Consider the following 51,970-nt stretch of genomic DNA (forward strand, 5'->3'; position numbering starts at 1 on the left):
CGACGACGAGGCGGCCTCCGGCGTTGAGGGTGGCGCCGGTGACGGTGTCGCCGGTGGTGACTTCCACGGGTACGGACTCGCCGGTGAGCATCGAGGCGTCCACGGCGGACGAGCCCTCGACCACGGTCCCGTCCGTCGCGATCTTCTCCCCGGGACGCACGACGAAGCGGTCCCCGACCTGCAATGCGGAGGTCGGGATCGTCGTCTCGGCGCCGTCGCGCAGGACGGTGACCTCCTTCGCCCCCAGCTCCAGCAGAGCCTTCAGCGCCGCCCCGGCCTTCCGCTTCGAGCGTGCCTCGAAGTAGCGCCCGGCGAGGATGAACGCCGTCACCCCGGCCGCGGCCTCCAGATAGATGTTCCCGGCGCCGTCGCTGCGGGCGATGGTGAACTCGAACGGGTGCGTCATCCCGACCATGCCCGCCGTCCCGAAGAACAGCGCCCACACCGACCACAGGAAGGCCGCCGACGTGCCGACGGAGATCAGCGTGTCCATCGTCGCCGCGCCGTGCTTCGCGTTCGTCCACGCGGCCCGGTGGAACGGCCAGGCGGCGTAGGTGACGACCGGTGCGGCCAGCGTCAGGGAGAGCCACTGCCAGTAGTCGAACTGGAGCGCCGGGACCATCGCCATCGCGATCACCGGTACGGCGAGGAGGACGGCGGTGATCAGCCGCTGGCGCAGGGCGGTGAGCCCGTCGTCGTCGGCCGCGCCCTGATCCGCGGCGGCGTCCTCCGGTGGCGGGGCGGCGGATTCGGCGGCGGGCGGTGCGGGCGGCCGCGCGGTGTAGCCGGTGGCCTCGACCGTCGCGATCAGATCGTCGACGGACACGTCGGCGCCCGCGTAGGTGACCTTCGCCTTCTCGGTGGCGTAGTTCACGGTGGCTTCGACGCCGTCCATCCGGTTGAGCTTCTTCTCGATACGGGCCGCGCACGAGGCGCAGGTCATCCCGCCGATCGCGAGCTCGACCGCGGTGGTTCCGGCGTCGGAGCCGGGGCCGGCGTCGGTGGTTGCGGTGGTGGCGGAGTGCGCGGACACGGGGGTCCTCCCTGAAGCCGTCCCAGATACCCCTAGGGGGTATCTCTGTCTTCTCCCATGTATACCCCCCTCCCCTATGAAGTGCAAGGCGTGGCGGGAGGGGTCCGTCACCCGCATGCGGGGCCGGGTCGCGCTCCGCCGTACCTGTGCGTTCAGATAGAGGGCTGCGCCGCCGGTCGGCCACCCGTAGGCTGGTCATTGGACTAGACCTATAGCCGTGTAGGTCGGCAGCCGTGCAGATCGCCGGCTGTGTATCGGACCTGTCGCTGTGTATCGGAGGAATGGGGACCCATGAGCAACCGTGCAGTCCTGGAGGTGATCGCTCTCGACGCGGAGGACGCGGTCGCCGCTCAGGCCGGTGGTGCAGACCGCCTGGAACTGGTCACCGACATGGCCGCCGACGGTCTCACCCCGTCCCGGGAGACCTTCGCGGCGATCAGGTCCGCCGTGGACATCCCGCTGCGCGTGATGCTCAGGACGGCGGACGGATTCGCCGCCGGTGACATCGACGTCCTGGTCGGCCGGGCCCGTGAGCTGCGGGAGGCAGGGGCCGACGAGTTCGTGTTCGGCTTCCTGGATACGGAGGGCCACGCCGATCTCGTCGCCGTCGAGCGGCTCGTCGCCGAGCTGGACGGCTGCCGTTGGACGTTCCACCGGGCGATCGACCGGGCCACGGACCGGGACGCCCTGCGCAAGCAGCTCGCGGACCTGCCGGGCCTCGACACGTTCCTCACGGCGGGCTCCCCGGCCGGGGTGGACGCCGGAATCCCGACCCTCCTGGCCGAGGCGGCCCGGAGCGGCGAGCCGGGATACCAGGCGCGGATCCTGGTCGGCGGCGGCCTCCACCTGCACCACCTGCCCCAGCTGCTGGCGGCACGGATCGACGCGTTCCACATCGGCGGCGCGGCCCGCCCCGCGGGCTGGTCGGCCCCGGTCGACGCGGCGGCGGTACGGGAGTGGCGGAAGGTGCTGGACGGCTGAGGCGCGACGGGGGGCGAGGGCGGGACTCAGGGACCGGAGAACCCCGCCCCCCCCACGGGCTCACGCCGCCAGCGCCTCCGGCAACGGAGCCGCGTGCAGCACGGTCAGCCCCGACACCGCACGGGTCAGCGCCACGTACAGCCGCCGCAACCCGGTCCGCTCGTCCGGCTCGCCGTCCACCACGGCCCCCGGCTCGTCCAGCACCACGTAGTCGTACTCCAGGCCCTTCGCCAGCGACGCGGGCACCAGCGTCAGCCGGGACGCGGCGGTGGTCTCCTCACCGGGCGACAGATACGCGTGCCCCGCCGCCTCCAGCGCCGCACCCAGCACCGGGATGCGGGCGTCGGCGGCGATCAGCCCGATCGACCCCTCGTGGCGCAGCGACTCCTCGCAGGCGGCGACGACGGCCGCGTCCAGCTCGTCCGCCGACGCCACCTCCCGTACGGCCAACGACCCCGGAGACTCCCGCACCGACTCCACCGCGGCCAGCCCCGGCGAGATCGCGGGCAGCAGCCGGGAGGCGTACGCGATGACCTCGCGCGGCACGCGGAAACCGGCCGTCAGCTCCTCCACCACCGCGTCCGCCTTGCCCAGGTGGAACAGCGCCTCGCTCCAGCTCTCCGTGGACCACGGCGTCGTCCCCTGCGCGAGGTCGCCGAGGACGGTGGCCGAACCGGTCGAGCAGCGCCGCCCCACCGCCCGGTACTGCATGGGGGACAGGTCCTGCGCCTCGTCGAGCACGACATGGCCGAGCGAGTGCGTACGGGCGACCAGGTCGCCGGCCTCGTCGATCAGCACGGCGTCGGCGGCCGACCACTTCGCGGACTTCACACTGCGGGCGGGCTTCGCCCACAGCAGCCGCTTCTGCTCCTCCTCGCTCAGCAGCCCCTCCGCGTGCGCGGCCAGGAACTCCGCGTCGGACAGCAGCCGCAGCACGACCTTCGCCGGGTCCACGGCGGGCCAGACGGCCTTGACGGCCGCCTTCACGGCGGGGTTGCGGGCCACCGCGTTCTGCACCCGGTCGTCGGGGGCCTCCCCGGCCTCCTCCATCCGTACGAGGACGGCGTGGGCGATCCGCTGCGGCAGCGCCTCGTGCGCGGCCCCGTACCGCATGTCGCGGGAGAGCAGCTCGTCGACCATCTCCTGGATCTCGTACGCGGGCACGCGCCAGCGCCGGGAGCCGCGCACCACGACGACCGGCTCGACGGGAGCGGTCACATGCGAGCGGATGGCCCGCCGCAGCACCTCGGCCATGCGGGCGTCGCCCTTGACGACGGCGGTGGCCGCCTCGTCCTCGCCCCGGACCTCGACGCCGGTGCGCACCAGGTCGTCGACGGTGGCCTGCTTCACCTCCAGCTCGCCGAGGGCGGGCAGCACCTGCTCGATGTAGTGGAGGAAGGAACGGTTCGGCCCGATGACGAGGGTGCCGGTGCGGGCGAGCCGCTCGCGGTGCGCGTACAGCAGGTACGCCACCCGGTGCAGGCCCACGGCGGTCTTCCCGGTGCCCGGCCCGCCCTGCACGCAGACGGTGCCGCCGAGCCTGCTGCGGACGATCTCGTCCTGCTCGGGCTGGATGGTGGCGACGATGTCGCGCATCGGGCCGACGCGGGGCCGCTCGATCTCCGCCTGGAGGAGCCGGCTGGTGTGCTCGGCCTCCGCCGGGTCGGTGAGGTGCTCGTCCTCGTACGCGGTCAGCTCGCCGCCGGTGTAGCCGAAGCGGCGGCGCAGCCCCACGTCCTGGGGGTTCGTGCGGGACGCCTGGTAGTACGGCTGGGAGACCGGCGCACGCCAGTCGATGACCATGGGGTCCCCGGCGGCGTCGTGGACGTGCCGGCGGCCGATGTAGAACCGCTCGCCGTCCGCGCCCTCGGCCAGCTCGCCGCCGACGGCGTGCAGATAGTCGAGGCGGCCGAAGAACAGCGGGGTGTGCGAGAGATCGGCGAGCGCCTTGATGCGGTCGTCGATCTGGGACTGGAGCACCGCGGCGTTGACCCAGTTCGCGGTGACGTCGCGGATGTCGAGGGCCTGGACGTCCTCGCGCATCCCGCGCAGTGCGGCGCGGGATGCGGCGAGATGGGCGCGCTCGTGCGCCAGGGGGTCGGTGGTGCCCGTGGGATCGGGGGTGGAATCGCTCTCTGCTACGTGCGCGGGCACGGTGTTGCCTCCGGCTCTTCAACGCAGGACGGCGGACCGCGCGCCGACGCCGGCCGGGGCCGGGCGGGGCGGTCCGCTCGGAAGGTTGGTTCGCGTGGGTGCCGTCCGGTTTCCGTCCGGCCGGCGGCGCTCCCCCGGCTGCCGGCAGCGAAGGGCCGGTACCACGGTGCGGGAGGCGGGCAGACCGGCGATTGTAGCCACAGGGCGGCGGACGGGCGAAACGAATTACGGGGCTCCGCCGCGCAGCGGACCGTACGCGGGCTCCACCCGGGGGAGTGCGTCCAAGGGATACCCGTAGGGGATGCCGGGCCCCGGCATGGCACCGCAGACCTACCCGCCCGCTCACCGGCTTCCGTCTGCGGGCCGACGCGCCCGAACGGGTGACGGGAGCACCATGGATACATGAGCACAGCGACCCTGAACCCACGCACGACCGGCCCCGCGCACGGCGCGACCGCGGTGACCGGCGACCACCGACCCCACCGCGTCGGCGACGCGCTGCGCGCCGTGAAGGTCTTCGTGACGACGGCGTTCGGCGTCGTCGTCCTGGGGGAGTACGCGGAAGAGGCGGGCGTACGGCGGGCCCGCTGAGGCCCCGCCGTATCCCTCCTGTTCCTCAGCTCTCCGCGAGCAGCTCGTCCGCGTCGACGATCCGGTACGCGTACCCCTGCTCGGCCAGGAAGCGCTGGCGGTGCGCCGCGAAGTCCTGGTCGATGGTGTCGCGGGCGACGACCGAGTAGAACCGGGCCTCGTGCCCGTCGGCCTTCGGCCGCAGGACGCGGCCGAGACGCTGGGCCTCCTCCTGGCGGGACCCGAAGGTGCCGGAGACCTGGATGGCGACGGTCGCTTCCGGCAGGTCGATGGAGAAGTTGGCGACCTTGGAGACGACGAGGACGCTGATCTCCCCGTTCCGGAACGCGTCGAAGAGCTTCTCGCGCTGGGCGTTGCTGGTCTCGCCCTTGATGACGGGCGCGTCCAGGTGTTCCCCCAGCTCATCGAGCTGGTCGATGTACTGCCCGATGACGAGGGTCTGCTCGCCCCGGTGCTTGCGCACCAGTGCCTCGGTCACCTTCCGCTTGGTGGCGGTGGTGGCGCAGAACCGGTACTTCTCCTCCGTCTCGGCGGTCGCGTAGGCGAGCCGCTCGGAGTCGGTGAGGTTGACGCGGACCTCGACGCAGTCGGCGGGCGCGATGTAGCCCTGCGCCTCGATCTCCTTCCAGGGCGCGTCGAACCGCTTGGGCCCGATGAGCGAGAACACGTCGGACTCCCGCCCGTCCTCCCGCACGAGGGTCGCGGTCAGCCCGAGCCGCCGCCGGGCCTGGAGATCGGCGGTGAACTTGAAGACGGGGGCGGGCAGCAGATGCACCTCGTCGTAGACGACCAGCCCCCAGTCGCGGGAGTCGAAGAGCTCCAGATGCGGGTAGACGCCCTTCCGCCGGGTGGTCAGCACCTGGTAGGTGGCGATGGTGACCGGCCGGATCTCCTTCTTCGTACCGCTGTACTCGCCGATCTCGTCCTCGGTGAGCGAGGTCCGCTTCACCAGCTCGTGCTTCCACTGCCGGGCGGAGACGGTGTTGGTGACGAGGATGAGCGTGGTGGCCTTCGCCTCGGCCATGGCACCGGCGCCGACGAGAGTCTTGCCCGCCCCGCACGGCAGCACGACCACCCCCGACCCACCGTGCCAGAACCCCTCGACGGCCTGCTTCTGGTACGGCCGCAGCGCCCAGCCGTCCTCGGCCAGCTCGATCGGGTGGGCTTCGCCGTCGACGTAACCGGCGAGGTCCTCGGCGGGCCATCCGAGCTTGAGCAGCGTCTGCTTGACCTGCCCGCGCTCGGAGGGGTGCACGGCCACGGTGTCCGGGTCGATCCGGGCGCCGACCAGCGGCTGGACCTTCTTCGACCGGAGGATCTCCTCCAGCACGGGCCGGTCGGTGGTGGTGAGGACGAGCCCGTGCACGGGGTGCTTGGACAGGGTGAGCCGCCCGTACCGCGCCATCGTCTCGGCGATGTCGACCAGGAGCGCGTGCGGCACGGGATACCGGGAGTACTCGACGAGCGCGTCGACGACCTGCTCGGCGTCGTGCCCGGCGGCGCGGGCGTTCCACAGCCCGAGCGGGGTGACCCGGTAGGTGTGGATGTGCTCGGGCGCACGCTCCAGCTCCGCGAACGGCGCGATGGCACGACGGCAGGCCTCGGCCAGGTCGTGGTCGACTTCGAGGAGCAGCGTCTTGTCGCTCTGGACGATGAGGGGTCCGGTCACGCGCTTCGGCCCTTTCTGCGGGGTACGGCCACGGCTGCGGCCAAACGTCCAGTGTGCCGCATCCGGCGGCGGGACGGGATGGGCCGATGTGCCGGGGCTCGGCTCTCCAGGATCCGCCGCACCGGGGAGTGTGCTGCCCCCGGTGTTCGCCCACCGGGCGATCGGGCGGCCCCGGTGGATGGGTGGCTGATACAAAGAGGTGCGTGCCGGCAGGGCGCCGGGGCCTCAGGCCCCGCGCCGCTGCGGCCCGAACCGCACCGGAACACCCGGGGAGTACAGCACGCTCAGCGGCCCCCCGACGGGCGCGGGCAGCCCGCCCGCCGCGATCAGATCCTCGTCGCACTCCAGCAGCTCCGCCCGGTGGAGCGGCCACCGGGGGTGGACGTTGGGGAGGTAGGCGGTCCGCCCGAGGAGCGAGGTGTGCAGGGCCCAACGGGCGGTCAGGAAGTGCTCCAGCGGGGTGGGCTCGGCGATCGCGTCACCGGGCCGGAGCACGATCCTGCTCCGTGCCCCGCGCGGACCGGGCCACCGGCGCCCGCTCGTGTACGTGACGGTGTCGCCGGACCGCTCGATGGCCATGCGGGACCACACGTAAGGCAACCGGACCGCGGCCCGCGCCACGATGACCGGGATGAGCCGGGAGGCGTCCAGGGAGCGGAAGACGACGGCGCGCCGCCCGCGTCCGTCGACGGAGTAGAGCCGGACATTGGTCTCGGGAAAGGTCCCCAGGTACGGAATCCCCGGCAGCCCGAGCACCCCCACCCGGTACATCCGGAACGCCACCAGCCCCACGTACGTCGTCGCCCCGTCGAAGGTGTCGGGCACCGTCCCCGGCGGCAGCAGCGGCGCCACGTCCGCCGGGTCGGCCGCCCAGTGCAGGAACGCCAGATCCCGCCAGGACTGCGTGAGCAGCGGAGGCATGGGCGCACCGGGCGGGTGCGGCGACACCGGTTCGGGGAGCCGGTCAGTGAAGGACATGCCCGCAGCATCGCAGACGGACCCGCCTGCCGACGGGGTGCGGCCGCCGCTACCCCTCCCCCTCCTCCGCCAGTTCCGCCACCCCCGTGATCCGGTGCAGCGGGTAGGTGCGGACCTCGTCGGCCGTGTGGTCGTAGGCCGTGACGAAGCCGCCCTCCACGCGGACCGGGGCGATCACGCGTTGGCTGGCGGCGCCGTCCGCGTTGACGTAGCCGATCCAGACCGTGGAGCCCGTCATCGCGGCCGCCTGGACCGTGGCCAGGGTCTCGGCGGGGGTGGTGCGGGGGAGGGTGCCGGAGGGGGCGGACCCCGTGGTGCCCTCCACCGGTTCCTTGCGGGCCACCGTGGCGGCCGTGTCGCCGGCCCGGATGGCCCGGACCGCCGCGCCCAGCAGGGTGTCGTCCGGGGTCGGCGGGCCCTCGGGGACGGGGGCGGGGGGCGTGCGGGGCGGGGTGCGGCGGGCGCCGGCGCGGGTGATCAGGACGTCGCCCTCGGCGGATTCGGCGGCCGGTGCGCAGCCCATGTCGCGCAGGGCTTCCAGGAGGGAGCCCGGGTCGGACTGGGCGGCCAGGACCGTGGGGGCCAGGCGGCGCAGGCGCAGGCCCGCGGAGCGGCGGTCGGCCAGGATCTCGTTGAGGACCGCCTCGTCGTCGCAGCGTACGTACGCCGACGCCGCCCCGATCCGCAGGTGCCCGTGGCGGCGGGCCACGTCGTCGATGAGATAGCTCAGCGGCTGCGGCACCGGCGTACGGCTGTGCGCGGCCAGGAACGCGTGCAGGTCGGCCGCCGCCTGCCCGGCGTCCAGGGCGCGGCGGACCGAGCCGGGTGTGAAGCGGTACACCGTCGCCCCGCCCTTCGACTCCACGTCGGCCAGGACGGAGAGCATGTCCGCCAGCGGGCGTTCCAGCGGGCCCGGGGCCACCGCCGTCAGGTCCGCCTGGAGCAGGACGTGGTCCAGGGGTTCGGGGAGGAGGGGTGCCAGGCGGGCGGCCGCCGCCTCCTCGCCCTCCTCCAGCAGCGCGCGGGCCTGTGCCGCCAGCGCTCCCCGGCCCGTGATGCCCAGCAACTCCGCCTCGTTGAGGGTCCAGAGCGCCAGGCGGGAGCGGAGATCCGTGCCCTCCGTCGTCGGTGCCGAACCGCGCAACGGGCGTTCCCAGCGCAGCCGTCGCAGCAGCGCCTCGGCCTCCGGCGCGGTGCCCGGAGGGAGTTCGGCGAACAGGGCCAGCACCCGGCGGCGTACCTCGGGGGCGGCCGAGCGGTCCAGCTCCGGGCCGAGCGCGGACAGGGCCCGCCCCTTGGCGTCCTGGCCGCCCACCAGGCCGGGGGTCCGGGTGGCGGCGAGCCAGGCGGTGGCCAGATGCGTCCAGCGGTTCTCGGCGGACAGGTCGAGCCACTCGTCGGACGCGGGCGTCGGAGCGTACCGCTCGTCGGTCTCCCCGTCGGAAGCCAGCAGCCCCGCCCCGTAGGCCAGTTCGATCCAGAACGCGGCGATCGGCTCGGTCACGTCCAGCGCCGTCGCGGCGCGCTTCAGCTCCCGTACGCTCAGGCCGCCCGCGCGCAGGATCGTCGGGCCGCCGCCGTCCCAGAGCTTCAGCAGCTCCTCGACCGTGGACAGCGCCATGAGCGCCTGGCCCGCCGCCGCCCTGTCCACAGCCTGTGGATCCCGTTCGGCCGCCGCCGCGACGGCCGGGGGGACCGGTTCCGGCACCCGGTGCGCGCGCCCGGCCCGCAGGTGGAGCGCCGCCTCGCGCGGAAGGACCACCGTCCGCGTGGACACCGGCAGCAACAGGCCCCGGTCGCGCAGCCACTTCACGGGAGGCGTGGGGTTGGGCGTGACCTCCCCGTACGGCGGCCCCCACACCAGCCGGTCCAGCACCGACAGCGCCTCCACCGGGGCCGTGTCCAGCAGGTCCGCCATCCGCGTCCGGTCCGTGAACAGCGCGGACAGCGCGGCCACCGCCGAGACCGGATCGTGCGTCGCGGGCAGGCCGGTCGCCGCCAGGATCTCCTGGAGGCGGCCCGGCGACATGCCCGCCGTCGCCTCCGCGACCGTGGGCCCCAGGCCCGTGGGGGAGGGGTGCTGCGGCGACGGGGCGAGCAGTTCGCGGGCGGTGCGCACCAGCCGCAGCCGGTCGTCCTCGCCCCAGACCAGAGCCTGTTCACGCAGCGTCGCCACTGCGCCCGGCAGCGCGGCGGTGATCGCCGCGCCCACATCGTCGCGCTGCTCGCCGTCGTCGAGACCGTCGCCGGTGAGCAGCGAGAGCAGCGTGTCGTACGGGGCCGGGTCCGGGGCCACCGCCAGCGCCTCGGCGGTCTGGAGCGCGAACCGGTCCAGGTGTTCCAGCGCCCGGACGACGGACGCCCGCGTGCCGGCCCGCGTGGCGAGCTGGGTGATGTCGTTCGGCACCGGGTTGAGGAGGTCGGGGCGGGCACGCAGCAGCCCGGCCAGCGATTCGTCGCCCCGGGCGCGCAGGGCTTCGGCGAGCGTGCGCGGTGGTGTGGTCGTCCCCATCCGTCCCACGGTAGCCGCTGGAACGCTACCGTCGGGGCAGGGCCGGGTAGAGGGGACGCACCGCGTGGGGATCGAGAGCGACCAGCTCGTGTACGACTACCTGAGCCGGGTCGGTGACCTGGCTCAGCAGCAACAGCTCCCGTCGGGCGCGCGGATGCGGCTCGTCTCGACGCTGCGGGGCGAGATCGACCGCCGCCGCAGCACGGAGGGCGCGGACTCCCCGGCGGCCGTGCGCCGCATCATCGGCAGGCTCGGCAGCCCCGACGAACTGGTCGCCGCGGCGGCGAGGTCCGGCGACGGCACGGTCCCGCTGCCATCCGCCCGGACCGGGCCGGGCAGCGGCGAACCGTCGCGGCGCGGGCTGCCCCGGCCCCGGAGCGGGCTGCTGCGCAAGGAGCCGCGGGAAGCCGGTCGAGCCGGCCCCCGCGAGGACGAGGGGCGGCAGGCCGCGGGCCCCCGGAAGCAGAAGCCGAAAGCCGGATTCGGGTGGGGCGCGTCGCGCCGTGATCGCGACGCCGGGGACGTACCGGAGGGGCGAACAGGCGCCGCCGACGGGGCTGCTGCCGCCGTGCCCCGTCCCGGGCCCGCCCCCGACGACGCACCCGCCTTCGACGACGACGCCCCTGCTCTCGACGACGCCCCGGGCCCCGACGACGTCCCGGGCCCCGGCGACGTCCCGGGCCCCGACGACGCCCCTGCCCGCGCCTGGCCCGATCCGTCCGCCCCGCACATGCTCGGCCAGGGCCAGGGGGGAGGAGCGGACGACGCGACCGACTGGTGGCGCCTGGAGCCCGGGCCCTTCGACGAGGGGACCGCCGTCCCCGGGTTCTTCGGCGGCATCGAGGCCCCGGAACTGCTCGGCAGGCGGCCGAGTCCCGTCGAGAGGGACGAGAAGGACCCGGAGGAGGAGAAGAGCGGCCCGCAGGGCGCGGGCGGTGCCGACGGGAAGGCCGACGACGCCGGGGAGGACGAGAGCACCGCCGCCCGCCGCCGCGCCCTGCGCCTGGTGAAGCTCCGCCGCCGCAAGCCCGCCCCCGTCGTCGCCGAGCCCGCGGTCGCCGCTCCCGGCCCTCGCGGTGGCTTCGCCCACCCGCTGCTGCTCCTGGCCGCCGTCCTGCTCATCGCCGGTGTGGTCACCGGTTCCTGGCTGCCGCTGGCGGGCGGCTGGCTCATCGCGTACAGCTCGCGCACCCTCTCCCGTACGGAGGCGAAGTGGGCGGCGCTCGGCCTCCCGGGCGTGGTGGCGGCCGGAGCCCTCGTGTGGGTGTGGGGGCGGATGGAGGGGCGCTGGGGCGAACCGATCCGCGAGGGCGCGATGCGGGACGTCCTGCTGGAGACCTGGCCGGTGGTCGTCCGGGTCGCCGCCGTCGCCTCCGCGCTCTACCTGGTGTGGCGGGCGCGGAGGCGGGCGTGACCGGTGTCGGAGCGGGCCCGGGGGCCCCTCCTCATGCCGTGCGGCGGACGCCGGCGAGGAGGGCGGCGACCATCCGCCGGGCGTCCGCCCGGTCGTAGTCCGGGCCGGTGATGCACAGGTTCCCGATGGCCCGCATCAGCGTGTACGCGCGGACGTCGGGGTCGGTCTCGTCGGCCGCGGTGCAGGCGTCGAGCAGCGTCGCGCAGGCCGGGACCAGCGTGTCGAGCATCAGGGCGTGCAGGTTCTCCAGCCCCGGGTCGCCGGAGCCCAGGGCGGCGCCGAGGCCGTGCTTGGTGACCAGGAACTCCACGAACGCGTCCGCCCAGCGGGTCAGGGCGGTGAACGGGGACGCCGATTCCGCCAGCAGCCGGGGCGCGAGCGCGCCGCACGTGTCGATCTGGTGCCGGTAGACCGCGGTGACCAGGTCCGCCCGGGTCGGGAAGTGGCGGTAGATCGTTCCGACGCCGACACCGGCGCGTTCGGCGATGTCGCGGATCGGCGCCTGGACGCCCTGGTCCACGAAGACCGCGGCCGCGGCCGCCACCACGGCCTCGCGGGTGCGCTGTGCGCGGGCCTGGCGTACTCCGAGCGATGCCGGCACGGGGCGGTCCTCCTGCACGAGTCCTCCTTCACGAGTCCGACTGCACGTTCACGAGTCCGGCTTCACGGACCCTTCCTTGTTCGCGGAACATTGTTCCGCTATTTTGGCGGAACAGCGTTCCGCGAAAGTGGCGGCGCGCCCTCCGCGAGAAAGTGTGGCTTCCCATGTCTGCTCAGCACCCGGACCGGCCGATCGTCGCGGTCAAGCCGATCACCGTTCCCGCCCCCGGCCGGGGCACGGACCTCCAGGTGAAGGTCACCGCCCCGCTGACCGGCCGGGACCTCCCCGTCATCGTGTTCTCGCACGGCAACGCGTGGTCCATGGACGGGTACGGACCCCTCGTCGACCGGTGGGCCGCCGCCGGGTTCGTCGTCGTACAGCCCACCCACCTGGACTCCCGCCGCAACGGCATCGGGTGGGACGACCCGCGCTTCGCCACGATCTGGCGCGTCCGGATATCCGACCTCCACGCCGTTCTGGACGGCCTGGGCGGCATCCTCGCCCTGGTGTCCGGCCTGGCGGACCGCGCCGACCTGGACCGGGTCGCGGTCGTCGGCCACTCCTGGGGCGCCCAGACCGCCGGCACGCTGCTCGGCGCCCGGGTGCTCGACGCCGACGGGGTGCCGGGGGAGGACTTCACGCACCCCGCGGTCTCGGCCGGCGCCCTGATCGCCGCGACCGGCACGGGCGAATCCCTCACCCCCTTCGCGGTCGAGCACCTTCCGTTCATGCGGCCCGACTACACCACGATGATCACGCCGGCCCTGGTCGTGGCGGGCGGCCGGGACCGGTCCCAGCTCTCCACCCGGGGGCCGGAGTGGTTCACCGACGCCTACCGGATCGGCCCGTCCCCGAAGAGCCTGCTGGTCATCGACGAGGGCGAGCACACCCTGGGCGGCCTCGCCGGGGAGAAGGTCGCGGAGACCACCGACGAGGACCCCGCCCGCGTCGCCCTCGTCGCCGACGCCGTCTCCGCCTACCTCCTCGACGCCCTCGGGATCGACGGCTCGGCGTGGGCGGCCTTCGAGAAGGCCGCCGCGGACGGTGCCGGCTGGGACGTCACCGGCAAGTGAGCCCGCCGGGGGCGTCCCACGCCCTCACTTGGTCAGGCTCTTGTGGAGTTCGCCGAGGATCTTGTCGGCCGCGGTGTAGCCGATGCCCTGGATCCACAGCTGGTCGTCGACCGCGAAGACCCTGCCGTTCTTCACCGCGTCCATGTTCTTCCACAGGCCGCTGCCGGTGGTCTGCGTCTCCTTGGCCTTCTTCGGGTCGCCGTACGTCGAGTGGAAGATCACACCCGTGTCCGCCAGGTCGATCTTCTCGGGGCTGACGTCGTAGGAGAAACCGTCCTTGGCCTTGTCGGTGATCGCGGGGCGGCCCAGCCCCACGTCGGCCAGGATGGTGGCGATGTAGTTCTTCCTGCCGTAGATGCGGATGTCCGCGCCCTCGACGAAGCGGACCACGTTGACCTCGGTCGCGGCGATCTTCTCCTTGCCGCCGAGCGCCTTCGTCACGTCCGCCACATGGTCCGTGTAGCCGTCCACGACCATCTTCGCCTCGGCCTCCTTGCCGAGAGCCTCCGCGTGGACCTGGAAGTTCTCCTTCCAGGGGTAGCCGGTGTTCTCCGTCATCACGGTCGGCGCGATCCTGGACAGCTCGGCGTACTTGTCGCCGTGCCGGATCTTGCTGGTGAGGATGAGGTCGGGCTTCAGGCCGGCGATGGCCTCCAGGTTCGGGGTCATCATCTGCCCGACGTCCTTGATGCCCGCGACCTGGTCCTTCGGCAGGTAGTTCAGGAAGCCCGACGCCACGTCCGCGTGGGTCGCGCCGACCGGCTTCACGCCGAGGGTGAGGGCCGAATCCAGTTCGGCGGTGTCCAGGACGACCACCCGCTGGGGCTCCTTCTTCACCTTCACGTCGCCCATCGCCGTCTTCACCGTCCGGGTGGCGTCGGAGGCGGGAGCGGAGTCGGAACCGGAGCCGGAGTCGCCGGACGAGCCGCAGGCGGCCAGGGACAGCGCGGCGACGGTCGTGAGGGACACGGCGGCCAGGGCGCGGGGGCGGAAGCTGCGCGGGGTCATGGTCGGAGGGCCTTTCCGGGAGTCGGAGCGGAGGCAGAGGCGGGATCGGAAGCAGCGGAGGAAGCGGAAGCGGAAGGGGAAGCCGGAGCGGGGGACGCGGGGGTCCAGGGGGCGCCCGGGACGACGAGCGGCGAGCCCGTCACCGGGTCCGGGACGATCACCGCCTCCAGCCCGAAGACCTCGGCGACGAGCTCGGCCGTCACGATGTCCCCGGGCGCGCCCTCCGCCACGATCCGGCCCTCCTTCATGGCGACCAGACGGTCCGCGTACCGGGCGGCCTGGTTGAGGTCGTGCAGCACGGTGACGACCGTGCGGCCCCGGGTGCCGTCCTCGGCAGGGGACGCCAACTGGCGTACCAGGTCCAGGACTTCCACCTGGTGCGCGATGTCCAGATACGTCGTCGGCTCGTCGAGCAGCAGCAGGTCCGTGTCCTGGGCCAGCGCCATCGCGATCCACACCCGCTGGCGCTGACCGCCCGACAGCTCGTCCACCGACCGGTCGGCCAGCGCCGTCACGTCCGTACGGGACATGGCGTCGGCGACCGCCCGCTCGTCCTCGTCCGACCACTGCTGCCACCAGCTCTGGTGCGGCTGGCGGCCCCGCGCGACGAGGTCGGAGACGGTGATCGCCTCGGGCGCCACCGGGGTCTGCGGGAGCAGTCCGATGGACCTGGCGATCTGCTTCGTCGGTATCCGCGCCAGCTCCGTGCCGTCCAGCAGGACCGCCCCGCCGCGCGGCCTCAGCAGCCGGCCGAGCGCCCGCAGGGTGGTGGACTTGCCGCAGGCGTTCGGGCCGACGATGACGGTGACCTGCCCGTCGGGCACGGCGAGGTCCAGATCGTGGACGACGGTGCGGTCCTCGTAGGCGAGTGTCAGGGAGCGCGCGGTCAGGCGGGACCCCGGCTGCGCTGCGTCGGTCGTCGGGCTCATGCGGTGCCTCCACTGCGGCCACGGTGACCGCGGATGATCAGCCAGATCAGATACGGGGCGCCGACCGCCGCCGTGAGGACGCCCACGGGCAGTTCGGTGGGCGAGAACAGCTTGCGGGCCAGCAGATCGCCGAGGACGACGATCACCGCGCCCAGCAGCGCCGAGGACAGCAGGGGGATCTGCGCGGTCCGGGTCATCCGGCGGGCGATCTGCGGGGCGAGCAGCGCCACGAAGTCCACCGGGCCCGCCGTGCCCGTCGCCACGGACGCCAGGACCACGCCGAGGGCGACGAGTCCGAGCCGTACGCGCCCCAGGCGTACGCCCAGGCCGGTCGCGGTGTCGTCGTCCATCGTGACGGTGCGCTGGGCGCGGGCCGCCCAGGCGATGGCGGGCAGCAGGACCAGCAGGGTCCAGCCGATCGGGGCGGTCTCCGACCAGCCCCGCCCGTTCAGCGAACCGGTCATCCAGATCTGCGCCTGCTGGGCGACGAGGTAGTCGCCCTTGGTCAGGAACAGCGTGGTCACCGACCGCAGGGCGACGGCGAAGCCGATGCCGATGAGGACGAAGCGGGTGGCGTGCAGGCCGCCGCGCCAGGCGAAGACGTAGACGAGCGCCGCTGCCGCGATGCCGCCGAGGACGGAGAGGTAGGGCAGGACGGTGTACGAGGTGATGCCGAAGGTCATCGCACCGACCGTGAGCGCGCTCGCGCCCTGGCTGATGCCGATGATGTCGGGGCTGGCCAGCGGGTTGCGTGCGACCGTCTGGATCAGCGCCCCGGCGACCCCGAACGCGACGCCGACCAGCAGCCCGACGACCATGCGCGGCAGCCGCAGCGTGCCCACGACCAACTCGGCCGATGACGGCTGCCCCAGGATCACCTTCACGACCTCGCCGGGCGCGACGAAGCTCTCCCCGACGCAGAGGTACGCGACGCAGACGGCGGCCAGCAGCACGACGAGACCGGCCGCGACGACGGACGCCCGCCGGTGCAGCAGGAACCGGCCACGGGGCCCGGCCTTCACGACGGAGTACCCGGCGGGCCGGACCCGTACGCCCTGCACGGCCACCGGCGACCCGCTCGTCCCGCTCGTCCCTTCGGTCCGGCTGGTCATGCCGGCACCGCCTTCCGGCGTACGAGGGCGACCAGGAACGGCACCCCGATCAGCGCCGTCATCACGCCCGCCGGGACCTCGCTCGGCGGGAACACGATCCGGCCGACGACGTCCGAGACGAGCAGCATCACGGGTCCGATCAGCGCCGCCATCGGCAGCACCCAGCGGTGGTCGTTGCCGACGACCGCGCGGGCGATGTGCGGGACGGCGAGTCCGATGAACGCGATCGGCCCGGCGGCGGCGACGCCGACCCCGGTCAGCACGGTCGCCCCGATGCCGCCGACGATTCGGACCGCCGCGACGTTCTGCCCGAGCCCTTTCGCCACGTCCTCGCCGAGGGCGAGCGCGTCCAGGCCGCGGGCGACGGCGAGCACGAGCACCGTCCCGACCACGAGGAACGGCCACACCTGCTGGACGACGTCCGCCTCCCGGCCGGCGACCGAGCCGACCTGCCAGAAGCGGAACTCGTCCAGCGCGGACGCCTTCGTGGTGAGGATCCCCATCGTCACCGACACCAGCAGCGCGTTGATCGCGGCCCCGCCGAGCGCGAGCTTCACGGGCGTCGCGCCACCGCGGCCCCTGGACGCGATGGCGTACACGGCGACCGAGGCCAGGGCCGCGCCCCCGAAGGCGAACCACACGTACCCGGTGAGCGTGTGGACCCCCGCGAACGCGATGGCCATCACCACGGCCACCGACGCGCCCTGGCTGATGCCGAGGATGCCGGGGTCGGCGATGGGGTTACGGGTGATGCCCTGGAGCACCGTGCCCGCGAGGGCCAGCGCCGCGCCGACCATCAGCCCGATGAGCGTGCGCGGTATGCGCATGGTGCGGATCACCTCGGCGGCGTCCGAGTGCCCGCCGTGGAGCAGGGCGTCGACCACCTCGCCCGGCGGGATGGAGCGCGCGCCCACGGCGAGGCTCAGCAGGACGGCCAGCAGCAGGGCGACGACGGCGGCGGCCGTCGCGGTCGCGCGTCGGGAGAGGCGGGGCGCACGGGGTGCGCGGGGCACACCGGGTGGCGCGGCGGCCCGCACGGGCGCTGACGCTGACATGGGAACCAATCGGGACGGACGCGGAAGGCGAGCGAGTGGGACGGGCCGGACCGGACCGGGCCGGCCCGAGCCGGGTGGGATCGGGTCGGTCCGGTAAGGCTTGGCTAAGTGCGCGCTTCAGTCTAGGCGGCGCGATTTCGCCGCCGACGGGGGCCGGTCGGCAGAATGGCGGACATGGCTTCCACGGTTCAGTACCCCGCCCACCAGCCCCTGACGGTCGGCTTCGACCTCGACATGACGCTCATCGACTCCCGCCCCGGCATCGCCGCCGCCTACCGGGTCCTGGTCGCCAAGACGGGGGTGCCCATCGACATCGACCTGGTGGTGAGCCGCCTCGGGCCGCCGCTGGAGGCGGAGCTGGCCAACTGGTTCCCGGCGGCCGAGGTGCCCGCCGCCGCCGACCTCTACCGGGCGGCCTACCCCGACCACGCGATAGCCCCGAGCACGGCGCTCGCCGGGGCACGGGAGTCGGTGGCGGCGGTGCGGGCGCTCGGCGGCCGGGCGATCGTCGTCACGGCGAAGAACGAGCCGCACGCGAAGCTGCACCTGTCGTACCTCGGGATCGAGCCGGACACGGTGATCGGCTCGCTGTGGGCGGAGGCCAAGGGCGAGGCCCTGCGCGATCAGGGCGCGCGGGTGTACGTCGGCGACCACACCGGCGATGTGCGCGGAGCGCGGGTGGCCCGCGCGCTGTCGGTCGCGGTGACGACGGGCCCGTGCGACGCGGCGGAGCTGCGGACGGCGGGCGCAGACGTGGTGCTGGAGGACCTGACGGGCTTCCCGGCCTGGCTGGCGGCCTTCGCCGAGGAACAGGCGGCGTGAGCTAGAGCTCGGCGGACCGCTTCGGCGAGTTCACCCACGCCGATCGGACCACGCCCGCCCCGGCGATCAGGAACCCGACGCCCATCAGCATGCAGACGCCGTACGCGATCGGCGGGAACGGGTCCGTACCGAGGAACAGGGGGGCGACGGTGACCAGGGTGGCCAGTGCGCCGACGAAAAAGACGATCGCGCCGACCTGAACGAGCCGGTCGCCTGCGCCTGAAGGAGTAGTACTCACGCGACCAGGGTAGTTCCCAGCCCGGAGGAACTCTCCGGCGACGTCTTGTCACCGGCCGTAGGGCCATTAGCCTGGGACCGGGCGGGTCACGGTGACCCGCTGTATTGCTATCCGATGCTTTTCGGAGCCGTTTTCCGGCTCTCCCGCACACCGACGAGTACGAGGACGAGGACAGACGTGCCCACCGGCAAGGTCAAGTGGTTCAACAGTGAGAAGGGCTTCGGCTTTCTCTCCCGCGACGACGGCGGCGACGTCTTCGTCCACTCGTCGGTACTCCCTGCCGGAGTCGACGCACTCAAGCCCGGCCAGCGCGTGGAATTCGGCGTGGTCGCGGGCCAGCGCGGCGACCAGGCCCTCTCCGTGGTGGTCCTCGACCCCACCCCGTCCGTCGCGGCCGCACAGCGCCGCAAGCCGGACGAGCTGGCGTCGATCGTGCAGGATCTGACGACGGTCCTGGAGAACATCACGCCGCAGCTGGAGCGGGGCCGCTATCCCGACAAGGCCGCCGGAGCGAAGATCGCGGGCCTGCTGAGGGCGGTCGCCGACCAGCTCGACGTGTAGGCACGCGACGCGCGGATCCGGGACAGGCCCGGCGATCGGTCAGGCCTGGCTCTCGGCGAGGAGCCGGGTCGACCGGCCCAGGGCCGCGCGCACCGCGCCGCCCCTGGTCAGCGGTGCGCGGTCGACCCCGGCGAAGAGCGTGACGAGCGCGATGTCGGCGGCCACGGCCTGGCCCGTCGACCGCACCACCAGCTTCCGGCCGCCGCCGAGCCCCGACTGCTTCGCCGTGAGCGAGACCCCGGCGTCCTCGTCGTCGGCCCGGCGGGTCAGCACGAACCGCTTCCGGCTCACCGCCCGCAGCCGGTAGTGGTCGCCGCCGTACCGGAAGTGCAGGGCGCGGGCCCGGAGCGTCAGGCCGAAGCGGTTGCGCCGCAGGTGCACCGGGGCGTCGCCGACCCGGAGCGTCGCACCGTTGAGCGTCGGCAGATCGGTGGCCTCGGTGTGGATGCCGCGGGTCTCGAACACCGCCGTGGGTATCGAGGGGCCGCGCACCTCCGAGACCACGCTGCCCGGGGTGTGCTTGAGGGGCAGCGGGGCGGTGAGGACGACCTCGCCGAACTCCGGCACCGTGCCCCGGAGGCCGGAGCGCCGCTCGTGGGTGCGGCCTTCCTTCCAGAACTCCAGGGTGAACGGGCCGATCGCGGTGTGCACAGGGGGTTCCTTCGGTCGCTTGCCGCTTGCCGCTGCCGCTCGCCGTCGTCGGCCGTTCCCTCAGGGAAACGCCAGCGCGTCCGGCCCCAGCGGCGGGACCAGTCCCTCCGCCGCCGCGCGGGTGAGGAGGCCGCGGACCGCCGCGTAGCCGTCCTCACCGAGGTCGGCGGTGAACTCGTTCACGTACAGCCCGATGTGCTGGTCCGCGACGGCCGGGTCCATCTCCTGGGCGTGTTCCAGGACGTACGGGCGGGAGACCTCCGGGTGGTCCCAGGCGAGGCGGACCGAGCTGCGGGCGGCGTCGGCCAGGCGGCGCAGGGTGTCCTCGCCGAGGGAGCGTTTGGCGATGATCGCGCCGAGGGGGATCGGGAGGCCGGTGGTGTCCTCCCAGTGCCGGCCCAGGTCGGCCAGGTTGTGGAGCCCGAAGTTCCGGTACGTGAAGCGGGCCTCGTGGATGACCAGGCCGGCGTCCACCTTGCCGTCCCGTACGGCGGGCATGATCTCGTCGAACGGCATCACGACGACCTCGCCGACGCCGTCCGGGACCATCTCCGCCGCCCAGAGCCGGAACAGCAGGTACGCCGTCGAGCGCTCGCTCGGCACGGCGACGGTCCGGCCGGTCAGGTCGAGGCCCAGCTCCTTGCCGAGGACCAGCGGACCGCAGCCCCGGCCCAGCGCTCCGCCGCACGGCAGCAGCGCGTACTCGTCCAGGACCCAGGGCAGCACCGCGTACGACACCTTCAGGACGTCCAGCTCGCCGCGTTCGGCCATGCCGTTGGTGATGTCGATGTCGGCGAAGGTCACGTCCAGCGCGGGCGCGCCGGGGACCCGGCCGTGCGCCCAGGCGTCGAAGACGAAGGTGTCGTTGGGGCAGGGCGAGTACGCGATCCGGATCGCGTCCCCGGCCGGGGAGCCACTGGCCGCGGTGCCAGTGCCGGTGCCGGTGCCGGTGCCGGTTTCGGTTTCGTTCGTCATGCCGGTTCAACCTTCCGGGTTCTCGTGGCTGTTCCAGCCCTCCAGTACGGGTGCCGCCGCCCCGAACGCGTCCGTGAGCGCGGCCAGCGCGTCGCCGATGCGCCAGGCGTCCCGGTCCCGGGGGCCGACGGCGTTCGAGACGGCCCGCACCTCCAGTACGGGCACGCCGGCCCGGGCGGCGGCCTCCGCGACCCCGAAGCCCTCCATCGCCTCGGCCAGCGCCCCCGGGTGCGCGGCGAGCAGGGCGCCGGCGCGTTCGGCGGTGCCGGTCACGGTGGAGACGGTGAGCACGGGGCCGGTGGCCGCGCCGGTGGCGGCCGCCACCTTCCGTACCAGCACGGGCGGCGGGGCGAAGCGGTCCCGGCCGAAGCCGAGCGCCGTGACCGGCAGGAAGCCGTCGGCGGTCTCCGCGCCCAGGTCGGCGGCGACGATGCCGTCCGCCACGACCAGTGAGCCGAGCGGGGTCACGGGGGTGAACGCCCCGCCGATCCCGGCCGAGACGACCAGCCCGTACGGAGCGGCCGCCGAGGCCCCCGACGCCAGGGCGAAGGCGGTGGCCGCCGCAGCGGCGGCCGGGCCCGCACCGCCCGCCAGGACGTCGAACGCACCGCGGCGGTGCAGTTCGGCCCCCGGCAGGGGCACGCGCTCCGCAGAGCCCCCGGAAGCGTCCCCGAACGCACGCGTGACCGCGTCCCGTTCCACCGGGACCGCGGTCACGACGAGCACACGCACGGATGTCAGCCTCAAAGTCGAGGACGGGGAGCAGAGGGGAAGAGGTGATCCCGGGGCGCCGGGGTCAGTCCTTGTTCTTGTTCTCGAACCGGAACTGCCAGATGCCCGTGAGCTTCTTGCCCTTGGTCTCCACGATGGAGACGTTCGTCTCCTCGGCGGTCTGGCCCGTCTGGCTGGCGAGGAACGCGTTGCCGGGGATCGTCCGGTACGTGTTCTTGTACGGCTCCTGCTCGGCCTGCTGGCCGTTGATGAAGAGCGTCCAGCCGTTCTCGGCGATCTCGGGGTCGACGCCGAAGCGGACCTTGTCGTCCATGGAGATCTTGACGACCTTGCCCGACTTCTTGTTCAGGCAGCCCTGGATCAGCGATTCCTTGATCGCATCGCCGTCGTTGTAGCAGGTGGCCTCGGTGTTCACCGAGTCGCTGCCGACCGTCACGGTCGCGAGCGGCGTCGGCTTGTCGCAGGCGGACAGGACAAGGAGTCCCGCGGACACGGCACCAAGAGCGACGCCGATTCGACGGCCCTTACCGGAGAAGAACGCAACGGTCATGGGGCGAAGGCTATCGGTCGCCTCCGCTCACGCCACGCGGGGGTGCGGCGTGCCGCGCCGTGCGGCCCCCAGGAGGCCCCGTACGGAGGTGGCCGCCCCGAGCGCCAGGATGCCCGCGGCGACCGACATGCCGAGCACCGCGTTGAGCGGCAGGGCGATGCCGATTCCGCCGCCGACCACCCAGGCCATCTGGAGCAACGTCTCCGACCGGGCGAACGCCGAGGTGCGGACTTCCTCGGGCACGTCCCGCTGGATCATCGCGTCGAGCGACAGCTTGGACAGGGCCTGGGTGAAGCCCGCGACCGCGCCGAGGGCCGCCACCAGAACGGTGGAGAAGAACACGGCGGCCAGGACCGCCACGCTCAGCGCGAGCCCCAGCACCGTGGCGATGATCACCTCGGGGCCGCGCGCCCGGAGCCAGGAGCCCACCGCCGTACCGCAGGCGTTGCCGACCCCGGCCGCCACGCCGACGATGCCGAGCGAGACCGCCGCGCTCTGCCCCGCCAGCGGGTGCTCGCGCAGCAGGAACGCCAGGAAGAAGATGAGGAAGCCGGAGAGGGCCCGGTGCGCGGCGTTGGCCTGGAGGCCGTGCAGGACGGACCCGCCGACGGACCGCAGACCCGGCGGCCGCTCCTTGGCCGGTCTCTCCCCGTCGCCGGCCCTGCCGCGGCCTCTGAGCAGCCCGGCCCGGGTGCTGCCCGTCCGACCGGACGCCCTGCCGGGGGCGGGCCGCGCGGGGATCTCGTCGTGGTGCGGGTCGACCAGCCGCGCCCGGCGCTCGCCCTTCGCGGAGTCGACCTTGTGCGGCAGGGTGAAGGCGAGGAAGGTCCCCGCCACGAAGATCGCGCAGGCCCCGTAGAGCGGCCAGGCGGAACCGATGGTCTGGAGCCCGGCCCCGATCGGGGCCGCGATCCCGGTGGCCAGCAGCCCGGCCAGGGTGACCCGGGAGTTGGCCTTCACCAGGGAGAAATTCGGTGGCAGGAGGCGTGGCACGACCGCGCTGCGCACCACGCCGTACGCCTTCGACGAGACCAGGACGCCCAGTGCGGCCGGATACAGCTCCAGACCGCCGGTGGCGACCGCGCCCGACATGGTGAGCGCCAGCAGCGCACGGGCCAGCATCGCGCCCGCCATCGCGGCCCGGCGGCCGTGCGGCAGACGGTCCAGCAGCGGGCCGATCACCGGGGCGAGGAGGGTGAAGGGGGCCATGGTGATGGCGAGGTAGAGGGCGACGCGCCCGCGCGCCTCGTCGGTCGGCACGGAGAAGAAGACGGTGGAGGCGAGAGCGACGGTGATCATGACGTCGCCCGCGCCGTTCACGGCGTGCAGCTCGATCAGCTTGCCGAGGCCGGATTCCCCGGCGCCGTGGGCGTGTGTCGCCTTGCGGATGGAGCGCGCCGTGCCGGTGAACGGGGCGCGCAGGGCACGGCCCGTCGCCCGTCCCGCCCTGCGGAACGGGCCGGGACCGTCGTGCGACCTGGCGGCAGTCACCCCGTCATAGTGCCCCAACCCCGGCCGGTATGAACGGTGATCGGCCGGGGACTCGCGCGGGGCGCCGAGGTTGACGCCTGTCGGGCGAGCAGGGCCGGCCGTGCCGTACGGGGGCGGGGGCCGGTCGCCGGGCGCCGGCCGCGGGGAACGGATCCGGCACGTTTGGGACGGGCAGGTGGGCGCAGAGCGGCGGAGAGGGTAGCGTGCGTAACGCGCCACCGGCGGTTGTTCTTGGCCGCGCGCCTCTCGGCGATCCCGCAGAATGGGTGGCAGAAGGCGCGCCCGAGGCAGGCACAACGGGTGTGGACGTCGACGCGGCCCCCAGGTCCGCTCCGCCCGCACCTGTCTGGCCGAAACGGCAATCGTGCAGCAGCTGGCGCGCTCGTGAGACTGGCGTATGGAGAGAAGCGAAGACCTGTGAGTGCTGCGACGACCACGCGAAGCCGTGCGACCCGTACGACCCGTACCCCCGTTCCCGACCGCCTGTGCGCCGAGGCGGTCGACCTCGCTCGCTCGGCCGCCGAGGAGGCCGCCGCGCCCGGAGTGGTCGGTGAGCACGTCGGCGTGGTCTCCGAGGGGGACCGGGTCGTCACGCACTACTTCGAGGCCAAGGAGCCCGGCTACCGGGGCTGGCGCTGGGCGGTGACGGTGGCGCGGGCCTCCCGCGCGAAGAACGTCACCCTGGACGAAACGGTGCTGCTGCCCGGGGCGGACGCGCTCCTGGCCCCCGAGTGGGTGCCGTGGAGCGAGCGGCTGCGCCCCGGCGACATGGGCCCCGGGGACCTGCTGCCCACCGAGGCGGAGGACCTGCGCCTGGAGCCGGGCTGGACCGGCGAGGACGAGCCGCCGCCGAACTCGATCGTCTCCGAGGAGCTGGCGGAGCTCGTCGACGCGGAGGACGCCGAGCTGACGGACCGGCCGGTGGCCGCGACCAGCCGGGGTTCCATCGCCGCGGTGGCGGAGGAGCTGGGCACGCGCCGGGCGCGGGTGCTGTCGCGGTACGGGCTGCACGAGGCGGCCGACCGCTGGGACGAGGCGTTCGGCCCGAAGACGCCGATGGCCCAGGCGGCTCCGGCGACGTGTGTCAGCTGTGCGTTCCTGATCCCGATGGCGGGCTCGCTGAAGCAGGCCTTCGGGGTGTGCGCGAACGAGTTCGGCCCGGCGGACGGTCATGTGGTGTCGCTGGCGTACGGGTGCGGTGGGCACTCGGAGGCCGCGGTGATGCCGAAGCCGGTGCGGCCGGCGGATCATGCGCTGGACACGATGCGGGTGGACGCGTACGCGTTGCGGCCGGAGCGGGGCGAGGGGTCGGTGCCGGCCGAGGCGGACGGCGCGTCGGAGGACCTGGGGCACTCCTGACGCTCCTGCCCGCACCCCCCAGCCCGTCCGGCGATTGAGGACGGAACCGTCGACGTGGTGTCGGGTGCCACCGCAGGGTCCTGCGCACCAGGCACCTGTTCAGTGACCCCCGCCCCGGCCAAGGGTTCCGTCCTCAAACGCCGGACGGGCTGGAATGGCGGCCCCCCGGACCACCGCAAGGGTTCCGTCCTCAAACGCCGGACGGGCTGGAACGGATCGTCGGACGGGCCGGAACCGGTCGCCGGACGGGCCGAAGGGGCGGCCGGACGGGAGCGCGGGGCGGCGCGCGCGGTACCTTCGGGCGCACACTGGGCCGCACAGGCATACGCGGGCCACCCACAACGCGGACGGAGTCGAGAGCGTGAGCATGAAGGCGACCGAGGGGGCCGATCCGTTCGGGACGGCACGGCTGCGGCGCGGCGTGCTCGACGCATGGGGCGCCGGGCCCGCCCGGTTCCGGGAGGACGCCAACGCCGAGGAGGACCTCGCGCTCGGCGGCTACCGCGACCGCCTCGTCGTCGAGCTGGCCCAGAACGCCGCCGACGCCGCCGCCCGCGCCCAGGCCCCCGGCCGGCTCCGCCTCACCCTGCACCCCGCCGCCCCCGGCGACCCGGACGCCCGCTGCGTGCTGGCCGCCGCCAACAACGGCGCACCGCTCGACGCGACCGGCGTGGAGTCCCTGTCCACCCTGCGGGCCTCCGCCAAGCGCGAGGGGCACGAATCCTCCGTCGGCCGCTTCGGCGTCGGGTTCGCCGCCGTGCTCGCGGTCAGCGACGAACCGGCGGTGCTCGGCCGGCACGGCGGTGTCCGCTGGTCGCTGGCCGAGGCGCGCGAGCTGGCCCGCCAGGCGGCCGTCGGCTCCCCCGGCCTCGGGGACGAGCTGCGCCGCCGCGACGGACACGTACCGCTGCTGCGCCTGCCGCTGCCCGCCGAGGGCTCCGCGCCCGAGGGGTACGACACCGTCGTCGTGCTGCCGCTGCGCGACGGCACCGCCGAGGACCTGGTGGCCCGGCTGCTGGCCGCCGTGGACGACGCGCTGCTGCTCACCCTGCCCGGCCTGGACGAGATCGTCATCGAGACCCCGGACGGCACACGGACCCTGAGCCGGTCGCAGCACGGCCCGTACACGCACATCGACGACTCGGCGCGCGGCCTGAACCGCTGGCGCACCGTCCTGCACCACGGGCCCGTCGAGCCCGCCCTGCTCGCCGACCGTCCGGTCGAGGAGCGGCTGCGTCCGCACTGGTCGGTGACCTGGGCGGTCCCGGTCGACGAGTCCGGCGCCCCGCTCCGCCCCCGTACGGCACCGGTCGTGCACGCCCCGACCCCCACCGACGAACCCCTCGGCATCCCCGCCCTGCTCATCGCCTCGCTGCCGCTGGACACCGCCCGCAGGCACCCCGCGCCGGGGCCGCTGACGGACTTCCTGGTGGAGCGGGCGGCCGACGCGTACGCCGAGCTGCTGGGTGACTGGCGGCCCGTGTCGACCGGGACGATCGACCTGGTGCCCGGCCAGCTGGGCAAGGGCGCGCTGGACGGGGCCCTGCGCGGGGCGATCCTGGCCCGGCTGCCGCGCGTGCCGTTCCTGGAGCCCGCCGCGCCCCGGGGCCCCGAGGCGGAGCAGAGCTGGACGGACGACTGGGACCGTGCCGAGGACCAGGACCGTACGGAGGACACCGCCTCCGCCGCCTCCGCCCTGCGGCCCGTCGAGGCCGAGGTCGTCGAGGGCGTCGGGGCCGAGACCGTGACCGTCCTCGCCGAGGTGCTGCCCTGTCTGCTGCCCGCCGGTCTGGAGCGGCGCACCGAGCTGCGCACCCTCGGGGTCGCCCGGGTCCCGCTGACCGAGGCGATCGACCGCCTCGCCGGTCTGGAGCGTGACCCCGCCTGGTGGCACCGGCTCTACGACAGCCTCGCGGGCACCGACCCCGACCGGCTCACCGGCCTCCCCGTCCCGCTCGCCGGTGACCCGGAGGACGAGCAGGCCGGTCGCCCGCCGCGCACGACGATCGGGCCGCGCCAGATCCTCCTGCCCCTCCCGGACGCGCTGACCGGCCCTGTCCTCGGCCGCCTCTCCCGGCTCGGCCTGAAGGTCGCCCACCCGGACGCCACCCACCCCCTCCTGGAGAAGCTCGGAGCCCTGCCCGCCACACCCCGCGCCGTACTGACGACCCCTCAAGTGCGGGCAGCGGTGGCCGGATCGCTCGACGCGGGGGAGATCTGGGACGAGGACGCGCTCGACGCCGACGAGCTGGCCGATACCGTGCTCACCCTGGTGCGCGACGCCGAGCTCGCCCCCGGCGACGAGCCGTGGCTCGGCGCGCTCGCCCTCCCCGACGAGGACGGTGAACCGGCCCCCGCCGGTGAACTCGTCCTTCCCGGGAGCCCGTTCGCCCAGATCATGCGGGAGGGGGAACTCGCCCTCGTCGAGCAGGAGATGGCCGACCGCTGGGGCGAGGGCCCGCTGGCCGCCTGCGGGGTGCTCGCCACCTTCGCCCTCGTCCGGGCCGCCGACGTCGTCCTCGACCCGGACGAACTGGAGCCCCGCGACAGCGACTTCGCCGAACCCGACGACGCCGGACTGCTGGACGCCGTCGACGTCTGGTGCGAGGACCTGCTCGATCAGTTGCCCGAGACGCCCGTGCCGCCGGTCGCCACCGAGATCGTCGCCGTACGGGATCTGGACCTGGTCGACGACGACGCCTGGCCGCAGGCGCTCGCGATGCTGGCCCAGCCGCCGTTGCGCGACGCGCTGACGCAGCCCGTGCGGGTGCTGCTCCCGGACGGCACGACGCGGTCCGTGCGCGCGTACACCGCGTGGTGGCTGCGCGACCACCCCGTGCTGGACGGCCGCCGCCCCGCCGGACTGCGCTCGGCGGGCGGCGACCCGCTGCTGGCCGGGCTGTACGACGCGGTGGACGCGACCGGCTTCGACGACGCCCAGGTGCTGCGCGCCCTCGGGGTGCGCACGTCGGTCGCCGCCCTGCTGGACGAGCCCGGCGGCGCCGCCGAACTGCTGGGCCGGCTCGCCGACGAGGACCGCCCCGTCACCCCCGTACAGCTGCACGCGCTCTACACGGCGCTCGCCGAACTCGACCCGGACCAGGTGACGTTGCCGGACGAGCTGCGCGCGGTGGTGGACGGGGAGGTGGCCGTGGTCGACGCGTCGGACGCCGTGATCGCGGACGCCCCGGACGTGCTGCCGCTGACGGAGGGCCTGCCCCTGCTCCCCGTGGCCCCGTCCCGGGCCGCCGAGCTGGCCGACCTGCTCCAGGTGCGACGCCTCGGCGAGACGGTCGAGGCGGACGTCACCAGCGAGGGCGAGGAACACCGCGTACCGGAGTCGGTCCGCGTCCTGCTCGGCCCCGCCACCCCCGACACCTACCTTGAGCACCCCGAACTCCGCGCGGGCGGCGTCGAACTGGACTGGCGCCGCACCCCGGACGGCGTCGTCCACGCCGCCACCCTGGAGGGTGTGGCGGCGGGTCTCGCCTGGGCGGCGGGCCAGTGGCCCCGCCGCTTCGAGGTCGCGGCACTGCTGGAGGACCCGTCGCGTACGGAGGAGCTGGCGCGGGACCGCTGGTTCGACTGAGGGCCGGCGGATTCCCGGGAGTGAGCTGCGAGTTCACAGGAAAGTCACAGATCCGCACAACCGTTCACCTGATTCGCCTGTCTGTTCCTGTGAGCCAAGAGGCTCATGGACCAGATGGGTCCCGCCGGGCTGACGGTACAAGCGCGCCCCGGGGCCCCTTCTCCACTTGGGGACACATGCGTATTCGTGCCACCGTGGCCGCCGTTTCCGGCGCCCTGGCCCTTTCCGCTTTCGCAGTACCGGCCGCGCAGGCCGATGACGGCCGTTCCTGGAGCCCGGACAGCGGCTTCACCGCCACCCAGCCCTCGGCCGGGGAGAAGTCGAAGCGCGGGTTCGCCGCCGCGCAGGCCGCCGCCGCCCCGAAGATCACCTCGGCGGTCGTCAACGGCGGCAAGCCGATTCCGGTCGGGACCAAGTCGAAGCAGACGGTGCCCTTCACCGCCACGGCCACCGCCGAGGCCGGTGTCGGCGGCGTCGCCGCGTTCATCTGGATCGGCTCGTCCGTCGAGGACGAGGACAGCTTCGGCTTCGGCCCGAACGGGAAGTCGATCTCCTGCAAGGTGGTCAGCGCGACCACCTCGACCTGCAAGGGCACCATCACCCTCGACCCGGGCCTGCTGATCAACTCCGATGCGACCTGGTGGCGCGTCGGCGCGTCGGCCGTCACCGAGGAGGGGGAGGAGTTCCAGCACGAGGCTCTCTCCAAGGTCCGCGTGCAGCGCTTCTCCAAGCTGACCGTGAACGCCTCCCCGGAGCCGGTGAAGAAGGGCAAGACCATCACGGTCACCGGCAAGCTGACCCGCGCCAACTGGGACACCGGCACGTACAAGGGCTACAGCGCGCAGGCCGTGAAGCTCCAGTTCAAGAAGAAGGGCGCCACGAGCTACACGACGGTCAAGACCGTCAAGACCAGCTCCACCGGCACCCTGAAGACCACCGTCAAGGCCTCGGCCGACGGCACGTGGCGCTACAGCTTCGCCGGCACCCCGAGCACCCCGGCGGTCTCGGCCAAGGGCGACTTCGTCGACGTGAAGTAGCCCGCACCCGCACAGCGGGACCGGCACCCAGAAGCCCCCGGGAGGACCGCCGCCCCCGGGGGCTTCCCCGTGTCCGCTGTCCGCGGCCTACGCCCCGAAGCGCCGCCCCACCCAGCGCCAGACGAACTCCAGCAGGACCGCCGCCGCCACCGCGATGCCGACCGCCGTCCACGGCATCGTCGTGCCGACCAGCTTCAGCGCGAAGAAGTCCTGGAGCCAGGGCACCACGAGCACGATCAGGAAGCCGAGCCCCATCGCCGCCACCAGGCCGATCCGCCACCAGGTGTACGGGCGGGCGATGATCGCCAGGACCCACATCGAGACCAGGAACAGCGTCAGCGTCGCCGCGCTCGTCTCGGCCTCCAGCGCGCCCTCGCCGCTGTAGTGGTGCCGCGCCACCAGGTACGTCGCGAAGGTGGCCGTCGCCGCGACGATGCCCGAGGGGATCGCGTACCGCATGACCCGGCGTACGAAGTGGGGCTGGGCCCGTTCCTTGTTGGGCGCGAGCGCCAGGAAGAACGCCGGGACGCCGATGGTCAGCGTGGACAGCAGGGTCAGGTGGCGGGGCAGGAACGGGTACTCCACCTGGGTGCAGACCACCAGGATCGCCAGCAGCACCGAGTAGACCGTCTTGGTCAGGAAGAGCGTCGCGACCCGGGTGATGTTGCCGATCACCCGGCGGCCCTCGGCCACCACCGACGGCAGTGTCGCGAAGCTGTTGTTCAGCAGCACGATCTGCGCCACCGCCCGCGTCGCCTCCGAGCCCGAGCCCATCGAGACGCCGATGTCGGCGTCCTTGAGGGCCAGCACGTCGTTCACGCCGTCGCCGGTCATCGCGACCGTGTGGCCGCGCGACTGGAGGGCCGCCACCATGTCCCGCTTCTGCTGCGGGGTGACCCGGCCGAACACCGCGTGCCCCTCCATGGCCGTGGCCATCTCGTCCGGGTCGGTGGGCAGCCGGCGGGCGTCCAGCGTGTTCTCCGCGCCCGCCAGACCCAGCTTCCCGGCGACCGCGCCGACCGAGACCGCGTTGTCGCCGGAGATGACCTTGGTGGCCACGTTCTGGTCGGCGAAGTAGGCGAGCGTGTCGCCCGCGTCCGGCCGCAGCCGCTGCTCCAGGACGACCAGGGCGGTGGGGGCGGCTCCGGCGGCGGCGCCGGGCGCGTCCAGGTCGTGGCCCCGCACACGGGCCAGCAGCAGCACCCGCAGCCCCTGCTCGTTGAGCTGCTCGATCTCGGCGAGGGTCGTGTCGCCCTCGGGCAGCAGGACGTCGGGTGCGCCGAGGAGCCAGGCGGAAGCCGCCCCCTCGGCCTCGGTGAACGCCGCGCCGCTGTACTTGCGCGCGGAGGAGAAGGGCATCGCGTCCGTGACCGTCCAGGCGGCCTCTTCCCGCTGCGGGTACGCGTCGATGATGGCCTGGAGGCTGGCGTTGGGCCGGGGGTCCGATGCGCCGAACGTCCGCAGGACCTCCTCGACGTACGCCTCGTCGCTCCCGTTCAGCGGCCGGACCTCCGTGACGTCCATGCCGCCCTCGGTCAGCGTGCCCGTCTTGTCCAGGCAGACCACGTCGACCCGGGCCAGGCCCTCGATGGCCGGCAGCTCCTGCACCAGGCACTGCTTGCGGCCCAGGCGGACGACACCGATGGCGAAGGCCACGGAGGTGAGGAGCACCAGGCCCTCGGGGATCATCGGGACGATGCCGCCGACGGTCCGGGCGACGGAGTCCTTGAAGTTGTTGTCCTTCACCACCAGTTGGCTGATGACCAGCCCGATCGCCGTCGGCACCATCATCCACGTGACGTACTTGAGGATCGTGCTGATGCCGCTGCGCAGCTCCGAGTGGACGAGCGTGAAGCGCGACGCCTCCTCGGCGAGCTGCGCGGCGTACGCCTCGCGCCCCACTTTCGTCGCGGTGAACGCCCCGCCGCCCGCGACGACGAAGCTGCCCGACATCACCGGGTCACCGGCCCGCTTGAGCACCGGGTCGGCCTCCCCGGTCAGCAGCGACTCGTCGACCTCCAGGCTGTCGGCCTCGGCGACCGTGCCGTCCACGACCACCTTGTCCCCGGGGCCCAGCTCGACCAGGTCGCCGAGGACGATCTCGGAGGTGGAGATCTCGGCGGCGACCCCGTCGCGCCGCACGGTCGGCTTCGCCTCGCCGATCACCGCGAGGCTGTCCAGGGTCCGCTTGGCCCGCCACTCCTGGATGATGCCGATGCCGGTGTTGGCGACGATCACGAAGCCGAAGAGGCTGTCCTGGATCGGCGCGACGAACAGCATGATCACCCAGAGCACGCCGATGATCAGGTTGAACCGGGTGAAGACGTTGGCCCGGACGATTTCGGTGACCGAGCGCGAGGAGCGTACGGGTACGTCGTTGACCTGACCGCGCGCGACCCGTTCGGCGACCTCGGCGGTGCTCAGACCGTCCGGGCGATGGGGCGGCGGCGGTGGCTCCACGGGGTGCACGGGATCGAGTTCCGCCCCCGCGTCGATCATGGCCGGCCGGGAGGGGCCGGGGGTCTGCTCCCCGGAGGAATCGAGTGCCCGCTGCGTCATGGGTCCGACGTTACGGGCGCGCGCGCCCGATCTCCCGCCGGGGGGGGCCGAAGATCCGACCAGGGGAGGACGAAGTCGGTCCCGTGGTCGTACGGAGACGCGAGCGGGTCAGGCGGTTCGGTCCGGCCGGTCGCCGCTCAGCGCCCTGCCCGCCGCCTCGGCTCCGGCGGCGTCCTTGACCTCGGCCCGGGCCGCGTGGCGCTTGAGGGCGGCGTCGCGGCCGCGCACGTACCAGATGCCGATCAGGCCGAGTCCGGCGCCGGCCAGCGGGGTCCAGACCCACCAGGTGTGGCCGCGGTCGGCGAACCAGCCGTAGAAGGGGAGCTGGGCGAGGAAGAGGACGAACCAGAGGATCGTGCCGCCGACGACGGTGGCGACGACGGGGCCCTCCAGGGGTTCGGGGGCCTCGTGCTTCGGTGTCCACTTCTCCATGTGTTCAGTGTATGGGGCTCCCGTACGGACCATCCGGTCGACGGGTGACGGGGCGGTCGGCCCAGGGGTCTACGCGCGGAGATAGCGATCTTCGCTTGATGTATTCATACTGAATCTGCTTTGGGCTGGCTCGAATTGTTCGTCGGAACATCCAAATTCGATCACCTCTCGTCCTTTGCTCCGCCTCCCCTACGTACGACTGAGGTCACCCATGCCCCCCTCGGCCACCGCTCCGGTCGACTCCCCGCCTCCCGCGGCTCCGCAGCCCCGGGGCAGCCTGGACCGGTTCTTCAAGATCTCCGAGCGGGGGTCGACCGTCGCCCGTGAGTTCCGCGGCGGGTTCGCCACGTTCTTCGCGATGGCGTACATCATCGTGCTCAACCCGATCATCCTGGGCAGCGCGAAGGACATGTACGGCCATCAGCTCGACAACGGTCAGCTGGTCACCGCCACCGTGCTCTCCGCCGCGTTCTCCACGCTGCTGATGGGCGTCATCGGCAATGTGCCGATCGCGCTCGCCGCCGGCCTCGGCGTCAACACCGTGGTCGCACTCCAGCTCGCCCCCCGGATGAGCTGGCCGGACGCGATGGGCATGGTCGTCCTCGCGGGTGTCGTGGTGATGCTGCTGGTCGCCACCGGGCTGCGGGAACGCGTGATGAACGCCGTGCCCCGGTCGCTCCGCAAGGGCATCGCGATCGGTATCGGCCTGTTCATCCTGCTGATCGGCCTCGTCGACTCCGGTTTCGTCTCGCGCATGCCGGACGCCGCCCACACCACCGTGCCGCTCCAGCTCGGCGCCGACGGCCACCTCAACGGCTGGCCGGTTCTCGTCTTCGTCCTCGGCGCGCTGCTCACCCTCGCGCTGATCGTGCGCAAGGTGCCCGGCGCGATCCTGATCTCGATCATCGCCATGACGGTCGTCGCCCTGGTCATCGACGCGGTGGCGGGGCTGCCCGACGGGGCGTGGGGCCTGACGACGCCGTCGTGGCCGGGCAATCCGGTCTCCGCGCCGGACTTCGGGCTGCTCGGTGAGGTCAGCCTGTTCGGCGGCTTCGAGAAGGTCGGCTATCTGACCGGCGTGCTGTTCGTCTTCACCGTGCTGCTCTCCTGCTTCTTCGACGCGATGGGCACCATCCTGGGCGTCGGCGACGAGGCGAAGCTGATGGACGAGAAGGGCCACTTCCCCGGTATCAACAAGGTGCTGTTCGTGGACGGCATCGCGGTCGCCTCGGGCGGGGCGACCTCCGCCTCCGCCACCACGTGCTTCGTGGAGTCCACCGCGGGCGTCGGCGAGGGCGCCCGCACCGGACTGGCGAGCGTGGTGACCGGTCTGCTCTTCTCGGTGGCGCTGTTCGTCACACCGCTGGCGACCATGGTCCCGTCGCAGGCGGCCACGCCCGCCCTGCTGGCGGTCGGCTTCCTGATCATCGCGGGCTCGGTGCGGGACATCGACTGGAGCGACTACACGCTCGCGATCCCCGCGTTCCTCGCGATGGTGATGATGCCGTTCACGTACTCGATCACCAACGGCATCGGCATCGGCTTCGTCGCCTTCTCCGCGCTGCGGCTGGCGGCGGGCCGGGGCCGTGAGGTGCCGATCGCGATGTACGTGGTGTCGGCGGTCTTCGTCTTCTACTACGCGATGCCGGCGCTCGGCCTCACGTGATCGGGTCCCTGGTCACCGTGGGGCCCGTCGGCCCGCAGAGCTTCTCCGTCTCTCCGTAGAACTTCTCCGTCTCCTCGACGGCCACTTTGAAGCGTTCGTCGAAGTCGTCGCGGATGAGCGTCCGGACCACATAGTCCTGGACGCTCATTCCGCGTTTGGCGGCGTGCTGCCGGAGCCGGTCGAGCAGCTCACCGTCTATCCGCAGGCTGAGCACTGTCGATCCCATGCCCAGCAGGGTCGCCGCCCCGGAGCGCTTTTTGCGTCACTTTCCGCTGTCAACTCACTCGTTCGAGTGATCGGAATGTACGGGAGGTGTAATCGGGTGGTGTTTAGATTGGGTAATGAGTTACGCTAACAAACATGCCTGACCTGATCCACGACGGCGACAGTGCCGCCGCCGTGAGCTCCCTCCGCTCCGCCGTGATGCTGCTGGGCCGCCGCCTGAAGCACCAGCGTGTCGACGAGTCGCTGAGCCCCACCGAGATGTCGGTGCTCGGCACCCTGGCCCGCTGCGGCTCGGCCACCCCCGGCGAGCTGGCCCGCAAGGAGCACGTGCAGCCGCCGTCGATGACCCGCATCGTCGCGCTGCTGGAGGCGAAGGGGCTGGTCAGGCTGGAACCGCACCCCGATGACCGTCGGCAGAAGAGGGTCAGCCAGACCGAGCAGGCCGAGGCCATGCTCGCGGAGAGCCGCACCAAGCGGAACGCCTGGCTGGCCCACCTCGCCGAGGGCCTGGACGAGGACGAGTGGGAGACGCTTCGGGCCGCCGCGCCCGTGTTGGAGAAGCTCGCCCACCTGTGACCCCACGGGCGCGCCGACGGTGATCCACCCGCCGGGCCGTATCCCCGGATACGGCCGGGCCGGACCGGATACGGCCGGGCCGGACCGGATACGGCTGGACCGGACCGGATACGGCCGGACCGGACCGGATCACCGCCGGAGCGCCCGTCGTCACGTCCTCGTCGGACCGCACGCCGCAGACGTACGAGGAGATGAACCCTTTTGAGTACGGGACCCGGAGCAGACTCCGCCCCCGCACCGACTTCCACCCACGAGAGCAAGACCGGCGGGACCTTCTCGTCGCTGAAGATCCGCAACTACCGCCTGTTCGCCACGGGCGCCGTGATCTCCAACACCGGTACCTGGATGTCCCGCATCACGCAGGACTGGCTCGTGCTGAGCCTGACGGGTTCCGCCACCGCCGTAGGCATCACCACAGCCCTGCAGTTCCTTCCGATGCTGCTCTTCGGCCTGTACGGCGGAGTCATCGCCGACCGCCTCCCGAAGCGGCAGATCCTGCTCGTCAGCCAGGCCATGCTCGGCCTGTGCGGTATCGCGCTGGCCGTCCTGACCCTCTCCGGGGTCGTCGAGGTCTGGCACGTCTACCTGGTCGCGTTCCTGCTCGGCATGGTGACCGTCGTCGACAACCCGGCCCGCCAGTCGTTCGTCTCCGAGATGGTCGGCCCCGCGCAACTGCGCAACGCGGTCAGCCTGAACTCGGCGAACTTCCAGTCCGCCCGGCTCATCGGCCCCGCCGTCGCGGGCGTCCTGATCACCACGGTCGGCAGCGGCTGGGCGTTCCTGCTCAACGGCCTGTCCTTCCTGGCCCCGCTCATCGGCCTGCTGATGATGCGGAGAGACGAACTGCACGCCTCGGTGACCGTGCCCCGCGCCAAGGGCCAGCTCCGCGAGGGCCTTGCTTACGTCCGGGGCCGCCCCGAGCTGATCTGGCCGATCGTCCTGGTCGGCTTCGTCGGCACGTTCGGCTTCAACTTCCCGATCTGGCTGACCGCCTTCGCCGACGAGATCTTCGACGGCGGCGCGGGCATGTACTCCTTCTTCAACATCCTGATGGCGGCCGGTTCGCTGGCCGGTGCGCTGCTCTCGGCCCGCCGCCGCTCCTCGCGGCTGCGGATGCTGGTGGCGGCGGGCACGGCGTTCGGTCTGCTGGAGATCGCGGCTTCGCTCTCTCCGACCGTCTGGCTGTTCTCGATCCTCCTGGTCCCGATCGGCATGCTGGGCCTGACGACGAACATCACCGCGAACACGAGCGTCCAGATGGCCGCCGACCCGGAGATGCGGGGCCGGGTGATGAGCCTGTACATGATGGTCTTCGCCGGGGGTACGCCGGTGGGGGCCCCGATCGTCGGCTGGATCAGCGACACCTACGGCGCCCGCATCGGCTTCGCGGCCGGCGGCGCGATCTCGGTGATCGCCGCCCTGGCCGTCGGCTTCGCCCTCGCCCGCGTCGGCGGCCTCCGCCTGAAGGTCGACCTCCGTCCGGGCCGCCCCCACGTCCGCTTCGTGCCGCGCGAGCAACTGGCGACGGCGGCGTGAGCGAACGGAAAGGCGCCCTCCCCGGGAGCGGGGGAGGGCGCCTTTCGCGTGCCGGGGCGCGGGGTCAGTCGCGGGGGAAGGCGTCGGTGGCGAGGGTGAGGCCGACGACGGTCGAGGTCAGGTCGACGGGGGTGCCGAAGTCGAGGCTCAGCACGCTGCGGTACTCGTCCTCCTTCGGGAGCGTGTGCAGGTGCCAGGTCCCGGTGTACGGGTCGACGATGAGGTACACGGGGACACCGGCGGTGGTGTAGACGGCCTTCTTGATGCCGTAGTCGTTCGCCGCGGTGGCCTTCGAAATCACCTCGGCGACGAACTCGATGTCCTGGTAGCGCCAGCGGCCGTCCTCGCCCTTGACCGCGTCGGGCGAGAGGGCGACGACGTCGGAGGCGAAGCCGTTGAGGTGGCCGGGGAGGTCGATGCGTACGTCGGTCTTCAGCCGCCGGCGTTCGTACGTCGTGCGGAGCTGCTCCAAGATGTCAAAGGTGATCTCCCAGGTCGTGTCCCGCTGCGGCGACATGTGGACGGTCCCCTCGACGATCTCGACCTTGAAGCCCTCGGGGGTGGGCTCAAGCCACTCGAACATCTCGTCCAGAGTGCGCTCGTCGCTGGTGTCGGCCATGTCGATCCTGTCGGTGTCTACGACGGTCATCGTGCCGCTCCTCCCCGCTGCCCCACGGGCGTGCGGGCAGCCGCGTAGGACAACGATAGGCCCGGCGCCCAGGAGACGCCCGGACCTGCCAGACTCGCGCGCATGCGCAGCAGCGAACCCGGTCGTCCGGTCACCCAGCGGCTCTTCGCCGCCGTCCTGCCGCCCGCGTCGGCCGTGGCCGAACTCCGTACGGCACTCGCACCGCTGCACACCCTCCCCGGGGCGCGGGACCTGCGCTGGACGGGCCCCGAGGGCTGGCACTTCACGCTGGCGTTCTACGGGGAGGTGCCCGAGGACGTCACGCCGGAGCTGGAGGCGCGCCTGGAGCGGGCCGCGCGCCGTACCGCGCCCTTCGCGCTCCGGGTGCGCGGGGCCGGGCACTTCGGCGGGCGGGCGCTGTGGGCCGGGGCGGCGGGCGGGCTCGACACGCTGCGGCTGCTCGCGGAGCGCGCGGAGGCCGCCGCCCGGCGGGCCGGGCTCGCGACGGAGGAGCACCGCCGCTACACCCCGCACCTCACGCTGGCCCGCAGCCGGGGCGCGGCGGACCTGCGGCCCTTCGCCGCGGCGCTGGCGGGGTTCGAGGGGGAGCGCTGGGAGGCCGGGGAGCTCACGCTCGTACGGAGTCATCTGCCGGCGTCCGGGATGCCGGGGGAGCGGCCGCGCTACTCGGCGGTGCGGGCCTGGCCGCTGGCGGCTGAGGTGCCGCCATGAGACGGCCGGGGCGGCCCGGCGGACGTGCCGCTGAGCGGTTCCGTCACCACGGCCCGGGCGGCCTGGGCACCGGCCCGGTGGGCGGTGCCGCTACGCTCGAAGGGTGGACCCGAAGACCAGAAACCGCATCATGGCGGCCGTGCTCGTGCTGATATTCGTCGTCGTCGCCGTGGGGGCCGCCCTCGGCGGCTGAGGCGGTCGGCGTGCGCGGCGTACCGGGCGACGTCCCCGCGCCGCGCTGCGCCAGCGCCACCGCACCGATGACACCCACCGCGCCCAGCAGCTGGAGCGGTCCCAGCGTCTGCCCCATGAAGAGGTAGCCGAGGACCGTCGCGGCCAGGGGTGAGCCGAACGACAGGAACGATGCGGTGAGTGCCGGCAGCCGTGCTATGCCGTGGAACCACACGACGTACGCCAGCAGCGCCCCGATGATGCTCAGGTAGCCGAAGCCGCCGACGTTGCCCCAGGTCAGGCGGTCGGGGAGCGGTTCGCCGAGCAGGGTGACGGGCAGCAGGACGAGGCCGCCGACGGTGAGCTGCCACCCGGTGAACGCGACCAACGAGACCCCTTCGGGGCGCCCCCAGCGCTTCGTCAGCACGATGCCCGAGGCCATGCACACGGCCCCCAGGAGCCCGGCGAGTACGCCGACGCCGTCCAGGGCGGCCTGCGGCCGGAGGACCAGGAGTGCGACCCCGACGGCGGCAAGCAGGCAGGCGCCGATGTGCGGGAGCCGTATCCGGGCGCCGAGCAAGGGGGCGCCGAGGGCCAGCACGATCATCGGCTGGACGGCCATGACGAGGGCCGCCACGCCGCCGGGCAGGTGGTAGGCGGCGAGGAAGAGGAAGTAGAAGAAGGCGCCGATGTTCAGGACGCCCAGCACGGTCGCGCGCAGCCACCAGACGCCCCGGGGCAGAACGCGGGTCACCAGGAGCAGGATCAGCCCGGCGGGCAGGGCGCGCACGGTGGAGGCGAGCAGGGGACGGTCGGGCGGCAGGAACTCCGTGGTGACCAGGTAGGTGGAACCCCAGACGAGGGGCGCGAGGGCGGTGACGAAGGAGATCCGTACCTGGCTCTGTCGGGTCATACCGGTCTCCGTGACGTCGTCGGCGCGGGTGGCGCGGGTGGCGCGGGTGGCGCGGGCGAGGCGCGATGGGCGGGCTCCGGGGGCACGGGGGTCCTCACCGCCCGAAGGTCCCGCTGAAACAGGTCAGCGCGCGCTCCCGGCGGCCCGGGTGGGCGCGGGCCGTCTCCCAGACGGCGCCCCGGTCCTCCCGGTGGGCGGCCGACTTCGCGACGGACACGAGCATTACCGGCGCCACCTGGGGGCGGGGCCGCCCGCCCCCAGGTGGCGCCGGTGAGCGCGCGGAGTCCGGCCGGAGCGGCGACGGTGACGACGGACCGCGCCTGGAGGTTGAAGCCGGAGGGCGCCTGGAGCGCGAGGTCGGTCAGCCGCCGGAGGAGACCGGCGGGTATCGGGATCGGGTCGGCCCGGTAGTGGCGGACGCTGCGGCGGGGGCGGATGACACGGGCGACGGTGTCGAAGTCGCCGTTCGCGGGTCGGGCCGTGGTGTCCACGTAATCATTCGACGTCGAACTATCTCTCATGGAACGGAAAGGTAGGGCGGGAGGTAGGCTGACGTCAAACAGTTCGACGTCGAATTATCAGGAGTGGGGCCGGGCGATGGGCGAGACGGGGACGCGGACGCGGGACGCGGTCGACGACTTCCTGGACCAGTGGGCCGCCCTGCGGTCCGACCTGGACCTGGAAGCCATGGGTGCGGTGGGCCGACTCCTGCGGCTGACCCGGCTCGTCGAAAAGGAGGTCGGCCGGTACTTCGCCGAACACGGCATGGAGCGCTGGGAGTTCGATGTCCTCGCCACCCTCCGCCGCAGCGACCGCCCGCTCACCCCCAAGGAGCTGGCCGGGAGCGTCATGGTCAGCTCGGCCGCGCTGACGAACCGGATCGACCGCCTGGCCGCCCGGAACCTGGTCGCCCGGGAGACCGTCCCCGGCGACCGCCGCAGCCTGCACATCACGCTCACCGATGCCGGGCGGGCGCTCGTCGACGACACGGTGGAGGGGCATGTGCGCAACGAACGCAGGATGCTGGCCCGCCTGGACGAGAAGGACTGCGACGAACTGAACCGGCTGCTGCGGATGCTGCTGACCACCATGGAGGGCGACGCCTGAGGCAGACGCCCGACGCCGACGGGTGGCGCCGGACGGTTGGTGCCTACGGGCAGCGCCGGGCGGGGGCACCGACGGGCGGGGCCCGTTACCGCCGACAGGGGGCGGCGAGGGACACCCGGTCCTCGCGTCCTTGCTTGGAGTGGACTCGAAGGCGTTGGCTTGGGTGCCATGAAGTACACACAGCTCGGACGCACGGGACTCAAGGTCAGCCGGCTCGTCCTCGGGACGATGAACTTCGGCCCGCAGACGAACGAGTCGGACAGTCACGCGATCATGGACTCCGCGCTCGGCGCGGGCCTGAACTTCTTCGACACGGCCAACGTCTACGGCTGGGGCGAGAACAAGGGGCGCACCGAGGAGATTCTCGGCACCTGGTTCGCCCAGGGCGGCGGCCGGCGCGACAAGGTGGTCCTGGCCACCAAGATGTACGGGAACATGGGCGCCGACGGTGAGGCCTGGCCGAACCACGACAAGCTCTCGGCCGTGAACATCCGGCGCGCGGTCGACGCCTCGCTCAAACGCCTCCAGACCGACCACATCGACCTCTACCAGTTCCACCACGTCGACCGGAACACGCCCTTCGACGAGATCTGGCAGGCGATCGACGTCCTGGTCCAGCAGGGCAAGATCCTCTACGCCGGCTCGTCCAACTTCTCCGGCTACAAGATCGCCCAGGCCAACGAGCAGGCCGCCCGGCGCGGTTCGCTCGGCCTGGTCAGCGAGCAGTGCATCTACAACCTGGTCGAGCGCCGCGCCGAAATGGAGGTCATCCCGGCCGCGCAGGAGTACGGCCTGGGGGTCATTCCCTGGTCCCCGCTGCACGGCGGCCTGCTGGGCGGGGTGATCAAGAAGACGGCCGAGGGCGGACGCCGCGCCTCGGGCCGCGCGGCCGACGCCCTGGCCGACCCCGCGACCCGCGCCCAGCTCCAGGCGTACGAGGACCTCCTCGACAAGCACGGCCTGGAACCCGGCGAGGCGGCCCTGGCCTGGCTGCTGACCCGCCCCGGCATCACGGGCCCGATCGTCGGCCCGCGCACCGGCGAGCAGCTCGACAGCGCGCTGCGGGCACTTGAGCTGGAGCTCCCGGAGGCGGTCCTCACCGGCCTGGACGAGATCTTCCCGGGCCCGGGGCCGTCCCCGGAGGCGTTCGCCTGGTAGGAGCCGCGCCGGTGCCGCACGCGGGCCCGCTCCGGGGTGCTTCGGCCGGGGGCGGGCCTCACTCCTTCCCTGCGAACCCGTCCAGCGCCGCCAGCACCGCTCGCCGGGTCTCCGTGCCGCCCATGTGGCCCGCGTTGTCGATGATCGTCAGCTTGGCGTCCGGCCAGGCCCGGTCCAGTTCCCAGGCGGTGATCAGGGGGCCCGCGAGGTCGAAGCGGCCGTGGATCAGGGCGGCCGGGATGCCGGTCAGGCGGTGGGCGCGGGCGAGGAGTTGGCCTTCCTCCAGCCAGGCTCCGTGGGCGAAGTAGTGGGAGCAGATCCGGACGAGCGCCTGCTGGTCGCGGTCCGGGCGGCCGCTGTACGGGGGCGGGCCCGAGGACGCCTCCATCGAGACGACCGCGTCCTCCCAGGCGCACCAGTCCGCCGTCGCCTTCTCGCGTACGGCCGCGTCCTCGCTCTCCATCCGGCGGGCGTACGCCGCGACCAGGCCGGCCGGGTCGCTCGTCTCGGGGACGCCCGCGCGGAAGGCGGCCCAGGCCTCGGGGAAGAGCTGGCCCGCGCCCCGGTAGAGCCAGTCGATCTCGCTGCGGCGGGTCGTCGTCACCGCCTGGATCACCACCTCCGTGACCCGCTCCGGGTGCTCCTCGGCGTACGCCAGGATCAGCGTCGAGCCCCACGAGCCGCCGTACAGCAGCCACTTGTCGATGTCCAGGTGCTCCCGCAGGCGTTCCATGTCGGCGATCAGGTGGGCCGTCGTGTTGGAGGCCATATCCGTCGCCGGGTCGCTCGCGTGCGGCGTCGAGCGGCCGCAGCCCCGCTGGTCGAAGAGGACCACCCGGTAGCGGTCCGGGTCGAAGTACCGGCGGGAGCCGGGGGAGGAGCCGGACCCCGGGCCGCCGTGCACCACGAGGGCCGGCTTGCCGTCCGGGTTGCCGCACACCTCCCAGTACACGAGGTTGCCGTCCCCGACATCCAGCATGCCGCTCTCGTACGGCTCGATCGGCGGGTACCGCGTGTCGTCCCGTGGCCGGTCCATTGTCGCGTCCTCCTCGTGAGTCGGCCTGACAGGCTACGGCAGCGGCGTAGCCTGGGCGGCGTGAACGCTGCTCCCCGGGTCCTCGCCGTCATCGACGATCTGCTGTCCGCCGCCGCTCCCGGCGAGCGCGGCGCGCTCTGGCATCTGGCCGAGCCGGGGCGGGAGTTGGACGCCAACCTGGTGCGGCTGCCGTCCGGCGCCGAGGTCGGTGAGCATCAGGAGGACGTGCTCGATGTGCTGCTCGTGGTGCGGGAGGGGACGGGGCGCCTGAGGGCGGGCGGCCAGGTCCTGGACCTCGGGCCCGGCACCGTCCTCTGGCTGCCCCGGACGTCCCGGCGCGCCCTCGCGGCGGGGCCGGACGGGCTCACGTACCTCACCGTCCACCGCCGCCGCCCCGGCCTGGCGATCAAGCCGCCGAGCGGGGCGTACGAGGGCGGCGAGGGGCCCTGCATGCTGGACCGGGTCTGCCCGGAGTGCGGGAAGCTGTCGCAGGACCCCGCGCCGGTGTTCTGCAGCCGGTGCGGGGAGCGGTTCCCGGAGCGGTGAGACGGGGGCTCCGGCGCCACCGCGGCCTCAGTAGCCCTCGCACTCCGTCAGTTCCGGGCGTCCCGGCGGGTTCTTGTCGCCCACCAGGCCCGACAGGTTCTCCTTGTACATGTCCTCCCAGACCCGGCCGGCCAGGATCGTCCGCAGCGCCGAGCACACCTCGCCCTTCAGGATCGGCGACTTCGGCCGCATCGCCACGCCGTAGCCCTCCGCGCCCCGGATGTTCTCCAGCCGCCGCACCTTGCCCGGGTTGGCCTCGGCGTACCCGGCCAGAATGATGTCGTCCGAGGCCACCGCGTACACGTCGGACTTCGGGTCCAGCAGCCTGTCCAGGCAGTCCTGATAGGTGTTGGGCTGCGACTTCGCCATGGTGAAGCCCTGTTCCGGCAGTGCCTTCTCGTACGTCGAATCCCGGGCCGTGCACACCTCGACGCCCAGGTCCCGCAGATCACTGGAGTCGTTGATCGTGTACTTGGCCGACTTCTCGCGGACCAGGAAGCCGCGGCTCGCCTCGTAGTACGGGCCCGCGAAGTCGACGCTGTAGCCGTCGGGGCCGGCCGTCTTGCGGTCGTCGGTGATGCTGTAGGAAGCGATGACCAGGTCCACCTGCTTCGTCTTCAGCGCGGTGGACCGGTAGTCCGTGGCGACCGTCGTGAAGGCGACCTCGCCCTTGCCGTACCCCATGCTCTCGGCGATCGCGTAGGCCAGGTCGATGTCGTAACCCCGGTACGTACGCGTCTTCCTGTCGAACTTGCTCAGCCCGGGCTGGTCGTCCTTGACGCCGATCTCCAGGGTGGGGTGCGTGTCCTTCCACCGCTCCTGGCTGCCGCTGCCGTCCGGGCCCTCGCCCTGGCCCCGCGCCGAGCCCGTACGGTCGTCGGTCCCGCCGTCGCCGCCGCCCCGCGTGACCAGCCAGCCCGCGCCGGCCAGCAGGGACACGCACACCACGGCCGCCACGATCTGCCACCTCCGGTGCCGCGCGCGCCGCCCGCTCGCCGCGGGGGAGGGCGGAACGGGTTCCGGAGACCGAACGGGCGCGCGCGGCCCGGGCGTCGGGGGCGTAGGGGGTGTCGGGGGCGTCGAGGGGTTCGGGGTGGAGACCGCTGTGGGCGGGTGCGTCGCCGCTGCCGCGCCCGCGTTCGGCGCGGCGGGGTCGTCGAGCACCTCGCGGAGCATCGCCTCCGCTGTGGCCGCGTCCAGCCGCTGGCGGGGATCGGTCACCAACAGCCCCTGGACGACCGGGGCGAGGGGACCGGCGTACCGGAGAGCGGGGTCGGGGGTCTGCCGGATGCTCTCCTGGACCTCCCACACCTCGTGCCCGGCGAACGGCACACGGCCCTCGACCGCCTCGTACAGCGTGACGCCGAGCGCCCACAGGTCGGAGGCGGGGGTGGGGCCCGGGGAGGCGGGGGCGAAGAGCTCGGGGGCCAGGTAGGAGGGGGTGCCGATGACGCTGCCGGTCCGGGTCACCCGGTCCGCGCCCTCGAAGGTGGCGATGCCGAAGTCGACCAGGATCGCGAGGCCGTCGTCCCGGACGAGGACGTTGCCGGGCTTCACGTCGCGGTGGACGACCGATGCCGCGTGGACCGCCCGCAGGCCCTGAAGGACCTGGAGGGCGATGTTCGCGGCGCGGGGCACGGAGAGGACCCCGTCGCGGCTCAACAGGTCGCCGAGGGACCGTGCTTCGAGCAGTTTCATCACGATCCAGACCTGGTGGTCGGACTCGACCTGGTCGTGGACCGTCACCACGTTCTGATGCTCGATCTTGGCGATGGCCTCCGCCTCGCGCCGGGCGCGCTGCATCGCCGTCGCCTGCGTGCCCCCGGCCATGGCGGCCCGGTCGAGGAGGCCCTTCACGGCGACGAACCGGTTCAGCCGTCGGTCGTGGGCCTTCCAGACCTCGCCCATCCCGCCGCTGCCGATCCGTTCCAGCAGCTCGTAGCGGCCGTCGATCACGGTCCGGGGGGCGTCGCCCGCCCGGCGGTCGGCGAAGCGCCCGTCCCGCCCGTCGTCCGCTCTGCCGGTCCGGTCTTCGCTGTGCATACAACCCCCTGTGCACTACATGGACCAGCTCAGACTAGACACCTTCTAGCCCGCCGCGCCGCCGTTGCTCTTCAGCAACTGACCGTTGATCCACTGACCTTCGGGGGAGCAGAGGAAGTCCACCAGATGGGCGGTGTCCCGCGGGGTGCCGAGACGGCCGAGCGGGGTTCCCCGGACCAGGGACTCGCGCAGGTCGTCGGACATCCATCCGGTGTCGACCGGGCCGGGGTTGACGACGTTCGCCGTCACCCCGAGGTGGGCCAGCTCGTGGGCGGCGGCGAGCGTGATGCGGTCCAGGGCCCCCTTGCTCGCACCGTAGGGGAGGTTGCCCACGGTGTGGTCGCTGGTGAGCGCGACGATCCGGCCGGTGGCGGTGCCCGGTGCGCCGCGGAAGCGCAGACCGTACTCCCGGATCAGCAGCCAACTGGCCCGGGAGTTCACCGCGAAGTGCCGGTCGAACGCCTCCACGGTGGTGTCCAGCAGCCCCGAGTCCACCGACTCCGCGTGCGAGAGGACGAGCGCGGTCACCGGTCCGCCGAGGCGCTGCTCGGCCTCGTCGAAGATGCGGGCCGGCGCGTCGGGGCCGGTGAGGTCCGCCTCGATCGCCGCCGTACGGGCTCCGGCCTCCGCCAGCTCCTTCGCGATGGCCTCGGCGGCCCCGGCCTCGGCACCCCACTCCATCCGGCGGTCGTACGGCGTCCAGTAGGTGAAGGCGACGTCCCAGCCGGAGGCCGCCATGCGCCGCGCGATGCCCGCGCCGATGCCGATGCTGCGGCCGACGCCGGTGATCAGGGCGATGGGGCGGGACGGGGAGGACGCGGAGGGGGAGGGCTGCGCGGTGGTCGTCACGCGGTGATCCTTCGTGACCCGCAGGCGTACGTCAATGACGTTTCCGGTCACGCGGTGACCTGTGCTGACCTGCGGCGACCCATCTTCCTGGTGGGGTGACGCGATCTTTCTGTTTCCCCTCGGCACGCCCCGCTCCTAGCGTGGACAACGGAACCGCAACGAATGGTGCGTATCGGAGAAAGGGAGCCATGATGAGTGAGCAGCAGCAGTCGCTGAAGGGGAAGACCGCCGTCGTCGCCGGAGGCGCGAAGAACCTCGGGGGCCTGATCAGCCGCTCGCTCGGCGAGGCCGGAGCGAACGTCGTCGTCCACTACCACGGCGAGAACACCGCGGCCGATGCCGAGAAGACGGCGGAGGCCGTACGGGGCGCGGGCTCCCAGGCCGTCGTCGTCCGGGAGGACCTGACCCGCGTGGAGGGCGTGCGGAGCCTCTTCGACCAGGCGCTCGACGCCTTCGGCGGGGTGGACGTGGCGGTGAACACCACGGGCATGGTGCTGCGGAAGCCGATCGCCGAGACGACCGAGGAGGAGTACGACCGCATGTTCGCGATCAACTCCAAGGCGGCGTACTTCTTCCTCCAGGAGGCCGGTGCGCGCCTCAACGACGGCGGTCGCGTCGTCAGCCTGGTGACGTCCCTGCTCGCCGCGTTCACGGACGGGTACTCCACCTACGCGGGCGCCAAGGCCCCGCTGGAGCACTTCACCCGGGCGGCGGCCAAGGAGTTCGCGCCGCGCGGCATCGCGGTGAACAATGTGGCCCCGGGGCCGATGGACACGCCGTTCTTCTACCCGCAGGAGACCCCGGAGCGCGTGGAGTTCCACAAGTCCCAGGCGATGGGCGGCCGGCTGACGGAGATCGAGGACATCGCGCCGCTGGTCACGTTCCTCGTCACCCAGGGCGGCTGGATCACCGGTCAGACGATCTTCGCCAACGGTGGTTACACGGTCCGCTGACCCTTTTCGGGAGTACGGGAGTACGGGAGGCCGCGTGAGCCTGGACCTGCGCAAGCTGGAGCATCTCGTCGCCGTCGCCGAGGAGGGCGGGTTCACCCGGGCGGCCGAACGGCTGCACCTGAGCCAGCAGGCGCTGAGCACCTCGATCCGCACCCTGGAGCGGCACGTGGGCGTCCGGCTCCTGGACCGGGGCCACCAGCACGTGACCCCGACCCCGGCCGGGCAGGCCCTCATCGACGACGCCCGGGCGCTCAGCTCCCAGGCGCTCGCCGCCCTGGACCGGGCCCGCCGCATCGGGCGGGGCCGGGCCGGGCACCTGCGGATCGGCCACACCCCGGCGGTCACGGCGGAGGAGGTCGTCGAGCTGCTGACCCGGGCGGGCACGGAGGAGCAGGGCATACAGGCCCACGTCCGGCAGCTCTTCCCCGACGAACTGCGCGAACAACTCCTCACGGGTGCCTGCGATCTGGGCCTGAGCCGTGCCATGCCCGCCGACACCGGGCTGACCCGGGCCCGGATCGCCGAACACCGCCTGCGGGTCGCCGTCCCCGCCGGGGACCCGCTCGCCGCCCGCCCCGCCGTGGCCCTGGCCGACCTGCGCGGCCGGCCGCTCACGGTGTGGGGCGAGGTGGGCTCGTCCGCGTACACGGACCTCCTGATCGGCCTGTGCCGTCGGGCGGGCGTCGAACCGGACGTCCGGCGCAACCCGGTCCAGGGCACGCCGCCCGTCACCGCCGTCACCGCGACCGGCCGCATCGCCTTCGTCACGACGCCCCCGGGCCCGGCGGCGGGCGGCGCGGCGTACGTCGTCGACCTGGACCCGCCCGTCCATGTCCCGGTCCACGCGCTGTGGCCCGCGTACACGACGTGCCCGGGGCGGGACGTCTTCCTGAGCCGGACCGCTGAGGGGCGCAAGGAGAGGGACGACGTGCGGGGGTGAACCCGCCGACGGAGACTCGGGGGGAATCCCCGGGACGTCCGCTCCCGGGCGTACCGAGGAGGAACACGATGACCCCGTCGATCAGCGACCCGGTCGTGGAGAAGTTCATCGCCGCGGTGAACGCGGGCGACAAGGACGCCTTCTTCGCCGACGTCCTCACCGAGGACGCCACCATGTCCGACGACGGCAGCGAACGGGACCTGGCCGCCTGGACGGAGAAGGAGATCTTCTCGCCGCAGGCCAACGGGCGTATGAAAGTCGTGGACGCCTCCGACGACGGCCGTGTCCTCGTCGTCGACTACACGAACGACACCTGGGGCACGATGCGGACCCGCTGGGTCTTCACGGTCACCGGCGACCGCGTCAGCCGCTTCGAGACGGGCCAGGCGCCGTCCTGAGCCCCACCGGGGGCTCCCGGGCCCGGTCCTGCCCCCCGGGGCCGTCAGCCGGGCAACAGGATTCCGCACACCCTGCCCACCCGGTAGCCCGGCCCCGGAGGACGTTCTGCCGGTGTGCGGGCGGGAGGGCGCGGAGGTCACAGCCGGCGGTACGTGCGCCCGCCGCGCCGGGGAAGGGCCGCCGGGTCGTCGGGGCCGTTCCGGGTGGCCCGCAACGCCAGGTGGATCTCGGCGCGCACGGTGGCGTCGGCGAGGTTCTGGCCGAGGTGGTCGGCGCACTGGGTGAGCCAGTTGGACAGGGTGGTGCGGTGGACGTGCAGTTCGGCCGCCGCCGGGGCGGTCCTGGCGTGCTGCTCCAGCCAGCAGGCCAGCGCGATCCGCAGATGCGGCTCCAGGCCGCCGACCAGTCCGCGGGCCCAGGCCCGGACCGCCTCGGTGTCCAGGATCCCGGCGGGCAGCGTCTCCAGCCGGGCGGTGTCCCGGGCGGTGTCGCCGTCCCCGGGCTCGTCCTCGTCGGGGTCGGCGGAGGCGGGCGCGCGGAGGACGAGCAGCAGATGCGCCTGGACGGTGGCGTCCTCCAGGTCCGCGCGGAGCAGCCGGGCCAGCTCGCGTATCCGGGTCCGTACCGTACCGGCGGACAGACCGAGCGCGGCGGCGGCGCGGGGCTTGGAGCCGGTGCGGAGCCACACGAGGAGCAGATGCCGGTGGGCCGGGGTCAGCGGGCGCAGTACGGATCCCGCCCAGCGGGCGTACGGGGCGGCCGGCAGCAGCGGTGCGAGCCGGGAGGTGCCGACGGCGTCGGCGGGGACGATCCGGCGGTCGGGGGTGGCGCTGTGCCGGGCGGCGGCGGCGTCGCTGTGGGCGGTGGGCATCTCGGCCAGGGGCAGCGGCCCGGCCATGCCCGCGAGCAGGTGGTGGCGCTCACTCACCCGGGAGACCAGGCGCAGGACCCGCCCGTCGTCGCCGCCGCGGTGGAGTTCGGCGACGACGAGTTCGCCGTCCAGCCGGCCCAGCAGGGTGCAGGCGTCGGCGTGCGGGGCGAGCGAGGGGCGTACGGCCCGCCACAGGACCTGGTGGGCGGTGGGGACGTCGGCGCCGGTGAGCCGGTAGACCGTGACATGGGTGAGCCGGCTCCCGCCCAGGGTGTCGGCGACGGCGGTGGTGTGGCCGGCCAGCAGCAGCCGGACGAGGGTGGTGTGCAGCCGCATCTGCTCGCCCCGCAGCTCCGCCGCCCGCTGCCCGCGCACCTCCAGGAGGGCCGCGGTGGACGTGGCGACGCGGGCGGCCTGCTCAGGGGGGACGGCGGGGCCGGGGGCCAGGACGAGGACGGCTCCGGCCGCCGGGCGCTGGAGGCAGTGCGGGTGGTCCCGCGGATCGGCGGCCGCGTGCACCCCGTCGGCGGCCGCGGCGGCGGGGGTGCTGTAGACGGCCCCGGCGATCGGGTCGGCCAGCACCGCCCACCCCTGGACGAGCAGCGCGGCCTCCGCGATGAGATGGGCACCGGACCGGGTCGCCGCCCGCAGCAGCCGGTCCGTCGTCTCCCGCGCGGGCCGGGCATCGCCCGGGCAGGCTGCCTCGCGGCCGGTCGTACCTGTGGTGCTCATGGGCGAGAGCCTCTGCGGGCCGTGCGCGCCGCGTACGGGGGAGTCCCGTACGCGACACGGCAGTTGGGGGTGGGTGGGGGACGCGGATCAGGGAATGCGGGCGACCGCGCCCCAGCCGGCCCGGGCCGTGGTGGTGCCGGTGTTGGCGTCGGGCCGCCAGTTCGGCCAGGACACCATTCCCGGCTCCACCATCTCCAGCCCGTCGAAGAACGCGATCGTGGTCTCCGGCTCCCGGAAGATGTACGGGATCGCACCGCTGGCGTTGTACTCGTCCTGGACGGCCCGGTGGGCCTCGTCGGAGGCGGTGGAGTGGCTCAGCGAGAGGTAGCTGCCCGAGGGCAGGCGCTCCACCAGCCGTCGTACCAGGGACAGCGCGTCGTCCCAGTCCACGATGTGCCCGAGGACGTCACTGATCACGAGGGCGACCGGCTGTGTCAGATCGAGGGTCTTGGCCGCGCCCGTGAGGACGGTCTCGGTGTCGCGCATGTCCGCCTCGACGTAGGCGGTCGCACCTTCGGGGGCGCTGGTCAGCAGCGCGTGGACGTGCAGGAGCACCAGGGGGTCGTGGTCGACGTAGACGATCCGGGACTCCGGGGCTATCCGCTGGGCGACCTCGTGCGTGTTGTTCGCGGTCGGCAGCCCCGCCCCGACGTCGAGGAACTGCCGGATCCCGGCGTCCCGGGCGAGATAGGTGACGGTGCGGCGCAGGAAGTCCCGGGACTCCTTCGCGAACGTCTCGATCAGCGGGTACTTGCCCCGGTAGGCGTCGCCCGCCGCCCGGTCGGCCGGGAAGTTGTCCTTGCCGCCGAGCCAGTAGTTCCAGACACGTGCGGAGTGCGCGACGCTCGTGTCGATCTGCGCGGGCAGTTCAGGCCCATTTCCGGTCGTACTCATCCTGTAACACCTCTCTGGTTCGGGCCGGCCGTATCGCCATCACGCACGACACGTCCAGCATTCCCTGATACGTCTGCACGGGGTGGGGGCTGTCCCACACCTCCGCCGTGCCGGGCAGCCCGCCCTCCCGCACCACATGGTCCGCGATCTCCTGGATCTCCACCCGGTACAGGGAGAGCGCCGGGACACCGGTGAGCGGGTGCGGCGGTGCGTACTCGGGGTGCAGCTGCATCGTCACATCCCCGCGTTCGGCCGTCCGTTGAAGCATGTCGATCTGCTCGCGCATCACGTCGTCGTCGCCCACCTGGCAGCGCAGCGCGGTGACGGGCAGGACGGCCCAGAGCCGCGTCTGCTGTTCCTGGAGCCGCTTCTGACGCTCCGCCAGAAAGTCTGCCCGTCTCTGCCGCTCGGCCGCGTCCCGCTCCGGGGACATGACCTCGTCCACGGCCATCGCGTACGCCGGGGTGCGCAGCAGCAAGGGGACCAGCGCCGGATGCCAGGTGCGGACGACACTGGCGGCGGACTCCACGCTCATCAGGTCCATCAGCCAAGGCGCCATGGCGTCCCGCCAGGGATGCCACCAGCCGGGCATGTTCGCGGCGTTGAGCCGTCCCATGATGTCGTCGGTCTCCGCGGCCCCGGCCCCGTACAGGTCGAGCAGGGCGGACACCTGCCCCACATCGAGGGAGGTCTGCGCCTGTTCCAGCCGTCGCAGCGTCGAGGGATGCCAGCCCAGCTGCGTCGCCGCCTGCGGTACGGACAGGCCGACGCCCTCCCGCAGGCGCCGCAGGCGGGCCACCAGGACCAGGTGCCGTGCCGTACGGCCCGACCGTTCGCGTGCCACGGTTCCCCCTTCCCGCTCCGGTCCTGCTCCGGCTCGATCTGACCGACATTCCGCGCAGTCTGCGCACAGTGCACACAGCGCACCTTGCGACGCTCGCGCGGCGCTCCCAAGGTAAGCATGTCCGCCTCCCTCGCACGCCAACTCGGTAAGACCGGGCCGATCTTGCCCCATGCCCCTCCGACCACCCGCCACGGGTACTCCGTGGCCGTACTCCCGTTCTGCCGTTCCGTGCACCGTCGTTCCGGCGGCCCGTTCTCTGGAGCCCACCGCATGAACCACCCGACCGGCCTGTCCGACCCGACGCCGCTGAGCCGCCTGGCCGACGTGACCCCTCTGGTCCACCCGAAACTGCGGTCCGTCGTCACGGCTCCGAGGTCCGCCCAGCCCCGCCCGCTCGACCTGCGCGTCCGCGCCCAGCGGATCCAGATCGACGAGCTCGTCGTCGACGACCCCCACCAGGTGCTCGCCCACGCCCGGCAGGCGGCCCTCGACGACCCCGAGACGGCCGAGCGGTTGGGGTACAGCGCGACCGAACCGCTGCCGCTCCCGGACGCGGCCGCGCTGCTGTGCGCGCTCTACGACACGGACGCCCTCACGGCGATGGGCCTGCGCCTCACCCGCCACACGGTCCGCGTCTCCGCCTCCAACCAGCAGACGGAACCGGTCTCCTTGGTGCGGTCGACGACGCCGGAGGGCCAGGAGGACTGACCCCGGCGGCCGCTGCGGGGGAGACGGGCGCGGGGACGCTGGGCAGTGGCCGCAGCCCCGGGGCGGGGAGCAGCCGGCTACCGGGACGCGGCCCGGCGGATGCCGTACGCGGCTGCGCCGGCGAGCAGGACGGCGGCTCCGGCGAGCACGGAGGGCAGGGGCAGGGCGAAGGCCAGAACGAGGCAGCCGGCGAGGCCGACGATGGGGATGATCCGGGCCGGGCGGCCTTCGGCCGGAGTCAGGGTCCAGGCGGAGGCGTTGGCGATGGCGTAGTAGGCCAGGACGCCGAAGGAGGAGAACCCGATGGCCCCGCGTACGTCGGTGGTCGCGGCCGCGA

General features: G+C 73.1%; 48 protein-coding genes and 2 pseudogenes. 20 read left to right on the forward strand and 30 right to left on the reverse strand.

Features of this window, described 5'->3' with window-relative positions; translation table 11 throughout:
* The coding region (locus IE145_RS30355) for a heavy metal translocating P-type ATPase (RefSeq protein ID WP_189528642.1) at positions 1-1,033 on the reverse strand (1,033 nt) is incomplete at its 3' end.
* Between the two features lie 291 nt (positions 1,034-1,324).
* Here IE145_RS30355 and IE145_RS30360 point away from each other — a divergent pair.
* The gene (locus IE145_RS30360; RefSeq protein WP_189528643.1) at positions 1,325-2,014 is read left to right on the forward strand and encodes a copper homeostasis protein CutC; all 690 of its coding nucleotides are present in this window, start codon (positions 1,325-1,327) and stop codon (positions 2,012-2,014) included.
* 60 nt (positions 2,015-2,074) lie between these two features.
* Here IE145_RS30360 and IE145_RS30365 read toward each other — a convergent pair whose 3' ends face one another.
* Positions 2,075-4,168 (reverse strand): HelD family protein, encoded by a 2,094-nt coding sequence (locus IE145_RS30365; protein ID WP_189528644.1) that lies wholly within the window; start codon positions 4,166-4,168, stop codon positions 2,075-2,077.
* A gap of 402 nt (positions 4,169-4,570) precedes the next feature.
* Between IE145_RS30365 and IE145_RS30370 the strand changes: the two genes are divergently transcribed.
* Positions 4,571-4,759 carry a hypothetical protein gene (locus IE145_RS30370; protein WP_075264943.1) on the forward strand — a complete coding sequence of 63 codons (189 nt, stop codon included), beginning with the start codon at positions 4,571-4,573 and terminating at the stop codon, positions 4,757-4,759.
* 25 nt (positions 4,760-4,784) lie between these two features.
* On the opposite strand, the gene IE145_RS30375 is transcribed toward IE145_RS30370, so the two are convergent.
* The 3 genes from IE145_RS30375 to IE145_RS30385 all read right to left on the reverse strand — a co-directional run bounded on the left by IE145_RS30375 (position 4,785) and on the right by IE145_RS30385 (position 9,918).
* A complete protein-coding gene (locus tag IE145_RS30375; protein ID WP_093812443.1) occupies positions 4,785-6,428 on the reverse strand; it encodes a DNA repair helicase XPB in 1,644 nt (547 codons plus the stop codon).
* 225 nt (positions 6,429-6,653) lie between these two features.
* Positions 6,654-7,406, reverse strand: a complete 753-nt coding sequence (locus IE145_RS30380; protein WP_189528645.1) for a YqjF family protein — start codon at positions 7,404-7,406, stop codon at positions 6,654-6,656.
* 49 nt (positions 7,407-7,455) lie between these two features.
* Positions 7,456-9,918 (reverse strand): helicase C-terminal domain-containing protein, encoded by a 2,463-nt coding sequence (locus tag IE145_RS30385; RefSeq protein ID WP_189528646.1) that lies wholly within the window; start codon positions 9,916-9,918, stop codon positions 7,456-7,458.
* A 64-nt stretch (positions 9,919-9,982) separates the two neighbouring features.
* Between IE145_RS30385 and IE145_RS30390 the strand changes: the two genes are divergently transcribed.
* On the forward strand, positions 9,983-11,332 hold the full coding sequence (locus IE145_RS30390) for a hypothetical protein (protein ID WP_189528647.1): 1,350 nt from the start codon (positions 9,983-9,985) through the stop codon (positions 11,330-11,332).
* Between the two features lie 31 nt (positions 11,333-11,363).
* On the opposite strand, the gene IE145_RS30395 is transcribed toward IE145_RS30390, so the two are convergent.
* On the reverse strand, positions 11,364-11,933 hold the full coding sequence (locus IE145_RS30395) for a TetR/AcrR family transcriptional regulator (RefSeq protein ID WP_189528677.1): 570 nt from the start codon (positions 11,931-11,933) through the stop codon (positions 11,364-11,366).
* 164 nt (positions 11,934-12,097) lie between these two features.
* Between IE145_RS30395 and IE145_RS30400 the strand changes: the two genes are divergently transcribed.
* Complete coding sequence (locus IE145_RS30400; RefSeq protein ID WP_189528648.1) at positions 12,098-13,006, forward strand: alpha/beta hydrolase family protein; 909 nt, start codon at positions 12,098-12,100, stop codon at positions 13,004-13,006.
* 24 nt (positions 13,007-13,030) lie between these two features.
* Here IE145_RS30400 and IE145_RS30405 read toward each other — a convergent pair whose 3' ends face one another.
* The 4 genes from IE145_RS30405 to IE145_RS30420 are packed head-to-tail and all read right to left on the reverse strand — an operon-like array spanning position 13,031 to position 17,110.
* Entirely contained in the window at positions 13,031-14,014 is a 984-nt protein-coding gene (locus tag IE145_RS30405) for an ABC transporter substrate-binding protein (protein WP_189528649.1), read from the reverse strand.
* A complete protein-coding gene (locus tag IE145_RS30410; protein WP_189528650.1) occupies positions 14,011-14,943 on the reverse strand; it encodes an ABC transporter ATP-binding protein in 933 nt (310 codons plus the stop codon). The genes IE145_RS30405 and IE145_RS30410 overlap by 4 nt, the downstream gene beginning before the upstream one ends.
* A complete protein-coding gene (locus tag IE145_RS30415) occupies positions 14,940-16,055 on the reverse strand; it encodes a FecCD family ABC transporter permease (RefSeq protein WP_229825964.1) in 1,116 nt (371 codons plus the stop codon). Before IE145_RS30415 ends, IE145_RS30410 begins: the two co-directional genes overlap by 4 nt.
* The gene (locus tag IE145_RS30420; RefSeq protein ID WP_189528651.1) at positions 16,052-17,110 is read right to left on the reverse strand and encodes a FecCD family ABC transporter permease; all 1,059 of its coding nucleotides are present in this window, start codon (positions 17,108-17,110) and stop codon (positions 16,052-16,054) included. Before IE145_RS30420 ends, IE145_RS30415 begins: the two co-directional genes overlap by 4 nt.
* Positions 17,111-17,284: 174 nt before the next feature.
* On the opposite strand from IE145_RS30420, the gene IE145_RS30425 reads away from it, so the two are divergent.
* Positions 17,285-17,932, forward strand: a complete 648-nt coding sequence (locus IE145_RS30425) for an HAD family hydrolase (RefSeq protein ID WP_189528652.1) — start codon at positions 17,285-17,287, stop codon at positions 17,930-17,932.
* Between the two features lies 1 nt (position 17,933).
* Here IE145_RS30425 and IE145_RS30430 read toward each other — a convergent pair whose 3' ends face one another.
* The gene (locus tag IE145_RS30430; protein WP_189528653.1) at positions 17,934-18,170 is read right to left on the reverse strand and encodes a hypothetical protein; all 237 of its coding nucleotides are present in this window, start codon (positions 18,168-18,170) and stop codon (positions 17,934-17,936) included.
* Between the two features lie 177 nt (positions 18,171-18,347).
* Between IE145_RS30430 and IE145_RS33875 the strand changes: the two genes are divergently transcribed.
* A complete protein-coding gene (locus IE145_RS33875) occupies positions 18,348-18,731 on the forward strand; it encodes a cold-shock protein (RefSeq protein ID WP_006126557.1) in 384 nt (127 codons plus the stop codon).
* Between the two features lie 39 nt (positions 18,732-18,770).
* Here IE145_RS33875 and IE145_RS30440 read toward each other — a convergent pair whose 3' ends face one another.
* The 5 genes from IE145_RS30440 to IE145_RS30460 form a co-directional block, all read right to left on the reverse strand.
* Positions 18,771-19,382, reverse strand: coding sequence for a hypothetical protein (locus IE145_RS30440; protein WP_189528654.1), 612 nt, complete (start codon positions 19,380-19,382; stop codon positions 18,771-18,773).
* A gap of 60 nt (positions 19,383-19,442) precedes the next feature.
* Positions 19,443-20,357: a 1,4-dihydroxy-6-naphtoate synthase gene (locus tag IE145_RS30445; RefSeq protein WP_229825966.1), complete on the reverse strand. Its 915-nt coding sequence runs from the start codon at positions 20,355-20,357 to the stop codon at positions 19,443-19,445.
* A gap of 6 nt (positions 20,358-20,363) precedes the next feature.
* Complete coding sequence (locus IE145_RS30450; RefSeq protein WP_189528655.1) at positions 20,364-21,089, reverse strand: futalosine hydrolase; 726 nt, start codon at positions 21,087-21,089, stop codon at positions 20,364-20,366.
* 64 nt (positions 21,090-21,153) lie between these two features.
* Positions 21,154-21,639, reverse strand: coding sequence for a DUF2771 domain-containing protein (locus tag IE145_RS30455; protein WP_189528656.1), 486 nt, complete (start codon positions 21,637-21,639; stop codon positions 21,154-21,156).
* 27 nt (positions 21,640-21,666) lie between these two features.
* Positions 21,667-23,130 (reverse strand): MFS transporter, encoded by a 1,464-nt coding sequence (locus IE145_RS30460; RefSeq protein WP_189528657.1) that lies wholly within the window; start codon positions 23,128-23,130, stop codon positions 21,667-21,669.
* A gap of 417 nt (positions 23,131-23,547) precedes the next feature.
* On the opposite strand from IE145_RS30460, the gene IE145_RS30465 reads away from it, so the two are divergent.
* The 3 genes from IE145_RS30465 to IE145_RS30475 all read left to right on the forward strand — a co-directional run bounded on the left by IE145_RS30465 (position 23,548) and on the right by IE145_RS30475 (position 29,115).
* Positions 23,548-24,489: a DUF3027 domain-containing protein gene (locus IE145_RS30465; RefSeq protein WP_229825967.1), complete on the forward strand. Its 942-nt coding sequence runs from the start codon at positions 23,548-23,550 to the stop codon at positions 24,487-24,489.
* Positions 24,490-24,856: 367 nt separating this feature from the next.
* Positions 24,857-28,078 (forward strand): sacsin N-terminal ATP-binding-like domain-containing protein, encoded by a 3,222-nt coding sequence (locus IE145_RS30470; protein WP_189528681.1) that lies wholly within the window; start codon positions 24,857-24,859, stop codon positions 28,076-28,078.
* A 176-nt stretch (positions 28,079-28,254) separates the two neighbouring features.
* Entirely contained in the window at positions 28,255-29,115 is an 861-nt protein-coding gene (locus IE145_RS30475; RefSeq protein ID WP_189528658.1) for a calcium-binding protein, read from the forward strand.
* A gap of 87 nt (positions 29,116-29,202) precedes the next feature.
* On the opposite strand, the gene IE145_RS30480 is transcribed toward IE145_RS30475, so the two are convergent.
* The gene (locus IE145_RS30480) at positions 29,203-31,674 is read right to left on the reverse strand and encodes an HAD-IC family P-type ATPase (RefSeq protein WP_189528659.1); all 2,472 of its coding nucleotides are present in this window, start codon (positions 31,672-31,674) and stop codon (positions 29,203-29,205) included.
* Between the two features lie 108 nt (positions 31,675-31,782).
* The gene (locus tag IE145_RS30485) at positions 31,783-32,106 is read right to left on the reverse strand and encodes a DUF2530 domain-containing protein (protein WP_189528660.1); all 324 of its coding nucleotides are present in this window, start codon (positions 32,104-32,106) and stop codon (positions 31,783-31,785) included.
* 211 nt (positions 32,107-32,317) lie between these two features.
* Between IE145_RS30485 and IE145_RS30490 the strand changes: the two genes are divergently transcribed.
* Positions 32,318-33,772 (forward strand): NCS2 family permease, encoded by a 1,455-nt coding sequence (locus IE145_RS30490; protein ID WP_189528661.1) that lies wholly within the window; start codon positions 32,318-32,320, stop codon positions 33,770-33,772.
* On the opposite strand, the gene IE145_RS30495 is transcribed toward IE145_RS30490, so the two are convergent.
* Positions 33,765-33,998: a hypothetical protein gene (locus tag IE145_RS30495; protein WP_065487828.1), complete on the reverse strand. Its 234-nt coding sequence runs from the start codon at positions 33,996-33,998 to the stop codon at positions 33,765-33,767. The two genes, IE145_RS30490 and IE145_RS30495, sit on opposite strands and share 8 nt — an antisense overlap.
* A gap of 134 nt (positions 33,999-34,132) precedes the next feature.
* On the opposite strand from IE145_RS30495, the gene IE145_RS30500 reads away from it, so the two are divergent.
* Together IE145_RS30500 and IE145_RS30505 are read left to right on the forward strand one after the other, a co-directional pair.
* Complete coding sequence (locus tag IE145_RS30500) at positions 34,133-34,573, forward strand: MarR family winged helix-turn-helix transcriptional regulator (protein ID WP_006126571.1); 441 nt, start codon at positions 34,133-34,135, stop codon at positions 34,571-34,573.
* Between the two features lie 201 nt (positions 34,574-34,774).
* Positions 34,775-36,109: an MFS transporter gene (locus tag IE145_RS30505; protein ID WP_189528662.1), complete on the forward strand. Its 1,335-nt coding sequence runs from the start codon at positions 34,775-34,777 to the stop codon at positions 36,107-36,109.
* A 64-nt stretch (positions 36,110-36,173) separates the two neighbouring features.
* Here IE145_RS30505 and IE145_RS30510 read toward each other — a convergent pair whose 3' ends face one another.
* On the reverse strand, positions 36,174-36,758 hold the full coding sequence (locus IE145_RS30510) for a Uma2 family endonuclease (RefSeq protein WP_189528663.1): 585 nt from the start codon (positions 36,756-36,758) through the stop codon (positions 36,174-36,176).
* 102 nt (positions 36,759-36,860) lie between these two features.
* Here IE145_RS30510 and thpR point away from each other — a divergent pair, with 102 nt between their 5' ends.
* Positions 36,861-37,469, forward strand: a complete 609-nt coding sequence (thpR, locus tag IE145_RS30515) for an RNA 2',3'-cyclic phosphodiesterase (RefSeq protein WP_189528664.1) — start codon at positions 36,861-36,863, stop codon at positions 37,467-37,469.
* A 43-nt stretch (positions 37,470-37,512) separates the two neighbouring features.
* On the opposite strand, the gene IE145_RS30520 is transcribed toward thpR, so the two are convergent.
* The 3 genes and pseudogenes from IE145_RS30520 to IE145_RS33595 all read right to left on the reverse strand — a co-directional run.
* Positions 37,513-38,553: an EamA family transporter gene (locus tag IE145_RS30520; protein WP_189528665.1), complete on the reverse strand. Its 1,041-nt coding sequence runs from the start codon at positions 38,551-38,553 to the stop codon at positions 37,513-37,515.
* A gap of 94 nt (positions 38,554-38,647) precedes the next feature.
* Complete coding sequence (locus IE145_RS33805) at positions 38,648-38,776, reverse strand: hypothetical protein (RefSeq protein ID WP_268246829.1); 129 nt, start codon at positions 38,774-38,776, stop codon at positions 38,648-38,650.
* 40 nt (positions 38,777-38,816) lie between these two features.
* A pseudogene (locus IE145_RS33595) lies at positions 38,817-39,074 on the reverse strand (nitroreductase family protein); the annotation flags it as partial.
* 76 nt (positions 39,075-39,150) lie between these two features.
* Here IE145_RS33595 and IE145_RS30530 point away from each other — a divergent pair.
* The gene (locus tag IE145_RS30530; RefSeq protein WP_189528666.1) at positions 39,151-39,660 is read left to right on the forward strand and encodes a MarR family winged helix-turn-helix transcriptional regulator; all 510 of its coding nucleotides are present in this window, start codon (positions 39,151-39,153) and stop codon (positions 39,658-39,660) included.
* A 168-nt stretch (positions 39,661-39,828) separates the two neighbouring features.
* Complete coding sequence (locus tag IE145_RS30535) at positions 39,829-40,818, forward strand: aldo/keto reductase (protein WP_189528667.1); 990 nt, start codon at positions 39,829-39,831, stop codon at positions 40,816-40,818.
* A gap of 58 nt (positions 40,819-40,876) precedes the next feature.
* Here the strand turns inward: IE145_RS30535 and pip are convergent, their stop codons facing one another.
* The gene (pip, locus tag IE145_RS30540; protein WP_189528668.1) at positions 40,877-41,854 is read right to left on the reverse strand and encodes a prolyl aminopeptidase; all 978 of its coding nucleotides are present in this window, start codon (positions 41,852-41,854) and stop codon (positions 40,877-40,879) included.
* A gap of 60 nt (positions 41,855-41,914) precedes the next feature.
* On the opposite strand from pip, the gene IE145_RS30545 reads away from it, so the two are divergent.
* Complete coding sequence (locus IE145_RS30545; protein ID WP_189528669.1) at positions 41,915-42,400, forward strand: cupin domain-containing protein; 486 nt, start codon at positions 41,915-41,917, stop codon at positions 42,398-42,400.
* Between the two features lie 27 nt (positions 42,401-42,427).
* Here the strand turns inward: IE145_RS30545 and IE145_RS30550 are convergent, their stop codons facing one another.
* Together IE145_RS30550 and IE145_RS30555 are read right to left on the reverse strand one after the other, a co-directional pair.
* Positions 42,428-44,443, reverse strand: a complete 2,016-nt coding sequence (locus IE145_RS30550) for a serine/threonine-protein kinase (RefSeq protein ID WP_189528670.1) — start codon at positions 44,441-44,443, stop codon at positions 42,428-42,430.
* A 45-nt stretch (positions 44,444-44,488) separates the two neighbouring features.
* Positions 44,489-45,292: an SDR family oxidoreductase gene (locus IE145_RS30555; protein WP_189528671.1), complete on the reverse strand. Its 804-nt coding sequence runs from the start codon at positions 45,290-45,292 to the stop codon at positions 44,489-44,491.
* Positions 45,293-45,480: 188 nt separating this feature from the next.
* Between IE145_RS30555 and IE145_RS30560 the strand changes: the two genes are divergently transcribed.
* From IE145_RS30560 to IE145_RS30570, 3 genes are all read left to right on the forward strand, one after another.
* On the forward strand, positions 45,481-46,245 hold the full coding sequence (locus IE145_RS30560; RefSeq protein WP_373296650.1) for an SDR family oxidoreductase: 765 nt from the start codon (positions 45,481-45,483) through the stop codon (positions 46,243-46,245).
* A 34-nt stretch (positions 46,246-46,279) separates the two neighbouring features.
* Positions 46,280-47,185 (forward strand): LysR family transcriptional regulator, encoded by a 906-nt coding sequence (locus IE145_RS30565; RefSeq protein ID WP_189528672.1) that lies wholly within the window; start codon positions 46,280-46,282, stop codon positions 47,183-47,185.
* 68 nt (positions 47,186-47,253) lie between these two features.
* Positions 47,254-47,583, forward strand: coding sequence for a nuclear transport factor 2-like protein (locus tag IE145_RS30570; RefSeq protein ID WP_189528673.1), 330 nt, complete (start codon positions 47,254-47,256; stop codon positions 47,581-47,583).
* Between the two features lie 137 nt (positions 47,584-47,720).
* Here the strand turns inward: IE145_RS30570 and IE145_RS30575 are convergent, their stop codons facing one another.
* The 3 genes from IE145_RS30575 to IE145_RS30585 all read right to left on the reverse strand — a co-directional run bounded on the left by IE145_RS30575 (position 47,721) and on the right by IE145_RS30585 (position 50,925).
* Entirely contained in the window at positions 47,721-49,187 is a 1,467-nt protein-coding gene (locus IE145_RS30575; RefSeq protein ID WP_189528674.1) for a PucR family transcriptional regulator, read from the reverse strand.
* An 87-nt stretch (positions 49,188-49,274) separates the two neighbouring features.
* The gene (locus IE145_RS30580) at positions 49,275-50,081 is read right to left on the reverse strand and encodes an SAM-dependent methyltransferase (RefSeq protein ID WP_069740943.1); all 807 of its coding nucleotides are present in this window, start codon (positions 50,079-50,081) and stop codon (positions 49,275-49,277) included.
* A complete protein-coding gene (locus IE145_RS30585) occupies positions 50,056-50,925 on the reverse strand; it encodes a helix-turn-helix domain-containing protein (protein WP_189528675.1) in 870 nt (289 codons plus the stop codon). The genes IE145_RS30580 and IE145_RS30585 overlap by 26 nt, the downstream gene beginning before the upstream one ends.
* A gap of 270 nt (positions 50,926-51,195) precedes the next feature.
* Between IE145_RS30585 and IE145_RS30590 the strand changes: the two genes are divergently transcribed.
* Positions 51,196-51,633, forward strand: a complete 438-nt coding sequence (locus IE145_RS30590) for a hypothetical protein (RefSeq protein ID WP_189528676.1) — start codon at positions 51,196-51,198, stop codon at positions 51,631-51,633.
* Positions 51,634-51,710: 77 nt separating this feature from the next.
* On the opposite strand, the pseudogene IE145_RS30595 reads toward IE145_RS30590, so the two are convergent.
* A pseudogene (locus tag IE145_RS30595) lies at positions 51,711-51,970 on the reverse strand (amino acid permease); the annotation flags it as partial.

The organism is Streptomyces sindenensis (assembly GCF_014649035.1).
Classification (GTDB): Bacteria; Actinomycetota; Actinomycetes; order Streptomycetales; family Streptomycetaceae; genus Streptomyces; species Streptomyces sindenensis.

Excerpts from the sequence above, each read along its gene's own strand:
- IE145_RS30360 (WP_189528643.1), top strand. The coding sequence starts at position 1,325 with ATGAGCAACCGTGCAGTCCTGGAGGTGATCGCTCTCGACGCGGAGGAC.
- IE145_RS30370 (WP_075264943.1), top strand. The coding sequence starts at position 4,571 with ATGAGCACAGCGACCCTGAACCCACGCACGACCGGCCCCGCGCACGGC.
- IE145_RS30380 (WP_189528645.1), bottom strand. The coding sequence starts at position 7,406 with ATGTCCTTCACTGACCGGCTCCCCGAACCGGTGTCGCCGCACCCGCCC.
- IE145_RS30385 (WP_189528646.1), bottom strand. The coding sequence starts at position 9,918 with ATGGGGACGACCACACCACCGCGCACGCTCGCCGAAGCCCTGCGCGCC.
- IE145_RS30400 (WP_189528648.1), top strand. The coding sequence starts at position 12,098 with ATGTCTGCTCAGCACCCGGACCGGCCGATCGTCGCGGTCAAGCCGATC.
- IE145_RS30405 (WP_189528649.1), bottom strand. The coding sequence starts at position 14,014 with ATGACCCCGCGCAGCTTCCGCCCCCGCGCCCTGGCCGCCGTGTCCCTC.
- IE145_RS30410 (WP_189528650.1), bottom strand. The coding sequence starts at position 14,943 with ATGAGCCCGACGACCGACGCAGCGCAGCCGGGGTCCCGCCTGACCGCG.
- IE145_RS30415 (WP_229825964.1), bottom strand. The coding sequence starts at position 16,055 with ATGACCAGCCGGACCGAAGGGACGAGCGGGACGAGCGGGTCGCCGGTG.
- IE145_RS30420 (WP_189528651.1), bottom strand. The coding sequence starts at position 17,110 with ATGTCAGCGTCAGCGCCCGTGCGGGCCGCCGCGCCACCCGGTGTGCCC.
- IE145_RS30425 (WP_189528652.1), top strand. The coding sequence starts at position 17,285 with ATGGCTTCCACGGTTCAGTACCCCGCCCACCAGCCCCTGACGGTCGGC.
- IE145_RS30445 (WP_229825966.1), bottom strand. The coding sequence starts at position 20,357 with ATGACGAACGAAACCGAAACCGGCACCGGCACCGGCACCGGCACTGGC.
- IE145_RS30455 (WP_189528656.1), bottom strand. The coding sequence starts at position 21,639 with ATGACCGTTGCGTTCTTCTCCGGTAAGGGCCGTCGAATCGGCGTCGCT.
- IE145_RS30470 (WP_189528681.1), top strand. The coding sequence starts at position 24,857 with ATGAAGGCGACCGAGGGGGCCGATCCGTTCGGGACGGCACGGCTGCGG.
- IE145_RS30475 (WP_189528658.1), top strand. The coding sequence starts at position 28,255 with ATGCGTATTCGTGCCACCGTGGCCGCCGTTTCCGGCGCCCTGGCCCTT.
- IE145_RS30480 (WP_189528659.1), bottom strand. The coding sequence starts at position 31,674 with ATGACGCAGCGGGCACTCGATTCCTCCGGGGAGCAGACCCCCGGCCCC.
- IE145_RS30485 (WP_189528660.1), bottom strand. The coding sequence starts at position 32,106 with ATGGAGAAGTGGACACCGAAGCACGAGGCCCCCGAACCCCTGGAGGGC.
- IE145_RS30490 (WP_189528661.1), top strand. The coding sequence starts at position 32,318 with ATGCCCCCCTCGGCCACCGCTCCGGTCGACTCCCCGCCTCCCGCGGCT.
- IE145_RS30495 (WP_065487828.1), bottom strand. The coding sequence starts at position 33,998 with ATGGGATCGACAGTGCTCAGCCTGCGGATAGACGGTGAGCTGCTCGAC.
- IE145_RS30500 (WP_006126571.1), top strand. The coding sequence starts at position 34,133 with ATGCCTGACCTGATCCACGACGGCGACAGTGCCGCCGCCGTGAGCTCC.
- IE145_RS30510 (WP_189528663.1), bottom strand. The coding sequence starts at position 36,758 with ATGACCGTCGTAGACACCGACAGGATCGACATGGCCGACACCAGCGAC.
- thpR (WP_189528664.1), top strand. The coding sequence starts at position 36,861 with ATGCGCAGCAGCGAACCCGGTCGTCCGGTCACCCAGCGGCTCTTCGCC.
- IE145_RS30520 (WP_189528665.1), bottom strand. The coding sequence starts at position 38,553 with ATGACCCGACAGAGCCAGGTACGGATCTCCTTCGTCACCGCCCTCGCG.
- IE145_RS33805 (WP_268246829.1), bottom strand. The coding sequence starts at position 38,776 with ATGCTCGTGTCCGTCGCGAAGTCGGCCGCCCACCGGGAGGACCGGGGC.
- IE145_RS30530 (WP_189528666.1), top strand. The coding sequence starts at position 39,151 with ATGGGCGAGACGGGGACGCGGACGCGGGACGCGGTCGACGACTTCCTG.
- IE145_RS30535 (WP_189528667.1), top strand. The coding sequence starts at position 39,829 with ATGAAGTACACACAGCTCGGACGCACGGGACTCAAGGTCAGCCGGCTC.
- pip (WP_189528668.1), bottom strand. The coding sequence starts at position 41,854 with ATGGACCGGCCACGGGACGACACGCGGTACCCGCCGATCGAGCCGTAC.
- IE145_RS30550 (WP_189528670.1), bottom strand. The coding sequence starts at position 44,443 with ATGCACAGCGAAGACCGGACCGGCAGAGCGGACGACGGGCGGGACGGG.
- IE145_RS30560 (WP_373296650.1), top strand. The coding sequence starts at position 45,481 with ATGATGAGTGAGCAGCAGCAGTCGCTGAAGGGGAAGACCGCCGTCGTC.
- IE145_RS30570 (WP_189528673.1), top strand. The coding sequence starts at position 47,254 with ATGACCCCGTCGATCAGCGACCCGGTCGTGGAGAAGTTCATCGCCGCG.
- IE145_RS30575 (WP_189528674.1), bottom strand. The coding sequence starts at position 49,187 with ATGAGCACCACAGGTACGACCGGCCGCGAGGCAGCCTGCCCGGGCGAT.
- IE145_RS30580 (WP_069740943.1), bottom strand. The coding sequence starts at position 50,081 with ATGAGTACGACCGGAAATGGGCCTGAACTGCCCGCGCAGATCGACACG.
- IE145_RS30590 (WP_189528676.1), top strand. The coding sequence starts at position 51,196 with ATGAACCACCCGACCGGCCTGTCCGACCCGACGCCGCTGAGCCGCCTG.